General features: G+C 75.1%; 40 protein-coding genes (1 of these 40 running past the window's edge). 17 read left to right on the forward strand and 23 right to left on the reverse strand.

The features are described 5' to 3' along the window. Positions 1 to 128 precede the first annotated feature (128 nt). The 3 genes from OO48_RS03680 to OO48_RS03690 all read left to right on the forward strand — a co-directional run bounded on the left by OO48_RS03680 (position 129) and on the right by OO48_RS03690 (position 3221). Positions 129 to 1451 carry a M20/M25/M40 family metallo-hydrolase gene (locus OO48_RS03680; RefSeq protein ID WP_033212761.1) on the forward strand — a complete coding sequence of 441 codons (1323 nt, stop codon included), beginning with the start codon at positions 129 to 131 and terminating at the stop codon, positions 1449 to 1451. 303 nt (positions 1452 to 1754) lie between these two features. Then, positions 1755 to 1997, forward strand: a complete 243-nt coding sequence (locus OO48_RS03685) for a chaplin (RefSeq protein WP_033212762.1) — start codon at positions 1755 to 1757, stop codon at positions 1995 to 1997. 426 nt (positions 1998 to 2423) lie between these two features. Beyond that, positions 2424 to 3221, forward strand: coding sequence for a chaplin (locus OO48_RS03690; RefSeq protein WP_342449627.1), 798 nt, complete (start codon positions 2424 to 2426; stop codon positions 3219 to 3221). Between the two features lie 122 nt (positions 3222 to 3343). On the opposite strand, the gene OO48_RS03695 is transcribed toward OO48_RS03690, so the two are convergent. After that, on the reverse strand, positions 3344 to 3553 hold the full coding sequence (locus OO48_RS03695; protein WP_033212879.1) for a DUF5703 family protein: 210 nt from the start codon (positions 3551 to 3553) through the stop codon (positions 3344 to 3346). 397 nt (positions 3554 to 3950) lie between these two features. On the opposite strand from OO48_RS03695, the gene OO48_RS03700 reads away from it, so the two are divergent. Further along, a complete protein-coding gene (locus OO48_RS03700; protein ID WP_033212764.1) occupies positions 3951 to 4556 on the forward strand; it encodes a hypothetical protein in 606 nt (201 codons plus the stop codon). Between the two features lie 186 nt (positions 4557 to 4742). Then, a complete protein-coding gene (locus OO48_RS03705; RefSeq protein WP_033212766.1) occupies positions 4743 to 4931 on the forward strand; it encodes a hypothetical protein in 189 nt (62 codons plus the stop codon). Positions 4932 to 5488: 557 nt separating this feature from the next. On the opposite strand, the gene OO48_RS03710 is transcribed toward OO48_RS03705, so the two are convergent. Further along, positions 5489 to 7741 (reverse strand): helix-hairpin-helix domain-containing protein, encoded by a 2253-nt coding sequence (locus tag OO48_RS03710; RefSeq protein WP_033212768.1) that lies wholly within the window; start codon positions 7739 to 7741, stop codon positions 5489 to 5491. 30 nt (positions 7742 to 7771) lie between these two features. Beyond that, on the reverse strand, positions 7772 to 8749 hold the full coding sequence (locus tag OO48_RS03715) for an aldo/keto reductase (RefSeq protein ID WP_033212771.1): 978 nt from the start codon (positions 8747 to 8749) through the stop codon (positions 7772 to 7774). 228 nt (positions 8750 to 8977) lie between these two features. Here OO48_RS03715 and OO48_RS03720 point away from each other — a divergent pair, with 228 nt between their 5' ends. Further along, entirely contained in the window at positions 8978 to 10024 is a 1047-nt protein-coding gene (locus tag OO48_RS03720; protein ID WP_033212774.1) for an LLM class F420-dependent oxidoreductase, read from the forward strand. 113 nt (positions 10025 to 10137) lie between these two features. Here OO48_RS03720 and OO48_RS03725 read toward each other — a convergent pair whose 3' ends face one another. The 7 genes from OO48_RS03725 to OO48_RS03755 form a co-directional block, all read right to left on the reverse strand. After that, the gene (locus OO48_RS03725) at positions 10138 to 10989 is read right to left on the reverse strand and encodes an alpha/beta fold hydrolase (protein ID WP_033212775.1); all 852 of its coding nucleotides are present in this window, start codon (positions 10987 to 10989) and stop codon (positions 10138 to 10140) included. Further along, positions 10989 to 11201 carry an MbtH family protein gene (locus OO48_RS03730; protein WP_033212777.1) on the reverse strand — a complete coding sequence of 71 codons (213 nt, stop codon included), beginning with the start codon at positions 11199 to 11201 and terminating at the stop codon, positions 10989 to 10991. The genes OO48_RS03725 and OO48_RS03730 overlap by 1 nt, the downstream gene beginning before the upstream one ends. A gap of 61 nt (positions 11202 to 11262) precedes the next feature. Then, on the reverse strand, positions 11263 to 12060 hold the full coding sequence (gene mppR, locus OO48_RS03735; RefSeq protein ID WP_033212778.1) for an enduracididine biosynthesis enzyme MppR: 798 nt from the start codon (positions 12058 to 12060) through the stop codon (positions 11263 to 11265). Beyond that, entirely contained in the window at positions 12057 to 13241 is a 1185-nt protein-coding gene (locus OO48_RS03740) for an aminotransferase class I/II-fold pyridoxal phosphate-dependent enzyme (protein ID WP_081951890.1), read from the reverse strand. The genes mppR and OO48_RS03740 overlap by 4 nt, the downstream gene beginning before the upstream one ends. After that, a complete protein-coding gene (mppP, locus tag OO48_RS03745; protein ID WP_051731692.1) occupies positions 13241 to 14392 on the reverse strand; it encodes an enduracididine biosynthesis enzyme MppP in 1152 nt (383 codons plus the stop codon). Before mppP ends, OO48_RS03740 begins: the two co-directional genes overlap by 1 nt. A gap of 82 nt (positions 14393 to 14474) precedes the next feature. Then, positions 14475 to 15650 carry a tryptophan 2,3-dioxygenase family protein gene (locus OO48_RS03750; RefSeq protein ID WP_051731693.1) on the reverse strand — a complete coding sequence of 392 codons (1176 nt, stop codon included), beginning with the start codon at positions 15648 to 15650 and terminating at the stop codon, positions 14475 to 14477. Beyond that, entirely contained in the window at positions 15647 to 16663 is a 1017-nt protein-coding gene (locus OO48_RS03755) for a methyltransferase (protein WP_033212780.1), read from the reverse strand. The genes OO48_RS03750 and OO48_RS03755 overlap by 4 nt, the downstream gene beginning before the upstream one ends. Positions 16664 to 17216: 553 nt before the next feature. Here OO48_RS03755 and OO48_RS03760 point away from each other — a divergent pair. The 5 genes from OO48_RS03760 to OO48_RS03780 all read left to right on the forward strand — a co-directional run bounded on the left by OO48_RS03760 (position 17217) and on the right by OO48_RS03780 (position 36240). Next, positions 17217 to 17927: an ABC transporter ATP-binding protein gene (locus OO48_RS03760; RefSeq protein ID WP_245194512.1), complete on the forward strand. Its 711-nt coding sequence runs from the start codon at positions 17217 to 17219 to the stop codon at positions 17925 to 17927. Between the two features lie 14 nt (positions 17928 to 17941). Continuing rightward, complete coding sequence (locus OO48_RS03765) at positions 17942 to 20599, forward strand: ABC transporter permease (RefSeq protein ID WP_245194513.1); 2658 nt, start codon at positions 17942 to 17944, stop codon at positions 20597 to 20599. Positions 20600 to 20819: 220 nt separating this feature from the next. Next, on the forward strand, positions 20820 to 25724 hold the full coding sequence (locus tag OO48_RS35925) for a non-ribosomal peptide synthetase (protein ID WP_051731694.1): 4905 nt from the start codon (positions 20820 to 20822) through the stop codon (positions 25722 to 25724). Positions 25725 to 25741: 17 nt separating this feature from the next. Further along, positions 25742 to 34864, forward strand: coding sequence for a non-ribosomal peptide synthetase (locus tag OO48_RS03775; RefSeq protein WP_051731695.1), 9123 nt, complete (start codon positions 25742 to 25744; stop codon positions 34862 to 34864). Then, entirely contained in the window at positions 34861 to 36240 is a 1380-nt protein-coding gene (locus tag OO48_RS03780) for a serine hydrolase domain-containing protein (protein ID WP_051731696.1), read from the forward strand. The genes OO48_RS03775 and OO48_RS03780 overlap by 4 nt, the downstream gene beginning before the upstream one ends. On the opposite strand, the gene OO48_RS03785 is transcribed toward OO48_RS03780, so the two are convergent. Beyond that, a complete protein-coding gene (locus OO48_RS03785; protein WP_033212781.1) occupies positions 36161 to 36802 on the reverse strand; it encodes a LuxR C-terminal-related transcriptional regulator in 642 nt (213 codons plus the stop codon). The genes OO48_RS03780 and OO48_RS03785 overlap by 80 nt on opposite strands. Continuing rightward, positions 36793 to 37914 carry a sensor histidine kinase gene (locus OO48_RS03790; RefSeq protein WP_051731697.1) on the reverse strand — a complete coding sequence of 374 codons (1122 nt, stop codon included), beginning with the start codon at positions 37912 to 37914 and terminating at the stop codon, positions 36793 to 36795. Before OO48_RS03790 ends, OO48_RS03785 begins: the two co-directional genes overlap by 10 nt. Positions 37915 to 38129: 215 nt before the next feature. On the opposite strand from OO48_RS03790, the gene OO48_RS03795 reads away from it, so the two are divergent. Then, a complete protein-coding gene (locus OO48_RS03795) occupies positions 38130 to 38771 on the forward strand; it encodes an ATP-binding cassette domain-containing protein (RefSeq protein ID WP_081951893.1) in 642 nt (213 codons plus the stop codon). On the opposite strand, the gene OO48_RS03800 is transcribed toward OO48_RS03795, so the two are convergent. The 3 genes from OO48_RS03800 to OO48_RS03810 form a co-directional block, all read right to left on the reverse strand. Further along, positions 38761 to 39666, reverse strand: a complete 906-nt coding sequence (locus OO48_RS03800) for a helix-turn-helix domain-containing protein (RefSeq protein WP_051731698.1) — start codon at positions 39664 to 39666, stop codon at positions 38761 to 38763. The two genes, OO48_RS03795 and OO48_RS03800, sit on opposite strands and share 11 nt — an antisense overlap. A 510-nt stretch (positions 39667 to 40176) precedes the next feature. Next, the gene (gntD, locus tag OO48_RS03805) at positions 40177 to 41205 is read right to left on the reverse strand and encodes a guanitoxin biosynthesis L-enduracididine beta-hydroxylase GntD (RefSeq protein ID WP_033212784.1); all 1029 of its coding nucleotides are present in this window, start codon (positions 41203 to 41205) and stop codon (positions 40177 to 40179) included. A 22-nt stretch (positions 41206 to 41227) separates the two neighbouring features. Then, complete coding sequence (locus OO48_RS03810) at positions 41228 to 42493, reverse strand: MFS transporter (protein ID WP_063830607.1); 1266 nt, start codon at positions 42491 to 42493, stop codon at positions 41228 to 41230. Between the two features lie 245 nt (positions 42494 to 42738). On the opposite strand from OO48_RS03810, the gene OO48_RS03815 reads away from it, so the two are divergent. After that, positions 42739 to 44322, forward strand: coding sequence for an ArnT family glycosyltransferase (locus OO48_RS03815; protein WP_051731700.1), 1584 nt, complete (start codon positions 42739 to 42741; stop codon positions 44320 to 44322). Between the two features lie 66 nt (positions 44323 to 44388). Here the strand turns inward: OO48_RS03815 and OO48_RS35930 are convergent, their stop codons facing one another. The 6 genes from OO48_RS35930 to corA all read right to left on the reverse strand — a co-directional run bounded on the left by OO48_RS35930 (position 44389) and on the right by corA (position 52380). Then, the gene (locus tag OO48_RS35930) at positions 44389 to 44997 is read right to left on the reverse strand and encodes an FHA domain-containing protein (RefSeq protein ID WP_051731701.1); all 609 of its coding nucleotides are present in this window, start codon (positions 44995 to 44997) and stop codon (positions 44389 to 44391) included. Next, complete coding sequence (locus OO48_RS03825; protein WP_033212785.1) at positions 44985 to 45644, reverse strand: 4Fe-4S single cluster domain-containing protein; 660 nt, start codon at positions 45642 to 45644, stop codon at positions 44985 to 44987. The genes OO48_RS35930 and OO48_RS03825 overlap by 13 nt, the downstream gene beginning before the upstream one ends. Then, entirely contained in the window at positions 45641 to 47515 is a 1875-nt protein-coding gene (locus tag OO48_RS03830) for an AAA family ATPase (RefSeq protein WP_033212786.1), read from the reverse strand. The genes OO48_RS03825 and OO48_RS03830 overlap by 4 nt, the downstream gene beginning before the upstream one ends. A 116-nt stretch (positions 47516 to 47631) precedes the next feature. Beyond that, positions 47632 to 48903 (reverse strand): hypothetical protein, encoded by a 1272-nt coding sequence (locus OO48_RS37205; protein ID WP_051731702.1) that lies wholly within the window; start codon positions 48901 to 48903, stop codon positions 47632 to 47634. Continuing rightward, on the reverse strand, positions 48900 to 51176 hold the full coding sequence (locus OO48_RS03840; RefSeq protein ID WP_051731703.1) for a protein kinase domain-containing protein: 2277 nt from the start codon (positions 51174 to 51176) through the stop codon (positions 48900 to 48902). The genes OO48_RS37205 and OO48_RS03840 overlap by 4 nt, the downstream gene beginning before the upstream one ends. 205 nt (positions 51177 to 51381) lie before the next feature. After that, positions 51382 to 52380, reverse strand: coding sequence for a magnesium/cobalt transporter CorA (gene corA / locus OO48_RS03845; protein WP_209439425.1), 999 nt, complete (start codon positions 52378 to 52380; stop codon positions 51382 to 51384). Positions 52381 to 52433: 53 nt separating this feature from the next. Between corA and OO48_RS03850 the strand changes: the two genes are divergently transcribed. From OO48_RS03850 to mshC, 4 genes are all read left to right on the forward strand, one after another. Then, positions 52434 to 53132 carry a histidine phosphatase family protein gene (locus OO48_RS03850; RefSeq protein WP_033212787.1) on the forward strand — a complete coding sequence of 233 codons (699 nt, stop codon included), beginning with the start codon at positions 52434 to 52436 and terminating at the stop codon, positions 53130 to 53132. Positions 53133 to 53342: 210 nt separating this feature from the next. Then, positions 53343 to 53906, forward strand: a complete 564-nt coding sequence (locus tag OO48_RS03855) for a DUF3090 domain-containing protein (protein ID WP_033212789.1) — start codon at positions 53343 to 53345, stop codon at positions 53904 to 53906. Further along, entirely contained in the window at positions 53876 to 54775 is a 900-nt protein-coding gene (locus OO48_RS03860) for an SCO1664 family protein (RefSeq protein WP_081951896.1), read from the forward strand. The genes OO48_RS03855 and OO48_RS03860 overlap by 31 nt, the downstream gene beginning before the upstream one ends. Positions 54776 to 54864: 89 nt before the next feature. After that, positions 54865 to 56094: a cysteine--1-D-myo-inosityl 2-amino-2-deoxy-alpha-D-glucopyranoside ligase gene (gene mshC, locus OO48_RS03865; RefSeq protein WP_033212792.1), complete on the forward strand. Its 1230-nt coding sequence runs from the start codon at positions 54865 to 54867 to the stop codon at positions 56092 to 56094. Between the two features lie 113 nt (positions 56095 to 56207). Here the strand turns inward: mshC and OO48_RS03870 are convergent, their stop codons facing one another. Then, entirely contained in the window at positions 56208 to 57119 is a 912-nt protein-coding gene (locus OO48_RS03870; RefSeq protein WP_033212794.1) for a PAC2 family protein, read from the reverse strand. 186 nt (positions 57120 to 57305) lie between these two features. Beyond that, positions 57306 to 57671: the 3' portion of an SDR family oxidoreductase gene (locus OO48_RS03875; protein ID WP_033212795.1), read on the reverse strand. Its footprint extends 399 nt past the window's final position; 366 of the gene's 765 nt are visible here — the last part of the coding sequence; its start codon lies off the right edge, out of view; it ends in the stop codon at positions 57306 to 57308.

Below are 57671 nucleotides of genomic sequence, written 5' to 3' on the forward strand. Positions count from 1 at the left end.
GGGGATATGCCCTTGGGGGCGGGCGGGCGCTGGGGGAGGATGGCGGGACGGCGCCCGCGGCCCCCGGCTGGGGTCGGGGCGGCGCGGGCCGCAGCCGCGCCGGGGCGGGCAGACACGAGGTGGGAGCGATGAGCGTGGGCAGCGAGCGCGCGGTGACGGCCGAGTCGGAGGTCGCGGAGATCTGCCGCGACCTGATCCGGATCGACACCAGCAACTACGGCGACGGTTCGGGCCCGGGGGAGCGGAAGGCGGCCGAGTACGTGGCCGAGCAGCTCGCCGAGTTCGGGCTGGAGCCGCAGATCTTCGAGTCGGCCAAGGGGCGGGCCTCCACGGTGGTGCGGATCGAGGGTGAGGACCGGTCCCGGCCGGGCCTGCTGATCCACGGGCACACCGACGTGGTGCCGGCCAACGCCGACGACTGGCGGGTGCACCCGTTCTCCGGGGAGATCACCGACGGCTGCGTGTGGGGCCGCGGCGCCGTCGACATGAAGGACATGGACGCGATGACCCTCGCGGTGGTCCGCGACCGGCTGCGCACCGGCCGCAAGCCCCCGCGCGACCTGGTGCTCGCGTTCCTCGCGGACGAGGAGGCCGGCGGCACGTACGGCGCCAGGTTCCTGGTGGACCGGCACCCGGAGCTGTTCGAGGGCGTCACCGAGGCGATCGGCGAGGTCGGCGGGTTCTCCTTCACCGTCAACGACCGGGCCCGGCTGTACCTGGTGGAGACGGCGGAGAAGGGCATGCACTGGATGCGCCTGACCGTCGAGGGCCGGGCCGGGCACGGCTCGATGGCGAACGACGACAACGCGATCACCGAGCTGTGCGAGGCGGTGGCCCGGCTCGGCCGGCACCAGTTCCCGCTGCGGATCACCAAGACCGTCCGGGCCTTCCTGGACGAGCTCTCGGACGCGCTGGGCGTCCCGCTCGACCCGGAGGACATGGACGAGACGCTGCGGATCCTCGGCGGCATCGCCAAGATGATCGGCACCACCCTGCGCAACACCGCCCAGCCGACCATGCTCGGCGCCGGCTACAAGGTGAACGTGATCCCCGGCCAGGCCACCGCGCACGTGGACGGCCGCTTCCTGCCCGGCTACGAGGAGGAGTTCCTGGCCGAGCTGGACAGCGTCCTCGGCCCGCGGGTGAAGCGCGAGAGCCTGCACCACGACAAGGCGATCGAGACCAGCTTCGACGGCGCCCTGGTCGAGGCGATGCAGACCGCGCTGCGCGCCGAGGACCCGATCGCCCGGGCCGTCCCGTACTGCCTGTCCGGCGGCACCGACGCCAAGTCCTTCCAGGACCTGGGCATCCGCTGCTTCGGCTTCGCGCCGCTGCAGCTCCCGCCGGAGCTGGACTTCGCCGGGATGTTCCACGGCGTGGACGAGCGGGTGCCGGTGGACGGCCTGAAGTTCGGCGTGCGGGTGCTGGACCGGTTCATCGACCTGGCCTGACCCGGCGTACGGGAGAACGGGCGGGAAGACGGTCGGGGAAACCGGCGGGGAAACGGTCGGGGAAACCAATGGGGAAGCGATCGGGCGAACCGGCGGGGAAACGGTCGGGAACGGCGGGGCCGGAAGTCGGACTAGTCGGTCCAGCATCAGAGCTGCCGAGCATCCGAAATGGCGATCACCTGTTCGCTTGATCACTTCAACGGGTGAATGCGGTTCCGGCCCCGTGTCCCGCTCGTGGCGGCTTCGTTCTTCCGGGTGCAGCCCGGGGGAACGGGCTGGAAACGACCAGGAGGAGCAGTTCAGATGAAGGCCAAGAAGATCGCTGCCGTTGTCGCCGCCACCGGTGGCCTGGTGCTCGCGGGCGCCGGCGCCGCCTCGGCGCACGGCGGCGCGCACGCGGACGGTTCCGCGGTCGCCTCCCCGGGTGTGCTCTCCGGCAACCTGATCCAGATCCCGGTGCACGTCCCGGTGAACGTCTGCGGCAACACCATCAGCGTGATCGGCCTGCTCAACCCGGCGTTCGGCAACGCCTGCCAGAACGTCTGAGCGGGCCCGTCGCTGATCGACGGGGCGCCTGACCGCGAGTATCCCGCCCCCGCGCGACCCCCTGTGTCGCGCGGGGGCGGACGCGTGTCCGGGCGCCTGTTCGGGCGCGCGCCGGGGCGGGGTGCCGGGAGCGTGCGGGCTCGGTGCCACGACCGGGTGAACGCCGCGGTTCCCGGGGAAAGGCGCAGCTCACCCGATCGGATGAACTGACTGCAGATGGCTCAACCTTCACCGTCACGGGTCGTTGATGTAGTGCTGCCGCCGTCGCGGCAGGCAATTCCGACTATCGGATCGCCGACGGGTTCCGGGTGACGGAAATCCGGGGAACCGGAAATCCGGCCCGGGCCGGTCGGCACGGATCCGTCGAGTGAGAAACAGCAAGGGGAGTCAATGCGACAGGTCGCCAGGAAAGGCCTCCTCACGGCCATGGCCACCGGCAGCGTGCTGGCCTCGACCGCGGGCTACGCCCACGCGGCCGCCGATGCGCACGGCGTGGCGGCCAACTCGCCCGGCGTGGGCTCCGGGAACGCGGTGCAGGTGCCCGTGGAGCTCCCCGTGAACGCCTGCGGCAACACGATCAACGTGATCGGCCTGCTCAACCCGGCGTACGGCAACGACTGTTCCAACGTCAGCACCGGCGGTCACACCGGCACCAGCGGTCACACCGGCACCAGCGGTCACACCGGCAGCGGCCGCCACGCCGACGGCAGCACCGCCGGGTCCGGCTCCGCCGCGAGCGGGACGGCCGCCGGCTCGCCCGGCGTCGCCTCGGGCAACAACGTGCAGGTGCCGGTCACCGCGCCGGTCAACGCCTGCGGCAACTCGGTCAACGTGGTGGGCCTCGGCAACCCGGCGTTCGGCAACGACTGCTCGAACACCCCCGCCCCGCCGCCGCACACCACCCCGCACACCACCCCGCCGACCACTCCGCCGCACGGCCACGACTGCCCGGAGACCGGCGGCGAGCACAGCACCCCGCCGTCCACGCCGTCCACGCCGCCCACCGACCGCAACGGCGGCCCCAACGGCGACGAGCCGTCCGTTCCCGCCGCGCCGCAGACGCCCGTCACCCAGGCCCGGGCCGCCGCCCCCGCCGTCGCGGGCCAGGCGCAGCTGGCCTCCACCGGCGCGTCCGGCCTGGAGGTGCTGGCCCCGGCCGGGATCGCGCTGCTGCTCGGCGGTGGCGTGCTCTACCGCCGCTCGCGGTCCCTCGCCCGCCGCTGACACCCGGCTGACACCGGGCCGCCGCGCCCGCACCACCGCACGCCCGCGCCCGGGCGCCCCGCCGTACGCGACAGGAGGGGTGCCCGGGCGCGGGCGTGCGGTGACTGGTCGGTGGATCCCCGCTACCAGGTGGAACGGACCTGCCGGATGATCCGCCGCTTCAGCCGGACCGTGCGACTGCCGTCGGGGAACAGCCGGAGCCGGTCCAGCTCCCAGTTCCCGTACTCGGCGTGCTCGGTGAGGAGCTGCCGCGCGGCGTTCCTGGTGGTGCCGCGGGGCAGGCGGAGCGACTGGTACTCGTACTCCGGAAGCCGGGCCGTTTTGGTAGGGATCAAGGCGTCTCCTCCGCTGCTGTGCTGCCTGCAAGCCTACGGCGCGTCGCCGACAGGTCGCCGGTTCGGGTACGGCCCGTCCGGCTGGACGGTCCGAGCCTCGCCCCGGCCCGAGCTGATCGTCAATCAGTTTTCCCGTACCGGGAGGGATACCCGCCCCGGAGCGCCCCGATGCGCGAGCGGGCACGGCCGGGAACGGCCGGGGGAGCGGGCGGAGGACCGGCCGGGGATCGGCCGGGCGGGGGCGGAACCGCTCGGGCGGGGCCCGGGAGACCGCCCGCGGTGGCGGTCGCAGAAGCACCCGGAACGGACATCGGGGGTGAACTTGCCCGGTTTTAGCGGCTGTAGGTGACAACCGCTGTGCGTGTCGTCGCCAGGTGGAGATAGCGTCTGCACCATGTCTGATGCCGCGCAGCTGACCATCACCGAGGTACGGGCCGCCGCAGAGGCGGTCAAGACCGCCATCGACCGCCACCTGCAGGCCGTCTCCAGCTCCACCGAATCCGGCGATCCGGTCGTCGTCCACGCGTACGAGGAGCTCGCGGCGGCGGCCATCGCCTACGACCAGATCCTGTACGAGGTCTACGACGAGGTCACCCCCTTCGAGATCCCCGGGGACGACGCCGGGTCCGGGTACCAGGGCCCCGAGCACCCCGAGGCGATCAGCGTGCTGATCCGCCGCGACTACCTGATCGCCGACCCCAAGCGGCTGCGCGCCCAGGCCGAACGGGTCGACGAGTCGCTCGCGCCCGGCGAGGGCGCCGAGGGCGAGGTGACGGCGGCGATCGGCGTGCTGTTCGGCGAGTACGAGCCGGACGAGATCGCCGCCCGCGCCGAGGAGTTCGGCCTGGAGGAGGGCGACTCCACGCTGTGGGTGTCGGCCGCCGAACCGTCCGACCCGGGCGAGTGGCTGCCCGAGCCGTTCGACGGCGCCGACCCGGAGCTGCTGATCTGCCGCTTCGACGTCAGCGAGGTCTACGACGACGAGCTCGACGAGCTCTGAGCGGCCCGCCGCCCGCTCCCGCCCGGCCCCGCGCGGCAGAGCACCGCACGGGGCCCGGCGGGAGCGGGGGAACAGGGGGGACGGGCACGCGGACGGACGGGCCCGTCCGACCGGCGGTCGGTGACGCGCCCCGGCACCCGCGCGTCCGGGGGCGGCCGGAGAACGGCCGCACAGGCGGCGGGCGGGGTGCGGTTCCGACTTCTCGGGCCGCTGGAGGTCGGCCGGGCGATCGACCGGATGGGCGCGGCCCGGATCTCCCGGGGGCGTCCGGCGCGGGCCGGGGAGTACCGGGAGCAGGCGATCCGGGTCTTCGCCGCGGTCGGCGGAGGGGAAGTCGAAACGGTGCGCCGGCGGATGGCCGAGCCCTTCTCCTGACTTCGCGTCCGGGGAATCCCGATTACCCGCCGAATTCCCCCTCGGCCCATTGCCAACGCATTGCCAACCGATGGCCCGCCCATTCCGGTAATTCGCACGCCCGGGGGTGCCCCCCCGCCGCCGCCCTTCCGGAGCGGGCGGCTCCAGACCGGGGCCGCCGGCTACTCGTCGGCTCCCCGCCCGCCCTCCGCCCGCCAACCCGGGCGCGGGCCGGACCGCTTCGGAGAATTCGCGCGCGAACGCGTCCGAATTCGGCTACCGTTCGGGCAGCAACGGAGTCGCATTCCGGCCTTCCGTCCCGCGGGAGCGGAACACCGGAATGCGGTCGCCGATGCGGCCGTACGTCGCACGGGGGACTACTGCCGGTCCACGGCGGACGAGGGAGAAGCGCTTCGACGGTGAGGCGCCGGGGGATTGCGGCGGCTCTCCCCCACCCGAGCCCGCCGAACGGCTGGCCCGGCAGCAGCGTGTACGTGTACCGCGGGTGCGGCGGCGGGGGGTGCCCCGCCGCCGCACCCGCGGCTCTTTCCCGGTCCCGAGGCTCCGGCCCGGGAGGGCTACTGCGCGGTGAGCACCGAGCGCAGCCGGGTGGTGCGGTCCTGCGCGGGCCGCTCGGTGACCGCCTGGTCCAGCGCGGGGCCGGCCGCGTGCACCACCGACAGGTGCCGCTCGGCCCGGCCGAACGCCGAGTACACCCACTGCCTGGTCAGCTGCCCGGCCGCCTCCGGCGGCAGCACCACGACCACCGCGGGCCAGCGCCGCCCGACCGCCTGGTGGGCCGTCACCGCCCAGCCGTGGCGCAGCTTCCGGGCCTGCGCCGGGGTCAGCGTGATCCGGCCGCCGTCGGCCAGCTCCACGTGCAGGCCGCCCGCGTCGCCGTCCAGCACCCGCCCGGGCAGGCTGACGCCCAGCGCGGGGGAGTGCACCACCCGGTCGCCCGGGTCGAAGCCGCCGAACCGGCCGGGGCCGGGGTTCAGCCGGGCCTTGGCGGCCGCGTTCAGCGCCCGCGTCCCGGCCGGGCCGCCGTGGCCCGGGGTCAGCAGCACCGTCTGCTCGGACGGGACGGACAGCGCGCGCGGGATGGAGTCGGTCAGCAGCTGGACGGCCCGGTGCACGGCCTCCCCGCCGTCCCGCGCGGTGAGGATCACCACCTCCTTGTCCGGGGCGTCCACCGGCTGCAGCTCGCCGACGCCGACGCCGGAGACCAGCTCGCCGATCGGCCCGGGGTCGGGCGTCCGGGAGGCCACCGCCGGGCAGGTCTTGGCGGCCCGCAGGTCGGCGAAGAACCGGCCGGGGCCGGCCGACCAGAGGCCCTCCGGGTCTCCGGAGAGCACCAGCCGGGCGCCGTCCGCCACCGCCTCCAGCAGCGTCGCCGCGGTCTCCACGTCCAGCAGCGGGGCGTCCAGCACCACCAGCACGTCGAGTTCGAGGGTTCCGTCCACCGCGCGCGGCACGTCCGCGCCGTACAGCAGGTCGTTCAGGGTGCCGATCCGCCCGGCGGCGGGGGAGCCCTCCGGCAGCAGCGCCGCCAGCGCGTCCCGCCCCTGGCCGGTCCAGGTGGCGGCCCAGGCCCGCAGGCCCAGCCCGGCGGCGGCGTGCAGCAGCGCGGCGGGCTCGGCCCGGGCCGCCTCGCCGCCGGTGTGCAGCACCAGGCCGGAGCCGGCCGCGGCCCGCACCAGCGCCTGCGCCGAAGGCGAGGGCGCCGCCGCGGCGGCCTCCTCCCAGGCGGCCGGACCGGGCTGCGCGGACGCGCCCTCCGCCCCGGCCTCCGCCCCGTCCTCGACCCGGTCCTCCGCCCCGGCCTCCGCCCCGTCCTCGACCCCGTCCTCCGCCGCCGCGGCGTCCCCGCCCGGGACGAAGGTGGACAGCAGCCGGACCAGGCCCTCGCCGAGGCTCTCCTCGGCCAGCGCCAGCCGCTCCAGGGCGAGCATGGTGCGGACGGGCGGCTCCTCGTCCTCGTCGTGGCTGCCGGGGGGCATCGGCAGTTCCTCCTGGAACGGCATCACCCGCCCGTCCACCAGCACCGCCTGCAGCGCACCCTCCGGGTCCGGCACCCGCTGGGCGCGCAGCGCCTCGGCGACCTCGCCGAGCTCCTGGGCCGAGTGCCCGCGCAGCGCGGCCTGCTCCAGCAGCCAGGACACCAGCGCCTGGGCGCGGCGCTGGTCGCCCGGCTGGGCGGCCGGGCCGAGCAGCGCCTTGGCGAAGCCGTCCGCGTGCTCGGGGCGCACCCCGGGCAGCGAGAGCACCGCCCACGGGTCCTCCCGCAGCTGCTCCGCCGCGCCCTCGCCGAGCGCGGCCAGCGCGGGGGCCGCCAGGTCGGCGGGCGCGCCGCCGGCCGCCAGCACCTCGGTGACGGCGGCCAGCGCGGCCTTGCGCTGCGCGTCGTCGACGGGGGCGCCGGCAGCGTCGAGGGGCGCGGCCGGGCGGCGGACCGGCCGCGCGGACGGGCCGTCAACCGGGCCGCCGGCCGGACGCCCGGACGGGGCGTCAGCGGACGGGACGCCGGTGGACGGCTGCCCGGCGGACGGCTGCTCGGCGGACGGTTCGCCGGTGGAAGGCCCGTCGGCGACCGGCCCGTCGTCGGCCGGAAGGTCGTCGGCCGGAAGGTCGGCGTCGCGCGGGCGGGGCGGGGCGATGATGTCGTTCGCGTTGATCGCGCCGATCGCCTTGGCCAGCGCGGCCACCGCGGCGGCGCGCTGCTCGGCGGTGAGCGGCGCGTCAGCCGTCCGCCCAGCGCTGTCGTCCGGGGTGTCCGGGGCGGCCGTCGGCTCCGCCGGGCGCTCGGCCGGGCTCTGCTCGGGGGTGGTCATCGCGGGAAGGCTCCTTCGACGGGCGGGCGGTCACAGCTCCGTCCAGCCCTGGTCCGGGTAGCGGTGCACCGGGGCCGACACGTCGTCCAGCGCAGCGCGGATCTCACCCGGAAGCGTAAGCGCCTCGACCGACAGCGAGGACTGCAGCTGGGCGGCGGTGCGGGCGCCCAGCAGGGTGGCCGACACGCCCGGACGGTCGCGGACCCAGGCGAGCGCCACCTTCAGCGGGGTGGAGGCGAGCCCGTCGGCGGCGGTGGCCAGCGCGTCCACGATCCGCCGGGAGCCCTCGCCCAGGTACGGCTGCACCGATCCGGCGGGGTGCGGGGAGGTGCCGCGCGACTCGGGGGGCACGCCGTGCCGGTACTTGCCGGTCAGCACGCCCCGGCCGAGCGGCGAGCAGGCCAGCAGGCCGACCCCGGCGTCCAGCGCGGCGGGCAGCGCCTCGCGCTCGATGCCGCGCTGCAGCAGCGAGTACTCCAGCTGGACGGAGGCCAGCGGGGTGCTGCCGGGCAGCGCGTGCTGGCGGGCCGCGGACTTGGCCAGCTGCCAGCCGCTGTACTGGCAGACCCCGACGTACCGGGCCCGGCCGGAGGAGACCGCCAGGTCGAGCGCGTGCAGGGTCTCCTCGGTGGGGGTGGCCGGGTCGTGCGCGTGCACCTGCCACAGGTCGACGTGGTCGGTGTTCAGCCGGCGCAGCGAGGCGTCCAGGGCGTTCAGCAGGTGGCCGCGGGAGGCGTCGCGGCGGCGCGAGCCGGGCAGCGCGCCCGCCTTGGTGGCGATCACCAGCTCGGAGCGCGGGACCAGGCCGTCCGTCAGCCGGGACAGCAGGTACTCGGCGCCGCCGTCCGCGTACACGTCGGCGGTGTCCACCAGGGTGCCGCCCGCGTCCACGAACGCCTTCAACTGCTCGGCGGCCTCGTGCTCGTCGGTGTCCCGGCCCCAGGTGAGGGTGCCCAGACCGAGCCGGGAGACCCGCAGGCCGGTCCGGCCGAGCTGTCGCTGTTCCATCGCGCCCTCCGTCAAGCCCGCTGCGTCAACAACGATGGTGCAGGTCGGGGGTGGTGCCCCCCACGTGCTGTGAGGGTAGCGGCGAAACCCCCCAGGGTTCGGGAGCACCCGCGCGCCGCGCCGCCGCGCGCGCCGGGGTGTGACCCGCACCACCCTTACCGGTCAGTAGCATGGCCCGGGCAACGCGGCTACGCTCACCCGCACCACCCGACTGGAAGGCTTGGGCACATGCGACTCGGGATCAACCTCGGCTACTGGGGACTCGGCCTGGACGCCGACAACATCGCGGTCGCCCAGGAGGCCGACCGCCTCGGGTACGCGGTCTGCTGGGCCGCCGAGGCGTACGGCTCGGACGCCGCCACCGTCCTGTCCTACGTGGCCGCGAAGACCGAGCGGATCGACGTCGGCTCGGCGATCTTCCAGATCCCGGCCCGCACCCCCGCGATGACCGCGATGACCGCCGCCACCCTGGACACCCTCTCCGGCGGCCGCTTCCGGCTCGGCCTCGGTGTCTCCGGCCCGCAGGTCTCCGAGGGCTGGTACGGCGTCAGGTTCGACAAGCCGCTGGCCCGCACCCGCGAGTACGTGGAGATCGTCCGCAAGGCGATGTCCCGCGAGCGCCTGGTGCACGACGGCGCCAACTGGACGCTCCCGCTGCCCGGCGGCCCCGGCAAGCCGCTCAAGCTCACCGTCCACCCCGTCCGCGAGCGCGTCCCGCTCTACATCGCCTCGATGGGCCCCAAGAACCTCGAACTCACCGGCGAGATCGCCGACGGCTGGCTCGGCCTGTTCTTCGCCCCCGAGCACGCCGCGCTCTCCGTCGACGCCCTCGCCGCCGGCCGGGCCAAGGCCGGGCTGACCCTGGACGGCTTCGACCTCTGCCCCACCGTCAACATCGCCGTCGGCGCGGACGTCCGGGCCGCCGCCGACACGCTGCGCGACTACACCGCCCTCTACCTCGGCGGCATGGGCAGCAAGGAGAAGAACTTCTACAGCCAACTCGCCCGCCGGATGGGCTTCGAGCAGGCCGCCGACGAGGTCCAGACCCACTACCTGGCCCGCGACAAGGCCGCCGCCGCGGCCGCCGTCCCGCACGACTTCATCGACGCCACCGCCCTCCTCGGCGACACCGCCCGCATCGCCGACCGCATGCAGGCCTACGCCGCCGCCGGCGTCACCACGCTGACCCTCGCCCCGGCCGGCTGGACCCTCGACGAGCGCGTCGCCGCCCTGCGCACCGGCGTCGAGGCCCTGGAGCGCGCCGGGCTGGCCTGACCGTCCGGCCCGCCGCCGCCCGGCCGGACGGGCGCCCGCCGCACGCCGTCGGGGGGAGTGCGCGCGGCGGGCACCCGCCCGGCCGGGCGGGGGTCACGGGGAGTCGCCGGGTGTCACCGGGGGGACGCGAGGGCGAGGCCGCCGGCCGGGACGCCCGCGAAGAAGGACAGGATCTGCCGGTTCACCTCCTCGGGCTGCTCCAGGTACCCGAAGTGGCCCGCGTGCCGGATCAGCCGGTGGACCGCGCCGGGGATGGCGCGGGCCACCTCGGCCACCAGGTGCGGCGGCGTGACCAGGTCGTCGGCGAAACCGATGACCAGGCACGGCGTGGTGATCGAGGCGTAGGCCGCGAGCCGTGCCGGGTCCGGCTGGACGGCGAGCTGGTGGCGCAGCCCGGGGCCGCCGGACACCGACTGCTCGAACACCGCGAGCCAGTCGGACACCGCGAGCTCGTCGTCGAGCGTGCGCGGGGAGAGGTTCTGGATCGCCTGCAGGGCCGCGTGGTACCGGGGCGGCAGCTCGACGCCGGAGTCCAGCAGCTCGATCTCGCCCCGGGCCGCCGCCGCGCGCAGCGGGTCGTCGCGGCCCCGGGTGGCCATCAGGACGGCCGCGGTGGCCAGGTCCGGCCGGGCCAGCAGCAGTTCCTGCACCACGTGGGCGCCGAGCGAGGTGCCCACCAGGCGGCACGGCCCGGCGTCCAGGTGCTCGATCAACCCGGCGAGGTCCGCCACCAGGTCGCCGGCCGTGAGGCCGGGCCCGCCGGGGTCGCTGGGCGGCACGCCCCGGGAGTCGTACGTGATCACCCGGTAGCCGGCCTCCACCAGCGCCGGCACCTGGTGCAGGGACCACGCCCGGCCGCGACCGCCCGCGCCCATGACCAGGACCACCGCCTCCGGGTCCGTCCGGCCGGCGGGCAGGTGGTCGTCGTAGTGCAGCCGGACCCCGCCGACGGTCGCGGTCCCCATCAGCGCGCGCCCATCCGGTCGGCGAGGCTCTTGGGGCGCATGTCGGTCCAGTGCTCCTCGACGTACGCCAGGCAGGCCGCGCGGTCCGTGTCGGCCAGTGCGACCGACCAGCCCGCGGGGACGGCGGCGAACGCGGGCCACAGCGAGTGCTGGCCTTCCGCGTTGACCAGCACCTTGAAGGACGCGTCCTGGTCGTCGAACGGGTTGCTCATCGTCTGCTCCTGAGGTCGCAGGTCTCGTCGTGGAAGTGGAAGAGGGGCGGTGCGCCGGGGTTCAGTCGAGCGGCTTGCCGGAGACCAGCGTCTCGGCGTACCCGAAGACGTGGCCGCGCCCGACCTCGACCGGCCGCAGCGAGGCGAAGTCGGCGTCGAGCACGTCGAAGATCTCCAGGTCCGCGTCGCCCGACCACACCTCGGAGAACTCGACGCCGGTGACGGTCGAGGTCACCAGGCCGGAGGGCGGCTGCTCGCCGGCGACCCACGGCGGCTGGACCCGGCTGTGCACCAGCGGCACGTCGTGCAACTGCGGCACGCCGGTGGCGAGTTCGGTCGCCCGCACCGAGGCCCGGGCGATCCGCCGGCCGCCGGTCGAGGCGGTGCCGTGGTAGGTGCCTGCGGCGGAGCCCAGCGGCCCGGCCCGGCCCACCCGCATCGGCCGGGTCTGGTGGACCTCGCCGAACTGCTTCGGCATGCCCTGCACCCAGCCGCGCAGCAGCGGCACCGACTGGTCGACCCAGGCGTACGGGCAGCGGGCCAGCGGGCGGCCGCGGTACTCGCAGCTCAGCAGGATCAGGAACTCGCCGAACTGGCTGCTGCCCGGCTCGGCCAGTTCCTCGCCCGCCTCCGAGCACCACTGCCAGTGCGCGAAGACCGCCGCCGCCCGGCCCGGGTCGGCGCCCGGGTCGAGCCCGGGCGGCAGGAACGCCGCGGCCGCCTCCGGGTCCACCCGGTAGTCGACCATGACGACCTCCCCGGCGAAGTGCCAGGGCGGCGGGGTCAGCGTGGCCGACGTGCCGGAGGGGGAGAGCGGAAGGCTGTAGCCGCGCAGGGCGCTGACGGCGGGGCTGGTCATCGGGGGGACTCCTCGTTTCTCCAGGCGGCGGCGAGCCGGGCGGCTCCCTCCGCCAGACGGTCGGGCGGGTTGAGGCTGTACGCGAGCCGCAGGTGGGTGCCGCCGGCACCGCCGAAGCGGGAGCCCGGCGCCACCGCGACGCCCGCGTCGCGGGCCGCCGCGACCAGCGCCCCCTCGTCGCGCCGCGGGTCGAAGGTCAGCCAGGTGAAGAAGCCGCCGGTCGGGCGGTCGACGGTCACCGACTCGCCGAGGCCGGCCCGCAGGGCCGCCATCAGCGTGTCGCGCCGCAGTCGCAGTTGGGCCCGCAGCCAGGACAGCCGCAGGTCGTAGCGGCCGTCGCCGAGCAGCATGGCGACCGCCAGCGAGGTCAGGTGGTTGAGCGCGCCGCCGCTGACCAGCTGTCCGCGCGCGGCCAGCGCCCTGACGACCTCGGGTTCGGCCTCCAGCCAGCCCAGCCGCAGGCCGGGTCCGAGCGTCTTGGCGAACGAGCCGAGCCGGATCACGCCCCGCCGTTCGGCCAGCGCGGCGAGCGGGGGCGGCAGGGCGACGCGGTCCAGGCACAGTTCCGCGTACGCGTCGTCCTCCACGATCGGCACGCCGTGCCGGGCGGCGACCGCGAGCAGGTCCCGGCGGCGCTGCTCGCCGGCGACCGTGCCGGTCGGGTTGTGGAAGGTGGGCGTCAGGTAGACGAACGCCACCCGGCCCGCGCCGGTCCCGGCCAGCGCCCGCTCCAGGGCGTCCGGCCGGACGCCCTCCCCGTCGGCGTCCGCCTCGAGCACGCGCAGCCCGTGGTCGGCCATGATCCGGCGGCCCAGGTCGTAGGAGGTGCGCTCGACCACGACGTGCCGGCCCGGCTCGCCCAGGACGCCGCACAGCAGGGCCAGCGCCTGCGAGGTGCCGGCGGTGACCAGGACCTCGTCGGGGGCGCAGCCGTGCCGCTCGCCCAGCAGGACGCGCAGCGGCTCGGCCCCGGCGTTGGCGCCGTAGGTGAGCGCGGCGGGGCCGAACTCGGAGAGCGCCTCCGCGTAGAGCGGCAGCACCTCGCTCACCGGCAGCAGGCCCGGCTCCAGGTAGCCGGGCTCCAGGTCGACGACGCCCGGCGGCGCGACGGCCTGCACCACCCCCGCACGCCACCAGCGGGCGTGCGGGAGCGGCGAGACCGTCGCGCGGGACGGGACCATCAGCCGTGCTGCCGGGCGGTGCCGAGCAGTGCCGCGCGCAGCACCCGGGCGCCCGAGACCAGGGTGGAGGGGTTGCGGGACAGCGCGAGGCGCAGCATCCGCTCGCCCTCCTGGGGCCGCGCCCAGTGGAACTTCTGGCAGGGCAGCACGTACAGGTTGTCCGAGCTGACCGCCGACCAGACGTCCATGCCCATCCGCGAGCCGACGTGCAGGCGCTCCACGCTGACCTTGGCGTCGGCGTCGACGAAGCCGATGTCGGGGACGTCGGCGAGTTCGGCGCGCACCAGGGCCCGGTTCTCGGCGATGGTGCGGTGCAGGTCGACGAGGCCGCCGTCGGCACCGTCCTCGGCGAACCGCTTGACCATGAGCAGGATCAGCGGCGAGGTGCCGAGCAGGATGTCCGAGTGGATCTTCTCGATCGGCAGGTCCACGTTGGCCGAGCGGACCAGCCAGCCGATCTTGAGTTCGAGGGTGGGCCAGAGCTTGCCGGTGTCCTCGATGACCACCCAGCGGCAGCCGACCTCCTCCAGCACCGCGTAGTGGTCGAACTGGGCGGCGGGGTCGAAGCCGCGGAACGAGGTGTCCAGGGCCAGCACCACGCCGTGCTCGGCGCACTGCTCGGCGAGCCGGCGCAGGCGGGCCTCGGTCATCACCCGGCCGGTGGGGTTGTTCGGGGTGGTGATGAAGACGCAGCCGACCCGTTCGAGCAGTTCGTCCGGCAGGTCCGCGTCGTGGGCCGCCTCCTCCTCGACCGGGACGAGTTCGAGGCCGACGCCGCGCAGGATGTCGGGGATGTTGTCGAAGGTGGGGTGCAGCAGCGCGATCGCGTCGGAGGTGGTGACCAGCGAGCGGGCCAGGATCTCCATGGCGAGCGAGGACGAGTAGCAGCTGAGCGTCCGCCCGGCCGCGAACGGGTGGCTGTGCTGGCCGAGCATTCCGAAGAACGCGTCGGCCGCCTCCCGCTCGATCTCCGACACCGGGCGCATGACGGCCTCGGCCCACATGCTCGGCAGCTCGGAGACGATCTTGCCCTGCACCGCGGTGAGCTGCTGACGGGCGTGCCCGTCGGCGAGGTTCATCGAGCTGTCCAGGGCGAGCGTCTCGAATTGGGTCAGGTTCTCCGCAGAGACCGTCGGAAGAATTCTGTTCACAAGCACCTCTCATGCTTGGAGCCGCGGCGGACGGCCGCGACTCACCGGCGCCGGAGCGTCGGGATAGGAATCGAATGACCTGTCAGCAGAACGCGAACTGGGTGAGCAACTGCTCGGTGTCGTCGATCCGGTCGCCCGAGAGCAGACCGGTCTTCCCGACGAAGCGCTTGAGGTAACCGGCGCCCTCGGTCCCGCCGGACCCCTTGATGTCCGACAGGTAGCGGCGGCCGAACCCGTAGTGCCGGCCGCGCCAGACGTGCAGTGGCGCCTCGCCCGTGGCGAACGCCTCACGTACCCAGGCGTCGGCGGCACCGGCCGCGGCGTCGCTCAGGGACGTGAACTCGTGGAGCGGCGGGTCGAGCAGCGGGGCCAGGTGCGCGAACCCCTTGTAGACCTCGACCTTGCGCTCGTCGTAGCCGTACACCACCAGTTCCATCAGGTGGTAGTTGAGCGACTGGACCGCGCTGGCGCTCCCGGTCGCCTCCCGGAATCCCATGAAGAGCTCCGGGGTCAGCGTGCGGAGGGAGTGGAAGAGCGCGTTCAGCAGCTCGGTCACGGCGGCGAACTGGGCCAGCCGCAGCCGGCACTCGGCGTCGTCGCGGCCGATCGCCTCGGTGGCGCGGCGCGCGGTCCAGCGGATCAGGTGGAAGACGACCTCGCACGCCTGCACGGTGCGCATGAAGATGTGCTCGTCGTGCTTGTCCGAGCGGCGGAAGCCCGAGCAGCGGTCGACCACCAGCAGGTCGCGGACCAGCCCGTCGTCGAGCGCGGCGGACCGGACCAGTCCGGCGTTCGCCACGGTGCGGTCCGGGCCGAGCGGGGCCCGGGACAGCCGGTCGAGCACCGCCTCCAGCCGGCGCACCCGCTCCGCGCCCTCCTCGGCGGTGGTCTCGTGCAGTCCGGCCTCGCGCAGTTCGAGCGCGATCAGGTCGGTGACGAGCGAGTGGATCAGCAGCAGGCCGGCCCCGTAGGCGTCGTCCCGCCGGTCGAGGTACCAGCCGATCACGTGCAGGCCGGTGTAGCGGTAGTACTCGGGGATGTCGAGGCGCCGGCTGAACGGCCGGGTCAGCAGCCGCAGGAGCTCGTTCTCCTCGGTGTCCGGCCCGGCCGCGGCCGCGTCGTGGCGGTCGGAGAGCCGGCGGACCTCCTCCTCGGGCAGCGCGGCGATCGGCGTCGCGTGCAGCCGGGCGGCCAGCTCGGCGCAGCTCTCCGGCAGCGTCCGCGGGCGGTCCGGAGCACCGGCCCCGGCGGGGCTCACCGTTCGGACCCGCGGTCTGCGCGCCGGCCGATGACCAGGTGCTTGTCGCCGCCGGAGCGCCGGACCTCGCCCTGTTCGAAGCCCGCCCGCCGCAGCAGCTCCAGGTACTCGGCCGCGGTGCGGTGCCGGCCCTGGGTCTCGAAGTGCATGGAGAGGTTCATGACGGCGGCGGCCGGCGGGCCGCTGCGGTCGTCGTCGAACAGCCTCTCCATGACCAGGATCCGGCCGCCGGGGGCGCAGGCGTCGTACGCCTTGCGCAGCAGCGCCGCGCAGGTCTCGTCGTCCCAGTCGGACAGGATGTAGCCGAAGGCGAAGCAGTCGCCGGCCGGCAGCGGGTCGCGGAAGAAGTCGCCGGCCTCGAAGCCGAGCCGGTCCTCCAGGTGGTGCTCGGCGGCCCGGGCGGCCAGGTGCGGGCCGACCTGGGGCAGGTCGAAGACGGTCGAGCGCAGCCGGGGGAAGGCGCGCAGGGCGGCCACCGAGAACGGGCCGCTCGCCCCGCCCACGTCGATCAGCTGCCGGGAGTCCTCCAGCCCGGCCAGGGCGGCGAGTTCGTGCGAGACGTGGTGGCTGAGGCTCCACATCGCGTTCAGGAAGCGGCCCACCGACTCGTCGTCGCGGTAGAGGGTGTCGAACGGCGCGGGGGCGTCGCGGTCGGCCTCGGCCTTGCCCACCTCGAGGTAGTCGGCCAGCCGGCCGAACTGCTCGGTGGTGCTGCCGATCAGGTGGCCGACGAATCCCATCAGGTAGCGGGGGTCCTCGCGGTCGACGTACGGCCGCACGTCCGCGGCGAGGGAGTAGTGCCCGTCGTCCGCGTCGAGGATGCCGAAGGAGGAGAGCACCAGGAGGAGCCGTTCGAGGGTGTCCTCGTCCACGGCCAGTGCGGCCGAGATCTTCCCGGCGGTGTCGCCGCCGTGTCGTACCAGGTGGTCGAAGACGCCGTTCCCGTCCGCGACGTGCAGGGCGTGGGTGGCGTACAGGCCGTAGACGGCGCGTTCCAGATTCGCAGGAATCATTGTTCTCGCTGCCCATCGATGCGTGGGAATTGTCATTCTCGAACGGGGCCGCGGGTGTCGGACGCGACCGCCGGGATCTCGGGGCCGGATCGGCCCGGCCCGGGCGGTGGGAGCCCCCCGAGTCGTCCAGAAGTATTTCGGCGGGCACGGCGGACCGGCCATGTAGTTGCCTGCAGAGTGAAACCCACAGTTCGGGGGCGCTTTCGGGCGGCGGCGGCCGGCCGGCGGGCCGCGCGGGCGGTCCCGATCCCGGGCGGGTCGGTTCCGGCCCCGATTCGAACTCCCCGTGACGGCGAGGGGTCGGGGAGGCCGACGTGGTCCCATGGCCGGTTGAAATCCGGGTGCCGGTGGTCGGGATCAGGTCATCCGGTGCGGCCGGGCGGCGCGGACGGAAAAGGGGACCGTGCAGGTCGGGGCTGTTTTTCGGAATCCTCCGGACGTTTTCGAAGATCGTTTTCGGCTGGAAGCGGCTTGATCGGGAGTGGCCGGGGCCGGTAGCGTCTCCGGGAAAACGGGGAAAGGATCCGTAGTGGCCGGTAGGCATGCCCTGTTATTGGAATCCGTGACCAAAACCTATGGTTCGGGCCGGAATGCGGTCACCGCCCTGGACGACGTGACGATCGGCGTTCCGCGCGGGACGTTCACCGCGATCATGGGCCCCTCGGGTTCGGGGAAGAGCACGTTCCTACACTGCGCGGCGGGCCTGGACCAGCCCACCAAGGGCGACGTGTTCCTCGGCGACACCCGGCTCAGCGGCCTGAACGAGGAACAGCTCACCGAGGTCCGCCGGGAGCGGGTCGGGTTCGTGTTCCAGGCGTACAACCTGCTCGACTCGCTGACCATCGCCGACAACGTGGGCCTGCCGTTCCGGCTGGCGGACACCCCGGTCCCCAAGGACCGGGTGCTCTCCGAGCTGGCGGACGTCGGGCTCGCGGAGATGGCCGACCGCTACCCGGGGCAGCTCTCCGGCGGCCAGCGGCAGCGCGTGGCGATCGCCCGGGCCCTGATCACCGGGCCCGACGTGGTCTTCGCCGACGAGCCGACCGGCGCGCTCGACACCCGCACCGGCCGGCAGGTCCTGCAACTGCTGCGCGGCGTCGTCGACCGGACCGGCCAGACCGTGGTGATGGTGACGCACGACCCGGTCGCCGCCTCGCACGCGGACTCGGTGACCTTCCTGGCGGACGGCCGGCTGGCCGGCGAACTGGTCGGGCCGACGCCGGAGCGGGTGGCCGACCGGATGACCAGGCTGGGTGAGTGGTGAGTCGCGGGGGCGCCGTGAAGGGGGCGGAACCGCCGCTGGACAAGAAGGGCGCGAAGGCAGCCGCGAAGGCCGCCGCGAAGGCAGCCGAGAAGGCGGAGCGGAAGGCGGAGAAGCGGGCGCGGAAGGCGAGGAAGCGCAAGGGGCGCACGCTCTCCCGGCAGAACCTCGCCCTGGCCTGGAGCACGGTCCGCGGCCGCAAGGGCGGCTTCGCGGCGGTGCTGATCGCCGTCGCGGTCGGCTCCGCGGTGATCACCGCCTGCGGCGTGCTGCTGGAGACCGGCATCAGCTCGGGCGTCCCGGCCGAGCGGTACCACCGGGCGTCCGTGGTCGTCGGCGGCTACCAGGCCGTCCCGGTGCCGGGCGACACGGACCCGCGGCTGTCCGAACGGGTCAGGGTGCCCGCCGGCACGGTGGCCCAGGTCGCCGCGGTGGCGGGCGTGGAGCGCGCGGTCGGCGACGTCAGCGTCCGGCTGAGCGTCCTGCGCGAGGACGCCGCCCTGGACGGCCCGCCGGTGTACGGGCACGGCTGGTCGGCCTCGGTGCTGGCGCCGTTCACCGTGCGCGGCGGCGCCGAGCCGAAGGCGGACGACGAGGTCGCGCTCGACGAGGACCTCGCCCGCCGGGCCGGGGTCGGGCCGGGGGACACCGTCACGCTGGTGGCAGGGTCGACCCCGGCGGCGTACCGGGTCAGCGGCGTCGTGCGGTCCGAGGGGCCGCTCGACCGGCAGTCGGCGGTGTTCTTCACCGACGGCCGGGCCACCGAGCTCTACGGCACCGCCGACCGGATCGACGCGGTCGGCGTACTGGCCGCGCCGGGCACCGGCGCGGGCGAGCTGGCCGACCGGATCACCAAGGCGGTGCCCGGGGTGGTCGCCTACACGGGCGACGACCGCAGCGACGTCGAGACGCTCGACGTCGGGCAGATGCGGTCGTTCGTCATCGAGGTCGCCAGCGCGTTCGGCGCCACCATGAGCCTGCTGGTGGTCATCGTGGTCTCCGGCACCCTGGCCCTCTCCGTCCAGCAGCGCCGCCGCGAACTGGCCCTGCTGCGGGCCGTCGGCGCGACCCCCCGGCAGGTGCTGCGCATGATCGGCGGCGAGGCCGTGCTGGTCGGCGGGATCGGCGCCGCGCTCGGCGCCGTCCCCGGCATCCTGCTGGCCCTGCTGCTGCACCGGGTGTTCGCGGCGGTCGGCGCGCTGCCGTCCGGGTTCTCGCTGGTGATCACCCCGCTGCCGGTGATCGCCGCGCTGCTGGTCTGCGTCCTCGCGGCCCGGGTCGGCGGCTGGCTGGCGGCCCGGCGGGCCGCGAAGGTCAGCGCCGTCGAGGCGCTCGGCGACGTCGCGGTGGAGCCGAAGAAGCTCGGCTGGTTCCGGCTCACCGTCGGCGCGCTCCTGGTCCCCGGCGGCCTCGCCGTCGCGGTCGTGCTGCCGATCGTGCTGCCCGGCGAGTCGGCGGTCGAGGGCGCCGCCAGCTCCGCCCTGGTGCTGGTGGTCGCGATCGGCCTGCTCGGGCCGAAGCTGTTCGGCGGCATCGCGGGGATGCTCGCCCGCCGCCGCCGCGGCGGCGTCACCCGGTTCCTGGCCCTCGCCAACTCCAAGGCCCGGGCCCGCCGGCTCAGCTCCGCCACCACCCCGCTGATCATGGGCGTGACCATGGCGTCCGCGCAGCTGTTCAGCGCCACCACGCTCGCCGCCACCGCGCACGACCAGGCGGTGGCCGGCGTGATCGCCGACCGGGTGGTGCTCTCCGACGGCGCGGGCATCTCGCCCGACCTCACGGAGAAGCTCCGCGCCGTCCCCGGCGTCCGGACGGTCGGCCCGGTCGCCCGGACGTCGACCGTCCTCACCTGGGGCACGGGCGACAGCATCCAGTACCGGATCTCCAGCGCCCAGGGCGTAGACCCGGCGGCCGTGCCGGCCACCATGGACCTCGGCGTCCTGCGCGGCGACCTGAACCGGCTCACCGGGAACGCCACCGTCGCGCTCAGCCGCATGGTCTCCGGCACGGTCGGCGCCGACGTCGGCGGCCGCGTCGACGTCCACCTGGGCGACGGCAGCGTCGAGAACGCCGAGGTGGTCGCGGTCTACGAGAACGGCCTCGGCTTCGGCGACGTCACCCTGCCGCACGACGTGGTGATCGAGCACACCACCGACCACCTCGACCAGTGGCTGATGGTCGACGCCGACAAGGGCGCGGACCTGGACTCCGTCCTGAAGGACCACCCGACGCTCGGCGTGCGGGACGCGGGGGCGCTCACCGCGGCCCCGAGCGACGGGGCCGACGACGGGGTCAGCCTGGTGCTGAACGCCGTCCTGCTCGGCTACCTCGCCATCGCCGTCGTCAACACCCTGGTGATGGCGACGATCTCCCGGCGGCGCGAGTACGCCCTGCTGCGCCTCGTCGGCACCCGCACCGGCCAGGTGCTGTCGATGATGCGCCAGGAGGCCGCGCTGATCGTGGTCTCCGCGGTCGTCGTCGGCACGCTCGCCGCACTGCCCTCGCTGATCGGCATGAGCTACGCGATCCGGCACTCGGTGTTCCCGTCGATCCCCCCGCTGACCTACCTCGGCATCGTGGTCGCGGCCGCGGCGGTCGCCTGGCCGGCCGTCATGCTGCCGGCCCGGCTCGCGCTGCGCCCGCCGGCGGTGGAGGCCATCTCGCAACCGGAGTGAGGAGGGACCGCGGCGCACCCCCGGGTGGGGCACGGCTTCGGCCGTGCCCCACCCGTTGCGCGTCCGGCCCCGCGTCCGGCCCCGGGTCCGGTCCGCCGGGCCCGTGCCGGGCGGGCATTTTCCTCACGGCTCAAGAACGTGGAGCGGGCACCGTCCCGCGGGCGAAGCTCGACTGCCGACAGATCCGCTCGCCTCGCGTGTCTCCAGTGGAGGGCCGCACATGTCCCACGGTTTCGACAGCGCACCCGACGGCCCGGCGCGCCGGGCCGTCCACCACCTCGTCGCCGCGCACGCCCGCCGGGAGCCCGCCGCTCCCGCCGTCGTCGACGCCGGACTGACCCTCAGCTACCTGGAACTGGAGGAGCGGGCCAACCACCTGGCGCACCGCCTGGCGGCCGCCGGCGTGGGCGCCGAGTCGCGGGTGGGCCTGCTGACGGGCCGCTCGGGCCACTCGGCGGAGACCGTCGTCGCGATGCTCGCGGTGCTCAAGGCGGGCGGGCTCTACCTGCCGCTGCACGAGAGCTACCCCGACGACCGGATCCGCCGGATGCTCGCCGACACCGGCACCGTCCTGCTGATCGCCGACCGCACCACCGCCGACCGGGCCACCGCCGCCGGGGTCCCCGTGCTGCTCGTCGACCGCTCCGACCCCGGGCGGCGCGCCGACGCCCCCGAGGTCGAGGTGGACGAGGAGCAACTCGCGTACGTCATCCACACCTCGGGCTCGACCGGCCGCCCCAAGGGCGTGTCGATCACCCACCGGAACATCGCCTCGCTGGCCCGGGACCGCCAGGTGCGCGCCGCCTTCGGCCGCGTCGCGCTGTTCAACGCGCCGCTCGCGTTCGACGCCTCCACCTACGAGGTCTGGGTGCCGCTGCTCAACGGCGGCCGGGTCGTCGTCGGGCCCGCGGAGCTGACCGCGCCGGGACTGGCCGCGCTGAGCGCCGGGCACGGCCTCGACGCGGTCTTCCTGACCGCGGCGCTGTTCCGGCTGTTCGCCGAGGAGCGGCCCGACTGCTTCGCGGGGCTGCGCGAGGTGTGGGCCGGCGGCGAGGCGGTCTCGGCCGCCGCCGTCGAGGAGGTGCGGCGGGCCTGCCCGGGCACCGCGTTCGTCAACGCGTACGGCCCCACCGAGTGCACGGTGTTCGCCACCGCGCACCGGCCGGCGCCCGAGGACGTGCGCAGCCGGATCGCGGTGATCGGCGGCGCGCTGGACGACACCGCCGCGCACGTGCTCGACGAGGAGCTGCGGGAGGTCGGCGCCGGCGGCGTCGGCGAGCTGTACCTGTCCGGCGACGGCACCGGCCGCGGCTACTTCGGGCGCCCCGCGCTGACCGCCGAGCGCTTCGTGGCCGACCCGTTCGTGCCCGGCGGCCGGCTCTACCGCACCGGCGACCGGGTGCGGCTGACCGAGGACGGGCTGATCGAGTTCCTCGGCCGCACCGACCACCAGGTCAAGATCCGCGGCTTCCGGATCGAGCTCGGCGAGATCGAGACCGCCCTGCGGGAGTGCCCCGGCGTCACCGACGCCGTCGTGGCGGTGCGCGAGAGCGGGGCGACCCGCGGCCTGGTCGGCTACCCGACCGGGCCGCGACCCCTGGAGGAGCGCGAACTGCTCGCCCGGCTGGCCGAGCGCCTGCCGGGCTACATGGTGCCGTCGCGGATCGTCTGGACGGAGCGGCTGCCGGTCAACGCGAACGGCAAGGTGGACCGCGGCGCGCTGCCCGAGCCGCCGGCCGGCCCCGCCCCGCACCGCGCGCCGGAGACGGACACCGAGCGCGAACTGGCCGCCCTCTGGGCCGAGGTGCTCGGCGTCGGGCAGGTCGGGGTGACGGACGACTTCTTCGCCCTCGGCGGCGACTCCGTGCTCACCATGAAGATCGTCGCGCGGGCGCGGGCCCGGGGCCTGGTGCTGAGCACCGCCGACGTCTTCGCCCACCCCACCGTCGAGGCGCTGGCCGGCGCGGTCCGGCGGACCGCCGCGCCGGCGCCCGCCCCCCGGCCCCCGGCGCCGCGGTCGGGCAGCTACCCGCTGACCTCGATGCAGAGCGGCATGCTCTTCGACTCCCTGATGCTCGACGACCCGGCGCTGCACCTGGTGCAGTTCGTCGTCCGGCTCGGCGACGTCACCGACCCCGAACGCCTGGGCCGGGCCTGGCAGGAGGCCACCGAACGGCACGCGGTGCTCCGCAGCGAACTGCGCTGGGCCGACGTCGAGGAGCCGGTGCAGGTCGTCCGGGACGAGGTCGTGCTGCCGGTCACCCAGCTCGACTGGAGCGCCCGGCCGCCGGAGGACCATCCGGCGCTGCTGCGCGAACTGCTGGAGGCCGACCTCGCCGCGGGCATCGACCTCACCCGGGCGCCGCTGAGCCGGGTCACCGTCGTGCGGCTCGGCCCGGACACGGTCGAGCTGGTCTGGACGGTGCACCACGTGTTCACCGACGGCTGGAGCTCCGCCGAACTGCTCCAGGACGTGATCGACGACTACCGCGGCGGACCGGTGCGCGAGCGGCCGCCGTTCCGGGACTTCGTGCACTGGCTCGCCGACCGGGACCTCGACGTCGCCGACGCGTACTGGCGCGGCCGGATGGCCGGCTTCACCACCCCGGTGGCGGTGCCCGGCGACCGGCAGCCCGCCGAGGGCCACCGCGCGGTGGCCCGCCGGTCGGTGGAGGTGGGCGTCCCGGCGGAGACCGCCGCGCGGGTCTCGGCCTACGCCCGGCGCACCGGGCTCACCTGGAACACCCTGGTCCAGGGCGCCTGGGCGGTCCTGCTGGCGCGGCTGAGCGGCGAGCGCGACGTGTGCTTCGGCACCAGCATGTCGGTGCGCCCGGCCGAGCTGCCCGGCGTCGAGTCGATGGTCGGCATGATGATCAACTCCCAGCCGGTCCGGGTCCTGGTCGGCGAGGACGAGCCCGTCCTGCCCTGGCTCGCGGAGCTGCAGCGCGAGCAGGCGGCGGCCCGCGAGTTCGGGTACGCCCCGCTGAACCGGGTGCGGTCCTTCGCCGACGTCGAGCCCGGGGCGGAGCTGTTCCACACCGCCGTGGTGTTCCAGAACTACCCCTTCGACCGGTCCGAGATCCGCGCGTTCGACGTCCGGTTCGCCACCAACTACCCGCTGGCGCTGAGCGTGTTCCCGGGCGATCCGCCGGTCCTGCGGCTGCTCCACGACGAGGCGCTCTTCGACCCGGAGAGCGTGCGGCTGATCGCCGAGCGGCTGATCACCGTGCTGGACGCGCTGGCCGCCGGGACGGCGCCGAGCCTCGGCGACCTGAGCGTGCTGACCGCCGCCGAGCGGGAGACCCTCCTCGGCGCGTGGGCCCAGGGCGCCCCCGCCGGGTACTCGATCGAGCGGCGGATGCACCACCTGATCGGCGAACGCGCCGCCGAGCGGCCCGACGCCGTCGCGGTCGAGCGCGGCGGGCACCGGCTCACCTACGCGCAGGTGGAGGAGCGCGCCAACCGGCTGGCCCACCACCTGCGCGGGCTCGGCGTCGGCCCGGACGTGCTGGTCGGCGTCTCCGTCGAACGCGGCCCGGACCTGGTCGTCGCCGTCCTCGGCACCCTCAAGGCCGGCGGCGCCTACGTGCCGATCGACCCCGACTACCCGGCCCGGCGGGCCGCCGCGATCCTGGAGGAGGCCCGCCCGGCGGTGGTGCTCACCCACGCCCGCCACCTCGACGTCTTCGCGGGCGCCACGACCCCGCTGGTGCTGCTCGACCGGGACTGGCCCGCCGTCGCCGCCCGGCCCGCCACCGCCCCGCCGGACGAGGGCGGCCCGCGCGACCTGGTGTACACCGTCTACACCTCGGGCTCCACCGGGAAGCCCAAGGGCACCATGGTCGAGCACCGGTCCATGGTCAACACCGTGGAGGCGGTCGTCCCGCTGCACGTGCGCCCCGGCGCCCGGGTCTACCAGCTCTCCCCGATGAGCTTCGACGCCGCCTCGCTGGTCCTGCTGAGCACGCTCGCGGGCGGCGGCACGCTGGTCGCGCCGACCACCGCCGGGACGTACAGCGGCGCCGAGCTGATCGAGCAGCTGCGCGAGGCCGACGTCAGCGCCGTCACCGGGCCGCCGACCGTGCTGCCGGTGCTCGACCCGGCCGAACTGCCGCACCTGGAGTCCGTCCTGTGCGGCGGCGAGGTGCTGACCCCGGACCTGGCCGCCGACTGGTCGCCGGGCCGCCGCCTGCTCAACGGCTACGGGCCGAGCGAGTGCGCCGTGGCCGCCACGCTGTTCGAGGTGGAGCCGGGCGTCCGCTACCGCAACGTCCCGATCGGCCGGCCGATCCCGCACACCACCGTGTACGTCCTCGACCACCGGCTGCGCCCGGTGCCGCCCGGCACCACGGGGGAGCTGTACCTCGGCGGCGCCGGCGTGGGCCGCGGCTACGTCGGACGGCCCGACCTGACCGCCGAGCGCTTCGTGGCGGACCCGTTCGGCGCCCCCGGCACCCGGCTCTACCGCACCGGCGACCTGGCCCGCTGGAACCGGGACGGCACCCTGGAGTTCGCCGGCCGCTCGGACGACCAGGTGAAGATCCGCGGCTTCCGGGTGGAGCCCCGCGAGGTCGAGAACGTGCTGCTGCGGCACCCCGGGGTGGCCGAGGCCGCCGTGGTCGTGCGCGCCGACGGGGCCGGCAAGCGGCTGGTCGCCTACGTGGTGCCGCGCGGCGCCGGGCCGTCCGACCGGGAGCTGCGGGAGCACGCCGCCCGGCACGTGCCCGCCTACATGGTCCCGGCCGCCGTGGTGGTGCTGGCGGCGCTGCCGATCAACCGCAACGGCAAGCTCGACCGGGCCGCGCTGCCCGAACCGGCGGCCGAGTCGGAGGAGCGGGCGTACACCCCGCCGGCCGACCCGACGGAGGAGGCGCTCTGCCGGATCTTCGGCGAGGTGCTGGACGCGCCCAGGGTGGGCGCGCTGGACAGCTTCTTCGACCTCGGCGGCGACTCGATCAACGCCATCCGGCTGGCCGTCCGGATGCGCGCCGCCTTCGGCGTGCCGCTCTCCCCGCGGGACCTGTTCGAGCACCGGCGCGTACGGGACCTCGCCGCCGTCGTCCAGGAGCGGATCGTCGCGAGCCTGACTGCCGTCTCCGGGGCCGAAGCGCCCGGCCTGATCTGACCAGACAAGGAACGCAGATGACCCAGTTCGACGAGATGTTGACCTCCGTACCGGCGCACCTGCGCGAGGAACTGCTGCGCCGCCTCGCCGGGCAGGCGGCGCCCGCCCCGGCGGCGATCCGGCCCGCCCCCCGGGACGAGCCGCCGCCGATGTCCTCGCAGCAGGAGCGGCTCTGGTTCGCGGCCGAGCTGGAACCGGACAGCGCCGAGTACAACGCGCTGCGCGCGCTGCGGCTGCGGGGCGCGCTGGACACCGCCGCCCTCGGCGCCGCGCTCGACCGCGTGGTGCGCCGGCACGAGATGCTGCGCACCACCTTCGACACCCGCGACGGCCGCGGCGTGCAGGTCGTGCACCCGCACCGGGAGCGGCCGCTGCCGCTGCTCGACGTGTCCGGCCCGGACGCCGAGGCCGCCGTCCGGCGCTTCGTCGCGGCCGAGATGAACACGCCGTTCGACCTGCGCCGCGGCCCGCTGCTGCGGGCCACCCTGCTCCGGGTGGCCGCCGACGAGCACGTGCTCGTCCTGGCCATGCACCACATCGTCTGCGACGGCTGGTCCACCGGGCCGCTGCTGCGCGAACTCGCCGCCGCCTACGCGGACGCCCCGCTGCCGCCGCTGCCCGTCCAGTACGCCGACTACGCGATCTGGGAGCACGGGCGCACCGCCGAGGTGGACCGGCAGCTCGACCACTGGCGCGAGCGGCTCGCTGGGATGCGCACGGCCGACCTGCCCACCGACCGGCCCCGCCCGCCGGTCCGCACGCCCGCCGGCGCGACCCTGGCGGTGGAGCTGCCCGCCGAGGTGCTGACCCGGCTGCGCGAACTCGGCCGCGGACAGGACGCCACCCTGTTCATGACCCTGGTCACCGCCACCAAGGTGCTGCTGTCCCGGTACTGCGGCGAACCCGACGTGGCGGTCGGCACCGTCACCCTGGGCCGCTCGCGCCCCGAACTGGAACCCCTGATCGGCACCTTCGTCAACACCGTGGTGCTGCGCTCCCAGGTCGAGGAGTCGCTGTCCTTCACCGAGCAGCTCGCCCGGGTCCGCGCCGGCATGCTCGACGCCTTCGCCCACGACGAGGTCCCCTTCCAGCGCCTGGTGGACGCGCTGCGTCCCGAACGGGACGCCTCCCGGCCGCCGCTGGTGCAGGTGATGGTCAACCTGCAGAACATGGCGGACACCCTGCCGGAGTTCCGCGGCCTGGAGGTCACCGAGATCCAGCCGGCCGCGGAGGTGGCCAAGCTGGACCTGGTCCTCGACTTCTACGAGGACGCCGGCTCGCTGGTCTGCTACCTGGAGTACAGCACCGACCTGTTCGACCGGGAGACGGTCGAGCGGCTCGGCGGCCACCTCGTCACCCTGCTGCGCGCGGTGACCGAACGGCCCGGGGCGCCGCTGGCGGAGCTGTCCATGCTGCCCGCCGACGAACTGCGCGCGCTCACCGCCGACTGGCAGGGCCGGCCCGCCGCGGCCGCGGACCCGCGGACCCTGCCCGGGATCTTCGACGAGCAGGCGGCCCGGACCCCGGACGCGGTCGCGGTCAGCGACCACCGGCACCGGCTCACCTTCGCCGAGCTGGCCGCCCGCGCCAACCGGCTCGCCCACCACCTGGTGGCGGCCGGCGTCGGCCCCGGCGTGCCGGTCGGCGTGCGCCTGGAGCGCGGGGTGGAGGCGATGGTCGCGCTGCTGGCCGTGCTCAAGGCCGGCGGCGCGTTCGTGCCGATCGACCCCGACCACCCGGCGCGGCGGCAGGCCCTGATGCTCGAGGACACCGCCGCCCCGGTGCTGGTCACCGACTCGGCGGCGGACGGCGAGGGCCCCTGGACCACCGTCCGCCCCGACGCCGACCGGGAGGCCGTCGCCGCCCGGCCCGCCACCCCGCCGGCCGTGGACGTCGGCCCCGACGACCTCGCGTACATCGTCTACACCTCCGGCTCCACCGGCCGCCCCAAGGGCGTGATGGTCAGCCACCGCAACGCCGTCCACATGATGCGGGCCTGGGACGACCGCTACGACCTGACCGGCCTGCGGGCCCGCGCGCTGTCGGTCTCCAGCCTCGCCGTCGACCTGTTCCTCGGCGACTTCCTGATGTCCGCGATGTACGGCGGCGAGATGGTGATCTGCCCGGCCGCGGTGATCGCCGACCCGCCCGCGCTGGCCGCGCTGATCACCGAGGTCCGCCCGCACCTGCTGGTCACCACCCCCTCGCTGGCCAAGGCGGTCGCCCAGGAGCTGTCCTGGAACGGCGCCCGGGCGGACTCGCTGCGGGTCCTCGCCGTCGGCTCGGAGGCCTGGCTGGCCGACGACGCCGCCGCCGTCCTGGAGGTGCTCCACCCGGAGGCCGTGGTCACCAACAACTACGGCGCCACCGAGACCACCGTGGATTCCACCACCTACCGGCTGCGCCCCGGCGCGACCGGCGGCGCGGCGGTGGTGCCGATCGGCCGGCCGCTGGCCGAGACCACCGTGTACGTCCTCGACGGCCGCGGGCGCCCCGTCCCGATCGGCGTGCCCGGCGAGATCTCCATCGGCGGCGACGGCGTCGCCCAGGGCTACTGGGGCCGGCCCGAACTGACCGAACAGCGCTTCACCACCGACCCGTTCACCGGCGGGCGGCTCTACCGCACCGGCGACATCGGACGGTGGCGGCCCGACGGCGAACTGGAGTACCTCGGCCGCGCCGACGACCAGGTCAAGGTCCGCGGCTTCCGGGTCGAGCTCGGCGAGGTCGAGGCCGCGCTGCTGCGCCACCCCGGCGTCGCGGCCGCCGCCGCCGCGGTGCGGCCCGACCGGACCGGCCGCGACCGGCTGGTCGGCTACCTGGTGGCGGCGGGCGCCGCCCCCACCCTGACCGAACTGCGCGCCTTCCTCGCCGGGATCGTGCCCGACCCGGCCGTCCCCTCCGCGCTCGTCGTCCTCGACGCGCTGCCGATGACGCCGAGCGGAACGCTCGACCGCAAGGCGCTGCCCGCCCCGCCCGCCACCGAGGACACCGCCGCCCGCCGGGTGGCGCCGCGCCCCGGCACCGAGGCGCGGCTCGCCGCGGTCTGGGCCGAGGTGCTGGGCCTGCCGGCCGACGCCGTCGGAGCCGACGACAACTTCTTCGAACTCGGCGGCGACTCGATCGTCGGCCTCCAGGTGGTCTCCAGGGCCCGGCGGGCCGGGCTGCGGCTGACCGCCAAGCAGATCTTCCTGCACCAGACGGTCGCCGAACTGGCCGCCGCCGTCCTGGCCGACGACCGGCCCGCCGCGCAGGCACCCGCCACCGCCGCGACCGGGGACGTGCCGCTCACCCCGGTGCAGCACTGGTACTTCGAGGAGTACCCGCAGGGCGCCACCCACTTCAACCAGTCGATGTTCGTCGAACTCGCGCCCGGCACCGACCCGGCCGCGCTGCGGACGGCGCTCACGGCGCTGCTCGACCACCACGACGCGCTGCGGCTGCGCGCCGTCCCGGCCGACGGCGGCTGGCGGCAGCACTGCGCCGGGGACGAGCCCGGCGAGGCGTTCCGGACGGCCGACCTGTCCGGCCTCGACCCGGCCGCGCGCGAGCGGGCCGTCCACGAGGCGGTGCGGGCGGCGCAGACCGGCTTCCGGCTGGAGACCGGGCCGCTGCTGCGCGCGGTGCTGTTCACCGGCGCCCCCGGACCGGACCGGCTGTTCGTCACCGTCCACCACCTGGTCGTGGACGGCGTCACCTGGCGGGTGCTGCTCGCCGACCTGGAGACCGCCTACGAGCAGGCGGCGCGCGGGGCGCGGATCGAACTGCCGGAGAAGACCACCTCCTTCCGGGAGTGGGCGACCCGGCTGGCCGAGGCGGCCGCGACCGGCCGCTTCGACGCCGAACTGCCCTACTGGCGGGGCGTCGAGGCCGCGTCCGCCCAGTGCCCGCCGCTGCCCGGCGACGGCCCGGCGGCCGACACCCTCGCCGACGCCCGCACGGTCGAGGTCCGGCTCGACGCCGAACTGACCCGCGCGCTGCTGCGGGACGCGCCGGCCGCCTACCGGACCCGGGTCAACGACGTCCTGCTGACCGCCCTCGCGGCGGTGCTGGCCGACTGGAGCGGCGGCGCCGCCGTCGCGGTCGAACTGGAGGGCCACGGCCGCGAGAGCCTCTTCGACGACGTCGACCTCTCCCGCACGGCGGGCTGGTTCACCACGCTGTTCCCGGTCGTGCTGCCCGCGGCGGACGGCGACTGGGGCAGCCGCCTCAAGGCCGTCAAGGAGACCCTGCGGGCCGTCCCCGGGGCCGGCCTCGGCTACGGCGCGCTGCGCCACCTGACCCCGGCCGCCGGCCTGGGCGGCGCCCGCTGCCAGGTCGGCTTCAACTACCACGGCCACTTCGACGTCGCCGCGGGCGACGGCCTGCTGCGCGGCTGGGCGCCCAGCCCGGTGCCGGACCGCGCCCCCGACCTGTCCCGGCCCAACCCGCTGGAGATCACCGGCATGGTCCGCGACGGGCGGCTGGAGTTCTCCTGGGAGTACTCCGCCGCGCGGCACGACGAGGCGGCGATCACCTCCCTCGCGGCGCGGTTCACCGCCGCGCTCGCCGAGATCGCGGCGCACTGCGCCACGGCCGGCGGCTGCACCCCGTCCGACTTCCCGCTGTCCGGGCTCGACCAGGCCGGCGTGGACCGGCTCGCCGGGGACGGCCGCGCGGTCGAGGACGTCTACCCGCTCACGCCGATGCAGAGCGGCCTGCTGTTCCACTCGCTCGACGCGCACGAGGACGACATCTACTTCACCCACGTCGGCCTGGTCCTCGACGGCGTCCCCGACCCCGCCGTGCTGGCCGAGGCGTGGCAGCGCGTCGTCGACCGGACCCCCGTGCTGCGCACGGCGATCGCCGACGCCGAGGGCGGGCGCCCGCTCCAGGTGGTGCACCGGGACGTCCGGGTGCCGGTGGTCGTCGAGGACTGGACGGACGCGACCGAGGAGGAGCAGCGGGAACGCGCCCGCCGACTGGCCGAGGCCCCGGTCGAACCGCTCGACCTGTCCCGCCCGCCGCTGCTGCGGCTGCACCTGGCCCGGCTCTCCGGCACCTCGGTGCACCTGCGCTGCTCCTCGCACCACCTGCTGCTCGACGGCTGGAGCTTCGCCGACGTGCTCGGCGAGGTCTTCGCGGAGCACGCCGCGCTCTCCGGCCGCGAGGTCGAACCGCCGCGCCCGCGCCGCCCGTTCCGCGACTACGTGCGCTGGCTCGGCGAGCAGGACACCACCGCGGCGCGGACGTACTGGCGCGGCCTGCTCGACGGGTTCACCGGACCCACCGCCCTGCCGTACGACCGCACGCCGCTGAGCTCGCACCAGTCCCGCGACACCGGGCACCTCGACCTCGAACTGACCGCGGAGCGGACCGCCCGGCTGGAGGGCTTCGCCCGGGAGGCCCGGATCACCGTCAACACCCTGGTCCAGGGCGCCTGGGCGCTGCTGCTGTCCCGCTACAGCGGCGACCGGCAGGTCTGCTTCGGCACCACGGTGGGCGGCCGGCCCGCCGAACTGCCCGGCTCCGACGAGATGGTCGGCCTGTTCATCAACACCCTGCCGGCCCGGCTCACCGTCCTTCCCGGCAGCGAACTGCGCGCCTGGCTGCGCGGCGTCCAGGAACAGCAGGTCGAGGGCCGCCAGTTCGAGTACGCCTCGCTCGCCCAGGTCCGGCACTGGGCGTCCGTCCCGCCGGGCACCGACCTGTTCGACAGCTGCGTGGTGTTCGAGAACTTCCCGTACGACGAGCACGCCGCCGAGCGGTACGGGCTGTCCGTGCGCTCACTGGCCGGACTGGAGACCTCCAACTTCCCGCTGACCTGCGTGGCCCACCTGGTGGGCGGCCTCCACCTGCGGCTCGGCTACGACCCGCGGCTGTTCGACGACGCCACCGCCGGCCGGTTCGCGGACCACCTGCTCGGCACGCTCGACGCGATGGCCGCGGCGCCCGGCGGCACCACGCTGGGCGAGCTGCCGATCGTCCGCGGCGCCGAACTCACCAGGATCGTCGAGGAGTTCAACGGCACCCCGTCCGGCTACCCCGACGGCTGCCTGCACGAGCTGTTCGCCGAGGTCGCCCGGGCCTTCCCGGACCGCCCGGCGGTCACCGCCGGCGACACCCGGCTCAGCTACGCCGAGCTGGACGCCGCCTCCGACCTGCTCGCCCACGCCCTGGTGGGCCGCGGCGTCGGCCCCGAGGTCACGGTGGGCATCTGCCTGCCCGGCGGCGCCGAGATGGTCACCGCGATGCTCGGCATCCTCAAGGCGGGCGGCGCGTACGTGCCGCTGGACCCGGGCTACCCCCCGGAGCGCCTGTCCTACCTGTTCCGGGACTCGGGCGTCCCGGTGCTGCTGACCAGCGCCGAACTCGCCCCCGGCCTGCCGCCCGGCGCCGCCGAGGTGCTGCTGGTCGACGAGCTGCACCTCGACCCGGCCGCCGCGCCGGCCGGACCGCCGCCCTCGCGCACCGTGCCGGACAACCTCGCCGTGCTGGTCTACACCTCGGGTTCGACCGGCACGCCGAAGGCATCCATGGTCACCCACCGCGGCCTGGTCCGGCTGGTGCACGCCGCGGGCGAGCACACCTTCGGCGACGCCACGACGATCGCCCAGCACCACTCGATCTCCTTCGACGCCGCGCAGAACGAGCTCTGGCAGGCCCTGCTGACCGGCGCCTGCCTCGCCGTGCGGCCCGGCGACTTCCGCTCGGTCGACGAGCTCGACAAGTTCCTGCGCGACAACGACGTGCAGGCCATCTCGTTCGCGGCGGGCTTCTTCCACGCCGTCGCGGACACCGACCCGGGCATCCTCGCCGGGCTGCGCAAGGTCGTCGTCGGCGGCGAGGCGCTGTCCGCCCCGCACTGCGCCCGCGTCCTCGACCGGCTGCCCGAGCTGCGGATCGTCAACGCGTACGGCCCCACCGAGTGCTCCGTCACCTCCACCTGCCTCCCCGTCGAGCACGGCGGGCCGGCCGGGCGGACCGTCCCGGTCGGCCGGCCGAGCGCCGACGCCCGGGTCTACCTGCTCGACCGGGACCTGCACGTGGTGCCGGTGGGTGTGGCCGGCGAGGCGTACCTCGCCGGGGACGGCGTCTGCCGCGGCTACCGGGACCGGCCCGGGATGACCGCCGAACGCTTCCTGCCGGACCCGTTCGGCCCGCCCGGGAGCAGGATGTACCGCACCGGCGACCTGATGCGCTGGCTGCCCGACGGCACCCTGGAGTTCGTCGGCCGCACCGACGACCAGGTGAAGCTGCGCGGCTACCGGATCGAACTCGGCGAGATCGAACAGGAACTGGTCCGCCACCCGGACGTCGCCCGGGCGGCCGTCGTCGTCCGCGAGGACCTGCCGGGCCGCCGGCGCCTGGTCGGCTACGTCGTCTCCGAGCAGGACCCGGCCGAACTGATCCGGTACCTGGCCGGCCGGCTGCCCGAGTACATGGTCCCGGTCGCGATCGTCCGGATGGAGGGCCTCCCGCTCACCCCGCACGGCAAGGTCGACCGCCGCGCCCTGCCGGAACCCGCCGCCCAGGCCGCCGAACGGACCGGGGTGGAGCCCCGCACCGCCGAGGAGCGGACCATGGCCGGGATCTGGGCGGAGGTGCTCGGCGTCGAGCGGGTCGGCGTCACCGACGACTTCTTCGACCTCGGCGGCGACTCGATCCTGAGCATCCAGGTCGTCTTCAAGAGCCGCCGGGCCGGACTCCAGGTCTCCTCCAGCGACCTGTTCCGGTACTCGACCGTCGCGGAACTGGTCGCCGCCGCCGGCCGGGAGCGGCAGGTCACCGCCGTCCAGGAGGCCGAGTCCGGGGAGGTGCCCCTCACCCCGATCCAGCACGAGTTCTTCGCCCGCAACACGGTCTCCCCGCAGCACCTCGCCCAGTCCGTCCACGTCGAACTGACCGACGGCGCCGACGAGACGGCGCTGCGGGCCGCGCTCACCGCGGTCGTCCGGCACCACGACGCGCTGCGGATGCGCTACGTCCGCGACGCCCGGGGCGGCTGGACGCAGCACAACGCGCCGGAGGAGACCGGCGAGCTGTTCGAGCGCCACGACCTGTCGGGCCTGCCCGACGAGGAACTGCTCCCGGTCATGGACCGGCTCGCCGGGGCCGCCGACAGCGCGCTCGACCTGGCGGCCGGACCGCTGCTGCGGGCGGTGCTGTTCGACCTCGGCCCGCAGCGGCGCGCCCACCTGCACCTGACCGTCCACCACCTGGTGATCGACGCGGTGTCCTGGCGGATCATCAACCACGACCTGGACCTCGCCTACCGGCAGGCGCTCGACGGCGAACCGGTCGACCTCGGCGCCAAGACCTCCTCGTTCCGGCAGTGGGCCACCCGGCTCGCGGCGCACGCGGCCGACGGCGGCTTCGCCGACCAGCGCGCGCACTGGGAGGCGGTGCCCGAGCCCGGACCGCTGCCGGCCGACGGCCCCGGACCGAACGTGGTGTCCTCGCGGCGCGTCCTGCCGGTGCGGCTGGAACGGGAGGAGACCGGGGTGCTGCTGCACACCGCCCCCGGCCGCTTCCGGGCCCGGGTCAGCGACGTGCTGCTCGCCGCGCTGGCCCGCACGGTGTGCCACTGGACCGGCGAGGACCGGCTGGTGATCGAGATGGAGGGCCACGGCCGCGAGGAGATCTTCGACGACGTCGACCTCTCCCGCACCGTCGGCTGGTTCACCAGCTCCTACCCCGTCGCCCTGGAGGTGCCCGACCGGGCCGGTGCCGAGGCCGACTGGCCCGCCGTCGTGCGCTCCGTGCGCCGCTGCCTGCGCGCCGTCCCCGGCAACGGCCTCGGCTACGGCGCGCTGCGCCACCTCGCCGGACCGGACGCGCTCACCGCGCCGCACACGCCCCCGGCCGTGCTGTTCAACTACCACAGCCAGACCGAGGAGATCACCCGGACCGCCGACCGCTCGCTGTTCCACGCCTTCCACGCCCCGATCGGCCTCGAACAGGACGGCCGCGAACGGGTGGTGCAGGCCCTGGAGGTGGTCGGCGCGGTCGAGGACGGCCGGCTCGGCTTCGACCTGTACTACTCGGTCGACCTGCACCGGAAGGAGACGGTCGAGGCGCTGGGCACCGCGTTCGCGGCGGCGCTGCGGTCGATCGCCCGGTCCTGCGACCGGGCCCCGGGGACGGAGGAGGCCCGGTGAGGGAACTGCTGACCGAACTCGCGCTCCGGCACGGGGTGCCCGGCGCCCAGCTGGCGGTCTGGCGGGACGGCGCCCTGACCACCGCGGAGGCCGGCGAGCAGGAGGCCGGCTCGGGGCGCCCGGTGACGGCCGGGACGGCGTTCCCGCTCGGCTCGCTCACCAAGCCGTTCACCGCCACGCTCGCGGCCATGCTGGTCGCCGACGGCGACCTGGACCTGGACGGGCCGGTCGCCGAGCACCTGGGCGAACTGCGCGGCGCCCCGGAGTTCACGCTGCGCCAGGCGCTCGGGCACACCGCGGGCCTGGCGGCCAACACCGCCGAACTGCCCCCCGGCACCACCCGCGCCCGGTGGCTCGCCCGGTACGCCCCCGAACTGGGGGTGCACCGGCCGGGCACGGTGTTCTCCTACTCCAACCCGGGCTACCTGATCGCCGGCCGGCTGGTCGAGGAGATCACCGGACTCGACTGGGCGGAGGCCGTGCAGGCGATGCTGCTGCGACCCCTGGGCCACGACGCCGCGGCACCGGTCGCCCCGGGCCACCTGGTCCGCCCGGACGCCCCGCCCCGGCCGATCGCGGAACAGTCCGTGCCGCCGCTGGAGGACCCGGCCGCGGGCCTGTGCCTCCCGGCGGCCGGCCTCGCCCTCCTCGGCGCCGCGCACCTGGGCCTCGGCCCGGGCGCGGCCCTGCTGGACGCCGGGACGGCCCGGGCGATGCGCGCGGACGTCACGGCGGGCCTCGCCACCGGCCCCTTCGGGCTCGCGGAGGGCTGGGGAGCGGGCTGGTCCCGGTACGGGACGTGGTTCGGCCACGACGGCACCGGCGACGGCGCGTGGAGCCACCTGCGCGCCGACCCGGAGACCGGGACGGTGGTGGCCCTGACCGCCAACGGCAGCACCGGCGCCCGGCTGTGGGAGTCCCTGCTCGGACAGCTCGTCGACGCCGGCCTGGACGTCGGCGACCACCCCCGCGACGCGACCGGCGACGGCCCCGGGCCGGCCCCCGCGCCGGACCCGGAGCGGTGCGCGGGCCACTACGCCAACGGCGACTGGTCGTGCCGGATCGAGGCGGACGGCGACGGACTGCTGCTCGCGGTCGGCGGCGCGGCGCCGGTCCGCCTGCTGACCGGCCCCGGCCACTCCTTCCGGACGCCCTCGGACGGCGGCCCGCGCACCGCGCTGCCGTACCTCGGGCGCTTCCTGCCCGACCCGGCCACCGGCCGGATCGACCGGGTGCAGATCACCGGCAGGCTCTGCGTCCGCCGCTCCGGGCCCGGGGCGCCCCCGGCGCCGCCGCTCAGGACGCCTCCAGGTACGCCAGCACCGCCCGGACCCGCCGGTGGCCGGTGTCCGCCACGGTCAGTTCCAGCTTCGTGAAGATGTTGCCGATGTGCTTGTGCACGGCGTTGTCGGTGATCGACAGCTTCCTGGCCAGCGTCGCGTTGTCGTGCCCCTCCGCCATCAGCGCCAGGATCTCCCGTTCCCGCCGGGTGAGCGTGGACAGCGGCTCGGTCCGGCGCGCCAGCAACTGGGTCACCACCTCGGAGTCGAGCGCCGTGCCGCCGGCGGCCACCCGTTCGAGCGCCTGGAGGAACTCGTCGACCCGGGCGATCCGGTCCTTGAGCAGGTACCCGATGCTGCCCCCGCCGTCGGACAGCAGCTCGAAGGCGTACGTCCGCTCGACGTACTGGGACAGCACCAGGACCGGCAGGCCGGGATGGACCCGCCGGGCCTCGATCGCGGCCCGCAGCCCCTCGTCGCGGAACTCGGGGGGCAGCCGCACGTCGACGATGGTGACGTCCGGGCGGTGCCGCCCCACCGCGGCCAGGAACACCTCCGCGTCGCCCGCGACCTCCGCCACCTCGTGGCCGGAGCTGGTCAGCAGCAGCTCCAGGCCGGTGGCCAGCAGGACGTTGTCCTCCGCGATCACTATCCGCACGGCAACTCCACGGTGACGGTGGTGGGGCCGCCCGCCGGACTGTCGACCGTCACGCCGCCGTCGAGCGCCTGCGCCCGGCCGCGCAGGCCGGCCAGCCCGCCGCCGCCGCGCTCGCGCGCGCCGCCCCCGCCGTTGTCGGTGACGACGACGGTCAGCAGGTTCCCGCCGTGCCGCACCCGGAGCCCCGCCTCGGTGGCCCGGCTGTGCTTGGCCACGTTCGTCAGCGCCTCGGTGACCACGAAGTAGGCCACCGCCTCGACGGCCGCCGGGATGCGCGGCAGCTCGCCGATGTCGAGCCGCACCGGCACCCCGGCCCGGGCGGCGACGGTGTGCAGCGCCCCCCGCAGCCCCCGGTCGGCGAGGATCGGCGGGTAGATGCCGCGGAGCACCTCGCGCAGTTCGACCATGGCCTCCTCGTTGATGTCGATCGCCTCCCGCAGCGCCCGGTCGGCCGTCTGCGGGGCCCGCTCCAGGCAGCGCTGGGCGACCGCGAGCCGCATGGCCACGGCCACCAGCCGGGCCTGGGTGCCGTCGTGCAGGTCGCGCTCGATCCGCCGCAGCTCGGCGCCGTGCGCCTCCAGGGCGTCGGTGCGGGTCCGGGTGAGGGTGGCCACCCGGTCGGCCAGCTGCTGGGTGCGCGAGGATGCGAGGACGGCGAGCGTCAGCCGGGCGTGGACCGTGGCCAGGAGCGGCAGCAGCGGGCAGCCGGCCGCGAGCAGGACGGACCCGACCGAGGGGCCGCCGGCGGCCCAGGACAGCACCGGGCTCTCCAGCACCGCCGGGGACAGCGCGTGCACCGGGAACGTCCACAGCAGCGACAGCGTCACCAGGACCAGCAGCAGGTTGCCGAGGAACAGCGTCGTCGCGAGCCCGAAGCCGAGGCCGCACACGATGTGCAGGGCGAGCCAGGACAGGTGGCGGGGGAGCGGGACGTTCCGGGCGCGGACCGGGCGGCCCAGCAGGCGGCCGGCCCGCTGCCGGTGCCACGCGGCCCACACCTGACGCATGCCCGGGTGACAGAGCAGCAGGAACGAGGGCAGGCTGATCGCCGCGGTGACCAGCTGCCCCAGCAGGTAGACCGCGGCGGTCGACAGCGCCCCCCACGCCCGCACCGCCTTACCACACCAGGACTCCAGGAGCCTTACAGCAGGCTGTAGTTCCATCCCTACAGCAGAGGGCATGGGTTCCGGAGGGGCGGAGGCCGTAGCATACCGCTCGGGCCGGGGATCAGGGCCCGGGGACAGGGCGGACCGGCCCGTCCCCACGGGGGAGGAACGGGGATGGTGGGAACGCAAGACCTGCCTCCCGAACGTCGAAAGAGATCATCATGGCTGACCAACGTCCGGCTCTGGAGCTGAGCCATGTCGGCTCGGCCGGAGCCGAGGGCACCGCGTCCGGATATGTGATCGAGAACGTGACCTTCGCCTGCGGGCCCGGTACCTGGACGGCGCTGTCCGGGCCGGCCGCCGCCGACCGGACCGGCGTCCTGCGGTGCGCCGCCGGTCTGGACCGGGTGACGGCGGGCGAGGTGCGCCTCGCCGACGGGCTCCGGCTCGCGCACGTCGGACTCCGGCCGGTGGAGGAGCAGTTGGCGGAGGTCGGCACGCTCGGCGCCGAACTCGACCGGCTGCCGGCCGCGGCGGCCGAACCGCTCGCCGAGGCCCTGCGAGGGCTGGGGCTGTGGACGCTGCGGGACACGCCGGTGCTCGACCTGCCGGAGGGGCGGCGGCGGGCGGCCGCGCTCGCGCTCGCGCTCGCCCCCGCCCCCGACGTGCTGCTCGCCGACGACCCGGCCGGCGGGCTCCCGCCCGACGAGGCGGAAGCCCTCCTGGACCTGCTGCGCGACCTGGTGGACCGGCGGGGCCTGTGCGTGGTGGCGACGGCGCCCGACCTCGCCGGCCTGGAGCGGGCCGACGAGGTGGTGCTGCTCGCCGAGGGGCGGGTGGTGGAGACCTGGGTCATGCCGTAGACCGGCGGAGCCGCGGGCCGTTGCGCAGCGTGCCCGCCGAAGGGGGGTGCGGGGCGCCCAGCAGGCCGGTGAACTCCGAGGGGAGGTCCCGCTGCAGGAGCGCCAGGCCGAGCGGAGTGAGCGTGTGCGTCGCCGTGGTGCGGTTGCGCAGGGTCGTGATCAGACCCGCCTCGCGGAGCACGGTCGCCTGCTTGCTGGCGCCGGAGAGCGAGATGCCGAGCCGGTCGGAGAGGTCTCCGGTGGTGCCGCTCTCGGACAGCGCCCGCAGGGCCGCCGCGCGGGTGGCGCCCACCAGGGCGGCCAGTGCCCGGTCGCCGTCGACCTCCGTCTCCTCCTCCAGGTCGTCGAGGTCCAGAGGTACGGAGAAGACGAGTGCGGGCGCGCCGGTCTGCCGTTCGGAGCGCACCAGCACGCAGGTCTTGGCGGGGAGGAAGAGCGAGGGGCACAGGATCAGCCCCTGCCCGTTGAGCCTGATGTCCATGTCCAGCTCGGAGGCGATGCGCAACTGCGAGGACTCCCACGTCACCTTCGGGTGCAGCCCGGCGAGCAGGAACTCGATGCCGTTGGTGATCGCCATCCGGCCGCGCACGTCGCGCTCGATCTCCAGCCGGGCCTGCATCCGCGACCAGTAGGGCAGGATGCCCGCGCAGCAGAACAGGACCACCGCCTGGGCCAGCCGCCGGACCTGCGCGTGCGTCGAGGCCGCGACCGCGGTGCCCGGCCCGTCCCGTTCGAGCAGCCACAGCAGGTCGGGGAGCACCCGGTGCTCGGAGACGACCTTGTCGACGGCGGGCAGGTCGCCGCCGAGTCGCTCACGGACGAACTTGTGCCAGCTCACGCCGCCCCGGCCCCGGTCACGACCGAAGCGGTGCAGCGCGAACAGCGCCTCTGACATCGGACCAAGGGTATGGACCATTCTTAACCGCTGAAGATCTTCACCGGTCACATGAACGCGCAGCACTTTACACCCCCGTGTCACACCTGTGCGTTGTTTGTGACAGAGCCTAAGCCAAGTGTGCGTCGCCCACAATAGCAAGATCGCGATCTTCTGATTTTCCGGAAGGCTCCGCGGGCGGTGTCGAAATGACCTCGAATTACCGGGCCGCCGGAGGGTCGCCGGCCGGGCGGCGGCCCTCCGGCGGCCCTCCGGCGGAGCGGCGGCCCGGCCCGGCGGGGCGCGCGCCCGCGCCCGGCGCGGGGGTGCGGGCCGCCGGGTGGCCGGGCGGCCCGCACTTCCTGCGGAGTGGGCACTTCCGGAATGCAACTCCCATGATCGGCAATGTAGTTGGATAGCCGAGCGAAGAGGAGCGGACGCCCGCAGGGGGGGATGAGTTCACCCTCGGTGGGGACGCCGCTTCGGTTGGTGACGGGATCCGGGGCCGGGCCGGGGCCGGACCGGACCGGCTCAGTAGATGACCCGGGACCCTGCCGACAGGCGCGCGTGGCGGGACTTGCGCAGATCACGGGTGATGTTCAGCCGGCGCAGCCAGCGGTCGGTCCCGTCGAAACGCGCCTGGAAGGGTTTCCGCCCGTGAACGACGCGGTAATTGTCGATGAAAACGATATCGCCGGGAGCCAGGGAAATTCCGCCCATGGCGCCGTCCAGGGCCGCGCCGATTTCATCGAGCGCGCGCTGCTCGTTCTCGTCCTGCACGCCCTGCATGTAATAGGGGTCCAGCCGGACGTAGGGATCCCGCAGGGAGCCGAAGAGCACCGCGACCGGCTCGGGGGAGCGCAGCGCGCTGTCCACCCGCTCCGCGCTGCGCGCCTTGAGCTCGGTCACCTCCGGGTCCTCCACGACGCCCTCGACCTGGTTCTGCGGGCGGTGCGACTCGTCCGGCAGGATCCTGAAGCGCTCCTCGGCCAGGACGGCCCGGGTCGCCTCGTCGAGGCGGACGTCCGCGATGTCGGCGAAGGTGGTCTCCACCTCGTCGGGGTTGCGCAGGCACATCAGGCCCAGGTAGTCGGTGCGCAGGGGGTGGAAGGCGTCCTCGGTGTGCCAGGTCAGCGTCTGCGCGCTGCCCCAGCCGATCTGCCCGTGCTCGTGGGCGCGGATCGGGAAGATGTCGTGCATGACCCGCCCGTCCTGCTGGGTGGCCCAGGCGATCGGCTCGCCGAGCAGGCAGCCGATCAGCAGGAACGGGACGTCCAGCGAGAGCGTCGCGCCGGGCGCGGGCTTGTTCCGCCAGTCCGCCGGGGTGTCCCCGAGGGAGGCGTCGTCGACCTCCAGCCCGGACACGACCAGCACGCCCGACGGCTCGTTCAGCTTGAAGTCGACCAGCGCCGTGCGCAGGCCGCGGGGCAGCTCGTGGGCGTAGACCGGGGCGGCCCGGTGCAGCTCCGGGTCCTCGATGGACGAGAAGCGGCCCGTGATCTCCGCGGTGACCTTCTCGAGCGCGACGACGTCGTCGTCGCCCAGCTGAATCTTGAGCATCTTCTTCCTCCGTGGTCGGTGGTCAGGAGCGCGCCGGCTGCGGTGCGGCCGACGGGAGGGCGGGCAGGGCGAGGCGGCGCAGGGCCGGGGCCAGGGTGGCGCCGGTGGCGACCACCACCAGCAGCGCGGCGCTGCCGAGCAGGCTCCGCCCGTCGCGCGCGCCGGTGGCCAGGACACCGGCGACGATCGGGCCGGCCGTGGCCGCGAGTTCGGCACCGAGGCCGACCAGCCCGGCCAGTCGGCCGCGCAACTCGTCGGGCACCGCAGCCAGCTGACAGGTGATCACCGTGGTGTTCGCGATCGGCATGGCCATCGCGGCCACGCCCAGCAGGATGCCGAGCGGCACCCCCGGCGGGGCCCAGGCCATCGCGGCCGCCACGGCGGCGAAGACCCAGGTCGAGCCGATCACCAGGGTCCCCGGCCGGATCGACGCCGCGTGCAGCCGGTCGGCGACCAGCGCGCCGACCAGGCCGCCCGCGCCGAAGCAGGTCATCATCAGGCCCATCTGCCCGGGGGCGACATCGTCCTCGCCCGACACGATGAGGACCAGCACCACCAGGCTGTGGAACGCCAGGTTCACGCCGACGATCCACGCCGTGGTGGCCCGGACGACCGGCATCCGCAGGAGCAGCCGGGCCCCGCCGACCCGCGGCGCGGCGCCCGCGCCCGCCCCGTCCGCGCCCGCCCCGTCCGCGACCGCCCCGGCGGCCGGCCGGTGCGGCAGGTGCAGGGCCGCCAGCGCCACGAACGACACCGCGAGCACCGAGCTGTTCAGCGTGAACGGCAGCACCTCGTGCAGCCCGAACAGGAACCCGGCCAGCGCCGGGCCGACCAGCAGCGCCGCGAACGGCCGGGCCGCGTTGCGGGCCAGCGCCTGCGGCAGCTGCTCCTTCGGCACCACCAGCGGGAGGGCCGCGTTCTCGGCCGGTACGAAGAGGCCCGCGCAGGCGCCCTCGACGGCCGCCACGAGCAGGACCTGCCAGAGCGGGCAGCGGCCCAGCAGGACGGTGACGGCGACGCTGAGCATCGCCACCGTGCGCACCCCCTGGGCGACCACCATGATCCGCTTGCGGTCCGCCCGGTCGGCCAGCGCCCCGGCGGGCAGGCTGACCAGCGTGCGCGCCCCGGCCAGGACCGCCGCGACGCCGGAGACCGCCGCCGCCGAGCCGCCGTGGGCGAGCAGCAGCAGCGGGAACCCGACGTACGCGACCTCGGCGGCCAGTTCGGACAGGAACATGCCGGACCAGAGGACGCGGTAGTCCCGGTTGCGCGGCAACGGTGCGGTCATGCCGTGACTCCCCTGGGCGGTGGCGGTGAACGTCACCGAGTGTTCCGGCGCCGGGACGCACCTGCCACGAAGTTGACCCGTGGATGAAACTCCGAGGCCAGTCGCCCGCGCAGAGGCCCGACCTGTGCGATGTCGGCACGGCTCAAGTTCGTTGTGGGCCCCGGTGCGGCCCCCGATATTGGGGGGCTGAGTCGTGTCCGAGTCCTGGCGCGGCGGCGAGCCACGACGGAGGAGAGGAGATCCCCATGGACCTCGCGACGGTCGGAACCACCTCGAAACAACAGGTGCCCCCACCCCCGCAGGAGCTGACGCCCGTCCCCTGGCGGCCGGTGTCGCTGATCGCCGCCGCGATGACGCTGTTCCTGCTGGCCCTGGCCACCCGGCACGGCTACCACATCGACGAGCTCTACACCCGGGCGGCCAGCAGCCACCTGGCCTGGGGCTACGTCGACCAGCCGCCGCTGGTCGCGATCGTGGCCAAGGTCGAGATCGCGGTGTTCGGCGACAACCTGTTCGGCCTCCGCGTGGTGCCGGCGCTGCTGGCCGCCGTCGCGGTGCTGCTCGCCCCGCTGACGGCCCGTGAACTCGGCGGCGGCCGCCGGGCGCAGCTCCTCGCGGCGTCCATGGCCTTCGCCTCCGGCCTGGTCATGTACACCGGCCACATCATGGGGACCAACAACTGGGACGAGCTGTCCTGGATCACGGCGACCTGGCTGCTGATCCGGATGGTGCGCACCGGCGACACCCGCCTGTGGTGGGCGATCGGCCTCGTGGTCGGGGTCGGCCTGACCGCGAAGTACCTGCTGGTCCTGCTGCTGCTCTGCCTCGGCGCCGGCCTGCTGGTGTTCGGGCCCCGGTCGGTCTTCCGCACCTGGCGCTTCCCGGCCGCGGTCGGAGTGGCCGCGGTCATCGCCTCGCCGGTGCTGCTCTGGCAGATCACCCACGGCATGCCCCAGCTGGAGATGAGCGCCGCCCTGTCCAAGGCGCTCTCCACGCTCTCCCGCAGCACCTTCATCCCGATGCAACTGCTGCTCATCGGCCTGTTCCTGAACCCGGTGTGGATCGCCGGACTCATCGCGCTGCTGCGCCGCCCCGAGTGGCGGCCCTACCGCTTCGTCGGGTGGTCGTACCCGCTGATGGTCGTCGTGCTGCTGGTCGTCGGCGGCCAGGGCGCGTACACCACGGCGCTGCAGTTCGTCCTGCTCTCGGCCGGCGCCGTGGTCGTCGACCGGTGGTCGCGCACCGCCAAGCGGCTCCTGACGATCGGTTCGCTGACCGCGCTCAACGCGCTGAGCTGCGCGGTCCTGCTGCTGCCGGTGCTCCCGATCGACACCTACGCCACCAACCCCGTCCTCAAGGGCCTGGCCATCGTCCAGTTCGACCAGGTCGGCTGGCCGGAGATGACCCGGCAGGTGAGCGACATCTACCGCTCGCTGCCGGAGCAGGAGCAGCAGCACACCGTGGTCTACGGCAACCACTACGGGCAGGCCGGCGCGATCGACAAGTGGGGCCCGGAGTACGGACTGCCGGTCAAGGCGTACAGCGGCCACAACTCGTACGCGGACTTCGGGGTGCCCGCCCCGGACAAGACCACCGTGATCACCATCGGCGCCGACCGGGAGCGGTTCGGCAAGCTGTTCACCTCCTGCGAGGACCGGGGCGCGTACCACAACGACCTGCCGGTGTCCGACGACGGCCAGAAGTTCATGGTGTGCCGGGGCCCGCTGAAGCCCTGGCCCGAGCTGTGGAAGGACCTGCGCTGGATCGGCTTCCAGTGCCCGTACACGGCGGAGGCGATCACCGCGGACAGCACGAAGGAGTGTGACTGACCCCGGGGGCGGACCCCTCCCGGCCGGGCTCCGGCACCGCACCGGGGGTGCGGTGCCGGAGCCCGTTCACCGCCCGCCCTCCTCCGGCCGGTCGACGGCCACGCCGAGCGTGCAGTCCGCGGCCAGCCGCAGCACGTCGCCGTCCCGCAGCGGCGTGCGGGCGCCCGCGACGGCCGGGACCTCGTTCACGAAAGTGCCGTTGGTGGAGTGCTCGTCCCGCACCCACGCGGTCCCGTCCGGCTCCAGGCCGACGGTCGCGTGCCGCCGGGAGACGTTGTCGTGGCGCTCCAGCAGGCCGCGGGTCGCACCGGCGGCCGGCGCGCGGCCGAGCAGCAGCGTGCCGCCGGGCGGCACGGTGCGCTCCGCCGCGCCGAACCGGATCCGCAGGACGACCGCGGGGACGTCCCGGCGGGTCGCCCGCGACGCGTCCTCCCCGGCGGGCGGCGGAGCCTCGTCGAGCATCCGCTGGCAGACCACGCACACCCGGTTGGTCGGCACCACCACCGGGGCGCCGCAGTGCGGGCACCGCCGGTGCGGCTCCTCCGGGGCGGGCCGCGCCCCGGCCGCCGGGGGGCACCCGACGGCGGGACGGCTGAGGTTGCCGGCGCAGCCCCGGCAGACCAGGTCCCCGTCCTCCGCCTCCAGGCCGCACGACGAGCAGGTCAGCTGCGCCACGACACCTCCTCCACGGTGATGCCGCTCGCCCGGAGCCGGGCCTCCAGCCGGTCCAGGTCGCCGGGCCCGGGGACGCCGATGAACCAGATCCGCCCGTCGGCCACCGCGACCTGCATGGGCGGCGCGCCCCCGGGCTCCGGCCCCCCGTAGCGCTCGTGCCCGAGCGCGGTCAGCGCGGTCAGCCGCTGGTTGCCCGACCCCCGCCAGCGCAGGCCGGGGGTGTGCAGGCGCTCGACGTACGGGCCGGTGATCACCGCGTCGCAGCGGGCCAGCAGGCCGGGGTGCTCCCGGCGCAGCCGGGCGAGCTGGTACCCGCTGTAGACCAGCACGTCCAGCGGCGCGGACCGCTCGCGGCGCCAGCGGCCGACCCACTCCAGCAGCGCGGCGAGCGCCTCCGGCTGCTGGAACGGCTCCCCGCCGGAGACGGTGATCCCGTCCAGCGGCTCCGGCAGGCCGGCCAGCCAGTCCTGGAGCGCGGCGAGGTCCACGGACGTGCCGGGGTCGGCCGCCCAGGTGTCCTGCGAGACGCAGCCGGCGCAGCCGATCGTGCAGCCCTGCGTCCAGATGCCCGCCCTGGTGCCGGGGCCCAGCGAAGTCACCGGGTAGTGGGCCTTGTTGAGCATCAGCCGGACCGGGGCGGCCGTCATGCCAGCTCCACCGAGACGACGCCGCCCGACTGCCGCAGCCCGGTCACCCGCAGCCGCGCGCCCGCTGCCGGGCCGCGGTCGAACAGGGCCCGGGCGAGCGGGTTGACGAACTGCGACTCCAGGGCGGTGCCGATGCCCCGGCCGCCCATCCGCAGGTCGTCGGTGCACCGCTTCCGCAGCGCCTCCCGGACCTCCGGGTCCAGCTCCAGGGCGATGTCCTGTTCCTTGCGGACCCGGGCGACGATGCTGTCGAGCCGGAGGTCGAAGATCAGGGCGGCGGCCGAGCGGTCGATGAAGTCGAACACCACGATGTTGTCCCCGAAGCGGTTGAGCAGCTCGGGCCGGCCGAGGACGCGGGTGAAGTGGTCGCTGATCGCCGCCTTCACGCGCTCCTCGATCTCCGGGTACGGCAGGTCCGGGTGGACGTGCGGCGCCGAACGCCCGTCGCCGTCCGCCGCGTTCACCCCGAGGTTGGAGGTGAACACCAGGACGGACTCGGAGAAGTGCACCGTCGAACCGCGCCCGTCCGTCAGCCGGCCGTCCTCCAGGATCTGCAGGAACTTGTCCAGGATGCGCGGGTGGGCCTTCTCGATCTCGTCGAAGAGGATCACCCGGAACGGCTGCTGCCGCACCGCGTTGGTCAGCTCGCCGCCCGCCTCGAACCCCACGTACCCCGGCGGCGCCCCGATCAGGCGGTCGCCCGCGTGCTCGGCGGAGAACTCGCTCATGTCGAACCGCAGGTAGGCCGCCTCGTCCGCGAAGACCAGCGACGAGACGGCCTTGGCCAGCTCGGTCTTGCCCACGCCCGTCGGGCCGGCGAAGAACAGCACGCCGCGCGGCCCGGGCGAGGACCTCGGCTGGTGCGCGCCCGACAGCCCGAGCGCCGCCCGCTTCAGGATGTCCAGCGTCTTGGTGACGGCCTGCGGCTGCCCGACGACCCGCTGCGGGATCGAGTGCTGGCCGTCCGTGATCCGCCGACGCAGGTACTCCCGCTTCCACGGGTTGTCCATCACGCCGAGCTTGTAGATCCGGACGGCGTCCGGGAGTTCGGCGAGCGCCAGGCCGCGGTCCCGGGCCAGCCGGGTCACCTCGATCATCGCCTGCAGGGTGAGCCCGTCGGTCTGCGCCGCGAACACCTCGCAGGCCTCGGCCGCCTCCGGGTCCGCGTCCAGGTCCGTGACCCCGAAGAGCCGCACCAGCAGGCGCGCCGTGGTCTGCCGTTCGCCCAGGTCCGGCGCCGGGAGCCCGATGGAGCGGACCTGGTCGTTGGCCGAGGTGAGCCAGACCGGCAGGTCGTTCTCGCGGTCCGCCAGCCAGATCACCGGGTTGTACAGCGGGGTCGTCCGGCCGGTGGGCGCGCCCACCGGCAGCGCCGTCCGCGACAGCCGGGCGCAGAAGCGGAAGAAGTCCCGCTCGGCCGGCTCCAGCTCCGTCGCGCTCCGGGCGATCCGGGAGGCGTCGTCGATCACCAGCGCGGCCCGGACCTGCCGCGCCGGGCGGGCCAGTTCGGTCATCAGGGTGCGCAGGGCGTCCAGCGAGGGGAGCGTCCCCGGCCGGGGCAGCCGGGGGAGCAGCTCGGCCGCCGCCGCCCGGGCCTCCTCGGCCTCCTCGGCGGTGGCGCCCGCCGGCAGGTGCACCCGCAGCCCGTCCACCGGGTCGTGCACCAGCAGGAACGCGTAGCCGCTCGCCCGGAGCGCCTCCCAGAGCAGGTCCGGCAGCGACAGCAGCCGGGGCCGCGCACCGCCGGCCTCCCGGACCAGGAAGCTGTCGTGGCGGTTGCCCCACAGCACGAACTGCGAGTGGACGGGCAGCGTGGCCTCGAACTCCCGGACGAACGGCGGCCACACCGCGGGCGGCGCACCGGCGGGCACGGGCGGGGGCGCAGCCGGTGCGGGCGGGGCCTGCGGCGGTGCGGGCACTGCCCGCGGCGGTACGGACGGGGCCGGTGGCGGTACGGACGGCGCCTGCGGCGGTGCGGGTCGGTCGGTCACCGCTCGCGCTCCCTGTGCGCGGTCCGGGCCCGCGGGGCTCCGGCGGCCGGCGGGACGACCAGCGGCACGGGAACCTGCCCGGGCGGGGTCGCGAGCCGGACCTCCGTGCTCAGCCCCGCCCGGGCGAGCCGGCCGCGCAGCGCCTGGAAGTCCCGGCACCACTGCTCCTCGCGCTCGACGTCCAGGTGCGCGCCGTCGTCGCCCGCCCCGGCCGCGGTGCGCACCAGCGCGGTGCGCAACTGGCGGCCCTCCTGGTCGACGACCAGGTTGACCGCGTGCTCGGACCACTCGTCGCGGGACAGCCGCAGGGCGCCGTCGCTGACGGTGAGCGTCTCGAACCCCTGGCCGACCTGGTAGCCGAGCTCGGTGAGGGCGTCCGTCACCGCCTCCACCACGTACCGCCGCTCGGCCGCCGCCTCGGCCTCGGCCCGGCAGTCGGCGGCCCGCCGGCGCAGCGGCCCGTCGAGGGCGCGGTGACCGGAGACGACCTCCGCGAGCAGTGCCCGCACCCGGTCCGCCTCCGGGGACCGGGCGGGTTCGAGGTCGTGGAGCAGCCCGGTCGCCTCGGCGGCGTCGCGCCGCCCGGCCTCGGCGGCCTCGTTGGCGCGCCGGACCCGGAGCCTGGTCTCGACCAGCCAGGTGTGCGCCTCGTCGAGGGTGGCGGCCCCGGCCACCCGGGCCGCCGCCAGCCGGACGTCCGCCCGGTGGTCCGCGGTGCAGTCCGGCAGGAGGCGCGACAGCACGCGGGCCAGGGCCCGTTCGACGTCCCCGCGCTCCGCCTCCCCGGCCTCCGCCTCCCCGGCCTCCGCCGCTCCCCCCGGGGCGCCGAACAGCTCGGCGGCGCCGACGGGCCCGCGTCCGGCGGCGTGCCCGGGCAGGCCGTCGAACAGGCCGGCCGCGAGGGCTCCGGCCACCTGCTCGCGCAGCTCCCGCTCGGTGGCGTCCAGCGCGCGGTCGGCCTCGGCGCACCACTCCTCCAGCTCGGACGTGGACCGCGTGCCGGGTTCGAGCGCCTCGACCGGTCGCCCGGTGACGACGGTGCCGTACTGCTGCCGGAACTCCTCGGCGGCCGTGGCCAGCGCGGCGATCCGCGCGTTGCGGGCCTTCACCGCGCGCACCGCCCCGTCCCGGGCCGCGGCGGCCCGGAGGGCGGCCTCCTCACGCCGGCGCACCGCCTCGCGCAGCGCCGCGTCCTCCGCCGCCGCGCGCAGCGCCGCCGCGGTCAGGGCCTGGTCACACTCGTACGCCGTGCACTTGGGCCCGCTCATCGCTCTCCCCACGCCTGTGCCTGCTGTTCCCGGTGCGCCGCCCGCCAGGACCGGTACCGGATGTACGTCCAGAGCCCGTAGCCCCCCGCGACCGCGAGCGGGATCGGCGACCAGACCTCCAGCGTGACGATCAGCCAGGTCACGGTGCCGAGCACCAGGTAGAGGAGGCAGCCCCCGCCGAGCGCGATCGTCCGCCGCCGCATGACGGGCAGCTGGTTCGCCAGCGCCCTGCTCTGGCCGGACAGGCTGCGGCCGACGCCGGACAGGCGCGAGCCCAGGGACCAGCGCGGGTGGTAGTCCTGCCCGAGCCCCGCCGCCAGCACCGTCTCGCAGAGCAGCGGGATCCCGCAGGTCACCGTGACGGCCGGGACGAACCGGTCCAGGAACTCGTCGGCGCCGAACAGGCTCCCCAGCAGCAGCGGGACGACGACCGGGACGGCGAACAGCGAGACCACGCCGCCGAGGGCGCGCAGGACCGCCGCCGCGGTACCGGCCTGCCGCGCGTCCTCGGAGACCCGCCAGTCGTGCTGCCGGTCCGCCGCCGCGGCCTCGTTGGCGCGGCGCACCTCCGCCAGCCGGTGGGCCTCGGCGACGGCGGAGGCCAGCGTGCGCACCGCCGCCAGGTGGCGGACCGGGTCGCCGTCGTCGGCGAGCAGCGCGTCGAACCAACCCGTCCCGCCCCGCACGGGGGCCGCCGCGGACTCGACCCGCTCGCGCAGCGCCCGGGCCCAGGCCGGGGAGACCGCGACGGCCAGCGCCTCCGGGCGGATGCCGGCGCCGGCCAGCTCCCGCCGGATCCGCGGCGGCAGCGCGGACGACTCCCGCAGCGCGTCCCACCGGGCGTTCAGGTCGCGCCAGCGGCGGTCCACGCCGGCGAGCTGCCGGGCGCCGCCGCCGAAGCCGGCGAGGAGGGGGAGCAGGTCCAGGTCGTACAGCTCGTCGACGAGTGCGCGAGCGGCCCGCCGCTCCGCGTCGTCCCGGGGGGAGAGGGCCCGTTCGGCGAGGGCGAGCAGGTCCTCGGGGAGCATCCGGGCGCCCCGGTAGACGGCCGGCATCGTCGGGTCGAGCCAGCGCAGCAGCCGCAGCACCTTCACGTCCGGCGCGTCCGGGCCGGGCAGGTGGACGTCGATCAGGTCGACGAGCTCTTCGGCGCCGTCGTGCGCGGGGTCGTCGAACTGCGCCATCCAGGTGCGCAGTTGGCGCCACCCCTGGCTGGGCTCGGCGCGGTCGCCCATCGAGCCGAAGAACCGGCGGGCGGCGGTCTCCCAGTCGGCGGCCAGGGCCCGGGCCAGGGCGGCCTTCTCGGTGTGCTTCACGCCGTCGAACGGCAGCGGGCGGGGGCCGTCCTCCCCCGCGCCGGGGGAGGACGGCCCCTCCACCACGTCCGGGGCGCCGCCCGCGAGCCAGTCGCGCACCTCGGCGGCGGCCCACCGGTGGACCGGGTCCCTGACCAGCAGCCCCCGGCACAGCAGTCGCAGCCGCTCGTCCGGCACGTCCGACACGTCCACCGGCCGGGTCGCCAGGTGGTGCCGGACGGTCTGTTCCGAGAGCCCTTCGAACGGGGCTCCCCCGGTGGCCAGTTGGCGGGTGATCATCCCCACCGACCACCAGTCCTGCGAGGCGGACACCTCGGCCCCGAACAGGTACTCCGGCGCCGAGTAGGCCAGCGTCCCGAAGACGCGCTGGGTGAACCGGGACGTCGCGTCCAGGGACTTGCTCACCCCGAAGTCGGCCAGCACCAGTTCCAGCGGGTCCCTGCCGCGTAACAGGACGTTCGACGGCTTCAGGTCGCCGTGCACGACGCCCGCGCCGTGCAGGTGCGCCAGCGCCTCGGTCAACTGGGAGACGACCTCGGTCAGGACGGGCGGCGGCAGCACCGTCCCGGCCCGGGCCAGGTCCTCCAGCGACCCCGCGGCGAGGTACTCCGACACCTCGTAGTCGCGCCCGTCCGAGAAGCCGGTCTCGACCGCCCGCAGCACGCGGTCGGTGTCCAGGCCGCGCAGGCGCTCCCAGACCTCGGGCATCACCCGGATCCCGCTGCGGTACACCTTCGCGACGAACCCGGCCCCCGACCCGTCGCGGATCAGCAGCACGTCCGCCTCGTGGCCCTGGTGCGGCAGCTCCCCGACCACCGAGTACCGTCCGGCCAGCGCGGAGGGCAGCCGCAGCAGGGTCGCGGAACCGCCGGCCCCGACCCCGACCTCGGCCCCGTCGCGACGCGTCACCGCCGGGTCGGGCGCGCCGCCGGTCCCGGCGTCGTCGCGACGCGTCACCCCGAACGACGTGTCCGAGTCCTTCAACTGTCACCCCCATGGCAGCGCCGCGTCTGGACCGGGCACCCGCATCGTACCCCGCGGGCGGTCGGCGGTCCCCGCGCTCCGGAGACTCCGACCGGCCAACACGGCTGCCGCGCGGCCGGATTGACCGGACGTCAGGCGGAGGGGAGGCGGCCGCCCGGGGGCCTCGGGGCGGGACGTCCTACAGCCAGCCCGCCCGCTTGAACAGCCGGTGCAGGCCGAAGCAGACGCCCGCCATCACGGCCAGCACCGCCGGGTAGCCCCAGGGCTGGCGCAGCTCCGGCATGTGCTCGAAGTTCATCCCGTAGATGCCCGCGATCATGGTGGGCACGGCGGCCAGCGCGGCCCACGCGGAGATCTTCCGCATGTCGTCGTTCTGCTGCACGCTGACCTGCGCCAGGTTGGCGGAGAGGATGTCGGACAGCAGCCGGTCCAGGCTCTCCACCACCTCGTTGACCTTGGCCAGGTGGTCCGCCACGTCCCGGAAGTACGGGCGCAGCCCGTCCGCGACGTAGGGCACCCGCACGTCGGCGCCGGCCCTGGTCAGCCGCAGCGCGGGCTCCATCAGCGGGAAGGTGGCCTTGCGGAAGCCCACCACCTGCCGCTTGAAGCCGTAGATCCGCTCGGCCGCGCCGCGCGAGCGCCCGGGGGAGAAGATCTGCTCCTCCAGCTCGTCCAGGTCGGTCTGCAGTTCGGTGGCCACGTCGAGGTACTGGTCGACCACCAGGTCGCAGACCGCGTACAGCACGGCGGCGGGCCCGTGCGCGAGCAGTTCCGGCTGCTCCTCCAGCTTGGTCCGCAGGTCCTTGAGCGGGCTCTCCGGGCCGTGCCGGACGGTCATCACGTACGAGTCGCCGAGGAAGATCATCAGCTCGCCGATCGAGACGGTCTCGTCCTCGGAGTGGTACGCGGCCGTCTTCAGGACGGTGAACACCGAGTCCCGGTAGATGTCGACCTTGGGGCGCTGGTGGGCCGTCACCGCGTCCTCCACCGCCAGCGGGTGCAGGCCGAACTCGTCGGCGACGTGGTCGAACTCCTCCGCGGTGGGATCCGCCAGGCCGATCCAGAGGAACCCGTCGCCGTCCGCGCGGACCTCCGCCAGGGCGTCGGAGAAGTCTTCGGGGCCCCGGACGCGCTTCCCGTCCCGGTAGGTGCCGCAATCCACGATCATGCCCGCCATTGTGACCCGAACGGGCCGCCGGAGGGAGACGCCGACCACGTACCCTTTCGGGTATGCCCACCCTGCTGCTCGTCCGCCACGGCCGTTCCACCGCCAACTCCGCCGGGATCCTCGCCGGCTGGACCCCCGGAGTCGACCTGGACGACACCGGGCGGGCCCAGGCGGCCGAGCTGCCCGGGCGGCTCGCCGGGCTGCCGATCGCCCGCCTGGTCAGCAGCCCGCTGGAGCGCTGCCGGCAGACCCTGGAGCCGCTGACCGCCGACCGCCCCGAACTGGCCGCCCCCGAGCTCGACGAGCGGCTCGGCGAGTGCCACTACGGCGAGTGGACCGGCCGCCCGCTGGCCGAGCTGGCCGGCGAACCGCTCTGGCGCACCGTCCAGGACCACGCCTCGGCCGCCGCCTTCCCCGGCGGCGAGTCGCTGCGCGCGCTCAGCCACCGCACCGTGGACGCGGTGCGCGAGTGGAACGACAAGGTCGCCGTCGACCACGGGCCGGACGCGCTCTGGGTCGCCGCCACCCACGGCGACGTGATCAAGGCGATCGTCGCCGACGCCCTCGGCCTGCACCTCGACCACTTCCAGCGGATCTCGGTCGAGCCCTGCTCGGTCACCGCGATCCGCTACACCCCGCACCGCCCCTACCTGCTGCGCCTGGGCGAGACCGGTTCGCTCGCCGCGCTGGCCCCGCGCCCGCACGGGCACTCGGCCGGCGACGACGCGGTGGTCGGCGGCGAGACCGGCGCCACCGCCTGAGCAGCCACCGCCTGAGCAGCCACCGCCCGAGCAGCCACCGCCCGAGCACCCACCGGCACCGCCCGGCCACCGTCCGGGTACGGGCCCGCACCGCCCAGCGGCCAACTGCCCGACCGGGCACGGGAACCGACCGCCCCGTGTGCCGTACCCGGGCGGTTTGGCCGTAGGGTGAGATCGAGAAGACCGCAACCCCCCTCCGGAGCGAGCAGCGTGTCCCGTCAGGTCCACTTCTTCGACCAGCCCGAGCGCTTCGTGGCCGGCACCGTCGGCCAGCCAGGCGCCCGCGCGTTCTACCTGCAGGCCTCCTCGCGCGGCCGGGTCACCAGCGTCCTGCTGGAGAAGGCCCAGGTCGCCGCGCTCGCCGAGCGCATCGAGGAGGTCCTCGACGAGGCGCTGCGGCGCAGCGGCGGCGAGGCCCCGATCCCGGCCGTGGCCCCCGCCGAACTGCTCGACACCGCCCCGCTCGACCTGCCGCTGGAGCAAGAGTTCCGGGTCGGCACGATGGCCCTGGCCTGGGACGCCCGCGACGAGTGCCTGGTGGTCGAGGCGCAGGCGTACGTCGAGGAGTCCGAGGACGAGAACGAGGCCGAGGTCTTCGACGACGAGAACGGCCCCGACCTGCTGCGGGTCCGGCTCAGCGGCGCGATGGCCCGGGTCTTCGCCAAGCGCGCCCTGGACCTGGTCGCGGCCGGCCGCAAGCCCTGCCCGTTCTGCAACCTCCCGCTCGACCCGGAGGGCCACCTGTGCCCGCGCGCGAACGGCTACCGGCGCTGAACGAGGAAGCGGCGGGGGAGCGGGCGGAACGGGTGGACGCCCCCGGCACCGACCCGGCCACCAGCGCCGCGCTGGCCGCCGACCCCGCCACCGCGCTCACCCTGCTGCGCGAGGGCGCCCTCGCCGTGCACGGCCGGGTCACCGACGCCTCCAACGCCGTCCTGTACTGCACCGTCACGCTGGACGGCCTCACCGCCCCGTGCGCGTACAAGCCGGTCGCCGGGGAGCGCCCGCTCTGGGACTTCCCCGACGGCACCCTGGCCGGCCGGGAGGCCGCCGCGCACGAGCTCTCCGCCGCCACCGGCTGGCACCTCGTCCCGCCCACCGCGCTGCGCGGGGGACCGGCCGGGCCCGGCATGGTCCAGCTCTGGATCGAGCCCGACCCGGACGCGCCCGAACTGCTCGACCTGCAGCCCCTGGACGGCGTCCGGGAGGGCTGGCTGCCGGTGGTCCGGGCCGAGGTCGAGGGCGGCCTCCAGGTCTGGCTGGTGCACCGCGACGACGAGCAGCTGCGCCGCCTCGCCGTGCTGGACGCCGTCCTCAACAACGCCGACCGCAAGGGCGGCCACTGGCTGTCCGCCGCCGACGGCCGGATCTACGGCATCGACCACGGCGTCACCTTCCACACCGAGCCGAAACTGCGCACCCTGCTCTGGGGCTGGGCCGAACAGCCGCTCACCGCCGAGGCGCTCGACGTCCTGGCGAAGCTCGCCGCCGACCTCGACGGCCCGCTCGGCGAACGGCTGCGCCCGCACCTGACGCCCGGTGAGCTCGACGCGCTGAGGGCCCGGACGGCCGCGCTGCGCACCTCGGGACGGCACCCGCTGCCGTCACGGGAGTGGCCTTCTATTCCCTGGCCGCCGGTCTGATACCGATCCGAAACCGAGGACGAATCGATTCAGGCCGATCGCGTCCGTAGGTTGGTCTTTCAAATGATCGCAAGGTTAGAGTCGGTCCCATGCATGCCTGGCCCGCCTCCGAGGTTCCCGCCCTGCCCGGTCAGGGGCTTCCCCTGCGCATTTACGACACCGCCACGAGCAGTGTCCGAGAAGTCGTGCCCACCGGCCCGACCGCCCGGCTCTACGTCTGCGGCATCACCCCCTACGACGCGACCCACCTGGGCCACGCAGCCACCTACAACGCCTTCGACCTGGTCCAGCGGGTCTGGAAGGACGCCGGCCACGACGTCCTCTACGTCCAGAACGTCACCGACGTGGACGACCCGCTGCTGGAACGCGCCGTCGCCACCGGCCAGGACTGGACCGAACTCGCCGAGCGCGAGACCGCCCTGTTCCGCGAGGACATGACCGCGCTGCGGATGCTCCCGCCCGCGCACTACGTCGGCGCCGTCGAGTCCATCCCGTGGATCGTCCCGCTGGTGCAGCGCCTGCTCGCCTCCGGCGCGGCCTACGAGGTCGACGGCGACGTCTACTTCTCGGTCGAGTCCGACCCGCGCTTCGGCGAGGTCTCCGGCCTCACCCGCGAGCAGATGCTCCCGGTCTTCGCCGAACGCGGCGGCGACCCCGGGCGCGAGGGCAAGAAGAACCCGCTGGACGCCCTGCTCTGGCTCGCCGCCCGCCCCGGCGAACCCGCCTGGGAGACCGAGCTCGGCCGCGGCCGCCCCGGCTGGCACATCGAGTGCGTGGCCATCGCGCTGAAGTTCCTCGGCATGGACTTCGACGTCCAGGGCGGCGGCAGCGACCTGTCCTTCCCGCACCACGAGATGGGCGCCGCGCACGCCCAGGTCGCCCTCGGCGAGCACCCCTACGCCCGCGCGTACGTGCACGCCGGCATGGTCGGCCTGGACGGGCACAAGATGTCCAAGTCCCGGGGCAACCTGGTCTTCGTCTCGGCCCTGCGCCGCGACGGCGTCGACCCCGCCGCGATCCGGCTCGCCCTGCTCGCCCACCACTACCGCAGCGACTGGGAGTGGACGGCCGCCGACCTCGACACCGCCCTCACCCGCCTCGCCACCTGGCGCTCCGCGGTCTCCCGCCCCGACGGCCCGCCCGCCGAGGCCCTCCTCGCCGAGGTCCGCGCGGCCCTCGCCGACGACCTCGACACCCCGGCCGCCCTCGCCGCCGTCGACCGCTGGGCCGCCGCGGCCCACGCGGAGGGCGGCGAGGACACCGGCGCCCCGGGCCTGGCCTCCCGCACCGTCGACGCCCTGCTGGGCGTCGCGCTGTAGCACGCCCGCCGCTCCCCGCGTCCCGTCAGGGGCGCGGGGAGCGGCGCGGGCAGAACGCGGACCGGCCCGGGGAGCGCACCGCTCTCCGGGCCGGTCCGCGTCGCGCCGTCGCGCTACTCCTCGTCCTCGTCCTTGGGACGCTCCGTCGCGTGGCCGGTGATCGGCTTCTCGCCCCTCGGCCCCTGGTTGTCCCGCCGCCGCAGGTACCGCTCGAACTCCCGGGCGATCGCGTCCCCGGAGGCCTCCGGCAGCTCCGCGGTGTCCTGCGCCTCCTCCAACTGCTGGACGTACTCCGCGACTTCGGTGTCCTCCGCGGCGAGCTGGTCAACCCCGAGCTGCCAGGCCCGGGCGTCGTCGGCGAGCTCGCCCGGCGGGATGCGCAGGTCGAGCAGGTCCTCGACCTTGTTGAGCAGGGCGAGGGTGGCCTTGGGGTTGGGCGGCTGGGAGACGTAGTGCGGGACGGCGGCCCAGAAGGTCACCGCGGGGACGCCGGCGTGCGCGCAGGCCTCCTGGAGGACGCCCACGATGCCCGTGGGGCCCTCGTAGCGGCTCTCCTCCAGGTCGAGCGAGCGGGCCACCGCCGCGTCCGAGGTGACGCCGGAGACCGGGACGGGCCTGGTGTGCGGGGTGTCGCCGAGCAGCGCGCCCAGGACCACGACCAGCTCGACGCCCAGCTCGTGGGCGAAGCCCAGCAGTTCGTTGCAGTACGAGCGCCAGCGCATGCTGGGCTCGATGCCGCGGACGAGCACCAGGTCCCGCGGCTTGGGCTCGGTGACCCGGACCACCGACAGCCGGGTGGTGGGCCAGGTGATCCGGCGGACCCCGCCGTCGAGCCAGATGGTGGGCCGGTTGACCTGGAAGTCGTAGTAGTCCTCGGCGTCGAGCGCGGCGAACACCTTGCCGCCCCAGGTCTCGTCGAGGTGCCCGAGCGCGGCGGAGGCCGCGTCGCCGGCGTCGTTCCAGCCCTCGAAGGCGCAGATCATCACCGGGTCGATCAACTCGGGAAGGTCTTCCAGCTCGATCACCCGGCATCTCCCTCCGTCAGTGGCGGGGGCTCTGCCGCCCCCGTGGTCCCTTACTGCCCAGCCTACGGGCATTGAATGCCCCCGCGGACCGGGTGAGGTGCCCAAGCGTAGTGGTGTCAGCCGACGGGGATCCGGCACGGGCGGCGCCCGCGCCCGCCGCGGGCGCGCCGGGTGCGGGCACCGGGTTCACTCCCCGTGCCCCCCGGCCGGGTTGAGGGCGGCGACGACCCGGTCGTAGTCGCCGCGGGCCTCCCCGTAGCGCAGGAACTTCACCCGCTCGACCTGGATCTCCCTCGCGTCCGGGGCGGCCTCGATCAGGCCGACCACCTCGGCGGTGAACTCCTCCAGCGGCATGGCCGCCTCGTTCTCCTCGTGCCCGGGCACGAGCGCGGTGCGGACGGCCGGGGGCACCAGCTCCACGACCTTCACGGAGGTGTCGGCGAGCTGCAGGCGGAGGGACTCGCTGAGCATGTGGACGGCGGCCTTCGTCGCGTTGTACGTCGGCGTGGCCTTCAGGGGGGCGAACGCCAGACCGGACGAGACGGTCATGAT

It is taken from the genome of Kitasatospora phosalacinea (assembly GCF_000716545.1).
GTDB classification, from domain to species: domain Bacteria; phylum Actinomycetota; class Actinomycetes; order Streptomycetales; family Streptomycetaceae; genus Kitasatospora; species Kitasatospora phosalacinea.

Excerpts from the sequence above, each read along its gene's own strand:
- OO48_RS03680 (WP_033212761.1), top strand. The coding sequence starts at position 129 with ATGAGCGTGGGCAGCGAGCGCGCGGTGACGGCCGAGTCGGAGGTCGCG.
- OO48_RS03685 (WP_033212762.1), top strand. The coding sequence starts at position 1,755 with ATGAAGGCCAAGAAGATCGCTGCCGTTGTCGCCGCCACCGGTGGCCTG.
- OO48_RS03690 (WP_342449627.1), top strand. The coding sequence starts at position 2,424 with ATGGCCACCGGCAGCGTGCTGGCCTCGACCGCGGGCTACGCCCACGCG.
- OO48_RS03700 (WP_033212764.1), top strand. The coding sequence starts at position 3,951 with ATGTCTGATGCCGCGCAGCTGACCATCACCGAGGTACGGGCCGCCGCA.
- OO48_RS03710 (WP_033212768.1), bottom strand. The coding sequence starts at position 7,741 with ATGACCACCCCCGAGCAGAGCCCGGCCGAGCGCCCGGCGGAGCCGACG.
- OO48_RS03715 (WP_033212771.1), bottom strand. The coding sequence starts at position 8,749 with ATGGAACAGCGACAGCTCGGCCGGACCGGCCTGCGGGTCTCCCGGCTC.
- OO48_RS03720 (WP_033212774.1), top strand. The coding sequence starts at position 8,978 with ATGCGACTCGGGATCAACCTCGGCTACTGGGGACTCGGCCTGGACGCC.
- OO48_RS03725 (WP_033212775.1), bottom strand. The coding sequence starts at position 10,989 with ATGGGGACCGCGACCGTCGGCGGGGTCCGGCTGCACTACGACGACCAC.
- OO48_RS03730 (WP_033212777.1), bottom strand. The coding sequence starts at position 11,201 with ATGAGCAACCCGTTCGACGACCAGGACGCGTCCTTCAAGGTGCTGGTC.
- mppR (WP_033212778.1), bottom strand. The coding sequence starts at position 12,060 with ATGACCAGCCCCGCCGTCAGCGCCCTGCGCGGCTACAGCCTTCCGCTC.
- OO48_RS03740 (WP_081951890.1), bottom strand. The coding sequence starts at position 13,241 with ATGGTCCCGTCCCGCGCGACGGTCTCGCCGCTCCCGCACGCCCGCTGG.
- OO48_RS03755 (WP_033212780.1), bottom strand. The coding sequence starts at position 16,663 with ATGATTCCTGCGAATCTGGAACGCGCCGTCTACGGCCTGTACGCCACC.
- OO48_RS35925 (WP_051731694.1), top strand. The coding sequence starts at position 20,820 with ATGTCCCACGGTTTCGACAGCGCACCCGACGGCCCGGCGCGCCGGGCC.
- OO48_RS03775 (WP_051731695.1), top strand. The coding sequence starts at position 25,742 with ATGACCCAGTTCGACGAGATGTTGACCTCCGTACCGGCGCACCTGCGC.
- OO48_RS03795 (WP_081951893.1), top strand. The coding sequence starts at position 38,130 with ATGGCTGACCAACGTCCGGCTCTGGAGCTGAGCCATGTCGGCTCGGCC.
- OO48_RS03800 (WP_051731698.1), bottom strand. The coding sequence starts at position 39,666 with ATGTCAGAGGCGCTGTTCGCGCTGCACCGCTTCGGTCGTGACCGGGGC.
- gntD (WP_033212784.1), bottom strand. The coding sequence starts at position 41,205 with ATGCTCAAGATTCAGCTGGGCGACGACGACGTCGTCGCGCTCGAGAAG.
- OO48_RS03810 (WP_063830607.1), bottom strand. The coding sequence starts at position 42,493 with ATGACCGCACCGTTGCCGCGCAACCGGGACTACCGCGTCCTCTGGTCC.
- OO48_RS03815 (WP_051731700.1), top strand. The coding sequence starts at position 42,739 with ATGGACCTCGCGACGGTCGGAACCACCTCGAAACAACAGGTGCCCCCA.
- OO48_RS03825 (WP_033212785.1), bottom strand. The coding sequence starts at position 45,644 with ATGACGGCCGCCCCGGTCCGGCTGATGCTCAACAAGGCCCACTACCCG.
- OO48_RS37205 (WP_051731702.1), bottom strand. The coding sequence starts at position 48,903 with ATGAGCGGGCCCAAGTGCACGGCGTACGAGTGTGACCAGGCCCTGACC.
- corA (WP_209439425.1), bottom strand. The coding sequence starts at position 52,380 with ATGGCGGGCATGATCGTGGATTGCGGCACCTACCGGGACGGGAAGCGC.
- OO48_RS03850 (WP_033212787.1), top strand. The coding sequence starts at position 52,434 with ATGCCCACCCTGCTGCTCGTCCGCCACGGCCGTTCCACCGCCAACTCC.
- mshC (WP_033212792.1), top strand. The coding sequence starts at position 54,865 with ATGCATGCCTGGCCCGCCTCCGAGGTTCCCGCCCTGCCCGGTCAGGGG.